At 38.0% G+C, this 57,671-nt stretch carries 49 protein-coding genes and 1 pseudogene; 27 read left to right on the forward strand and 23 right to left on the reverse strand.

Going from position 1 to position 57,671, the window contains the following annotated elements; translation table 11 throughout:
• Positions 1 to 626, reverse strand: a 626-nt coding sequence (locus BFL47_RS15635) for a serine/threonine protein kinase (protein WP_170827333.1), incomplete at its 3' end; no start/stop codon positions are given.
• 396 nt (positions 627 to 1,022) lie between these two features.
• Between BFL47_RS15635 and BFL47_RS15640 the strand changes: the two genes are divergently transcribed.
• Genes BFL47_RS15640 through BFL47_RS15655 form a run of 4 tightly spaced genes read left to right on the forward strand, consistent with a single transcriptional unit; the run spans position 1,023 to position 3,911 of the window.
• A complete protein-coding gene (locus tag BFL47_RS15640) occupies positions 1,023 to 1,850 on the forward strand; it encodes an ABC transporter ATP-binding protein (protein WP_069660735.1) in 828 nt (275 codons plus the stop codon).
• Between the two features lie 11 nt (positions 1,851 to 1,861).
• Positions 1,862 to 2,665, forward strand: a complete 804-nt coding sequence (locus BFL47_RS15645) for a hypothetical protein (RefSeq protein WP_069660736.1) — start codon at positions 1,862 to 1,864, stop codon at positions 2,663 to 2,665.
• A 1-nt stretch (position 2,666) separates the two neighbouring features.
• Complete coding sequence (locus BFL47_RS15650; RefSeq protein WP_069660737.1) at positions 2,667 to 3,041, forward strand: GntR family transcriptional regulator; 375 nt, start codon at positions 2,667 to 2,669, stop codon at positions 3,039 to 3,041.
• A gap of 3 nt (positions 3,042 to 3,044) precedes the next feature.
• Positions 3,045 to 3,911 (forward strand): GIN domain-containing protein, encoded by an 867-nt coding sequence (locus BFL47_RS15655; protein WP_069660738.1) that lies wholly within the window; start codon positions 3,045 to 3,047, stop codon positions 3,909 to 3,911.
• On the opposite strand, the pseudogene BFL47_RS15660 reads toward BFL47_RS15655, so the two are convergent.
• Positions 3,898 to 4,560: pseudogene (locus BFL47_RS15660) on the reverse strand (outer membrane beta-barrel family protein); the annotation flags it as partial. The gene BFL47_RS15655 and the pseudogene BFL47_RS15660 overlap by 14 nt on opposite strands.
• A gap of 438 nt (positions 4,561 to 4,998) precedes the next feature.
• Between BFL47_RS15660 and BFL47_RS19830 the strand changes: the two are divergent.
• From BFL47_RS19830 to BFL47_RS15670, 3 genes are all read left to right on the forward strand, one after another.
• Positions 4,999 to 5,148, forward strand: a complete 150-nt coding sequence (locus tag BFL47_RS19830; RefSeq protein WP_170827334.1) for a hypothetical protein — start codon at positions 4,999 to 5,001, stop codon at positions 5,146 to 5,148.
• 290 nt (positions 5,149 to 5,438) lie between these two features.
• Positions 5,439 to 6,833: a glutamate synthase-related protein gene (locus tag BFL47_RS15665; RefSeq protein WP_069660740.1), complete on the forward strand. Its 1,395-nt coding sequence runs from the start codon at positions 5,439 to 5,441 to the stop codon at positions 6,831 to 6,833.
• Positions 6,834 to 6,877: 44 nt separating this feature from the next.
• Entirely contained in the window at positions 6,878 to 7,288 is a 411-nt protein-coding gene (locus tag BFL47_RS15670) for a GreA/GreB family elongation factor (protein ID WP_069660741.1), read from the forward strand.
• A gap of 104 nt (positions 7,289 to 7,392) precedes the next feature.
• On the opposite strand, the gene BFL47_RS15675 is transcribed toward BFL47_RS15670, so the two are convergent.
• The 5 genes from BFL47_RS15675 to BFL47_RS15695 all read right to left on the reverse strand — a co-directional run bounded on the left by BFL47_RS15675 (position 7,393) and on the right by BFL47_RS15695 (position 15,414).
• On the reverse strand, positions 7,393 to 8,376 hold the full coding sequence (locus tag BFL47_RS15675) for a glycoside hydrolase family 43 protein (RefSeq protein WP_083257221.1): 984 nt from the start codon (positions 8,374 to 8,376) through the stop codon (positions 7,393 to 7,395).
• 31 nt (positions 8,377 to 8,407) lie between these two features.
• The gene (locus BFL47_RS15680; RefSeq protein ID WP_069660742.1) at positions 8,408 to 9,562 is read right to left on the reverse strand and encodes a cellulase family glycosylhydrolase; all 1,155 of its coding nucleotides are present in this window, start codon (positions 9,560 to 9,562) and stop codon (positions 8,408 to 8,410) included.
• Between the two features lie 17 nt (positions 9,563 to 9,579).
• A complete protein-coding gene (locus BFL47_RS15685; RefSeq protein WP_170827335.1) occupies positions 9,580 to 10,725 on the reverse strand; it encodes a sialidase family protein in 1,146 nt (381 codons plus the stop codon).
• Between the two features lie 92 nt (positions 10,726 to 10,817).
• Positions 10,818 to 12,347 carry a RagB/SusD family nutrient uptake outer membrane protein gene (locus BFL47_RS15690; protein WP_069660743.1) on the reverse strand — a complete coding sequence of 510 codons (1,530 nt, stop codon included), beginning with the start codon at positions 12,345 to 12,347 and terminating at the stop codon, positions 10,818 to 10,820.
• Positions 12,348 to 12,357: 10 nt separating this feature from the next.
• The gene (locus BFL47_RS15695; protein WP_083257223.1) at positions 12,358 to 15,414 is read right to left on the reverse strand and encodes a SusC/RagA family TonB-linked outer membrane protein; all 3,057 of its coding nucleotides are present in this window, start codon (positions 15,412 to 15,414) and stop codon (positions 12,358 to 12,360) included.
• Positions 15,415 to 15,708: 294 nt separating this feature from the next.
• On the opposite strand from BFL47_RS15695, the gene BFL47_RS15700 reads away from it, so the two are divergent.
• The gene (locus tag BFL47_RS15700) at positions 15,709 to 19,674 is read left to right on the forward strand and encodes a hybrid sensor histidine kinase/response regulator transcription factor (RefSeq protein ID WP_069660744.1); all 3,966 of its coding nucleotides are present in this window, start codon (positions 15,709 to 15,711) and stop codon (positions 19,672 to 19,674) included.
• 60 nt (positions 19,675 to 19,734) lie between these two features.
• On the opposite strand, the gene BFL47_RS20540 is transcribed toward BFL47_RS15700, so the two are convergent.
• Complete coding sequence (locus tag BFL47_RS20540; protein WP_394332417.1) at positions 19,735 to 19,881, reverse strand: hypothetical protein; 147 nt, start codon at positions 19,879 to 19,881, stop codon at positions 19,735 to 19,737.
• Positions 19,882 to 19,927: 46 nt separating this feature from the next.
• A complete protein-coding gene (locus tag BFL47_RS15705; RefSeq protein ID WP_139125842.1) occupies positions 19,928 to 20,371 on the reverse strand; it encodes a hypothetical protein in 444 nt (147 codons plus the stop codon).
• A gap of 199 nt (positions 20,372 to 20,570) precedes the next feature.
• On the opposite strand from BFL47_RS15705, the gene BFL47_RS15710 reads away from it, so the two are divergent.
• Genes BFL47_RS15710 through BFL47_RS15725 form a run of 4 tightly spaced genes read left to right on the forward strand, consistent with a single transcriptional unit; the run spans position 20,571 to position 25,713 of the window.
• Complete coding sequence (locus BFL47_RS15710; RefSeq protein ID WP_069660746.1) at positions 20,571 to 21,848, forward strand: flavin monoamine oxidase family protein; 1,278 nt, start codon at positions 20,571 to 20,573, stop codon at positions 21,846 to 21,848.
• A 23-nt stretch (positions 21,849 to 21,871) separates the two neighbouring features.
• Positions 21,872 to 22,924 (forward strand): tetraacyldisaccharide 4'-kinase, encoded by a 1,053-nt coding sequence (gene lpxK / locus BFL47_RS15715; protein ID WP_069660747.1) that lies wholly within the window; start codon positions 21,872 to 21,874, stop codon positions 22,922 to 22,924.
• The gene (locus BFL47_RS15720) at positions 22,905 to 23,720 is read left to right on the forward strand and encodes a purine-nucleoside phosphorylase (protein WP_069660748.1); all 816 of its coding nucleotides are present in this window, start codon (positions 22,905 to 22,907) and stop codon (positions 23,718 to 23,720) included. The genes lpxK and BFL47_RS15720 overlap by 20 nt, the downstream gene beginning before the upstream one ends.
• A 13-nt stretch (positions 23,721 to 23,733) precedes the next feature.
• Entirely contained in the window at positions 23,734 to 25,713 is a 1,980-nt protein-coding gene (locus BFL47_RS15725; protein ID WP_069660749.1) for a putative porin, read from the forward strand.
• Position 25,714: 1 nt separating this feature from the next.
• Here BFL47_RS15725 and BFL47_RS15730 read toward each other — a convergent pair whose 3' ends face one another.
• The gene (locus BFL47_RS15730; protein WP_069660750.1) at positions 25,715 to 26,935 is read right to left on the reverse strand and encodes an asparagine synthetase B; all 1,221 of its coding nucleotides are present in this window, start codon (positions 26,933 to 26,935) and stop codon (positions 25,715 to 25,717) included.
• Between the two features lie 117 nt (positions 26,936 to 27,052).
• Between BFL47_RS15730 and BFL47_RS15735 the strand changes: the two genes are divergently transcribed.
• Together BFL47_RS15735 and BFL47_RS15740 are read left to right on the forward strand one after the other, a co-directional pair.
• A complete protein-coding gene (locus BFL47_RS15735) occupies positions 27,053 to 27,493 on the forward strand; it encodes a peptidylprolyl isomerase (protein ID WP_069660751.1) in 441 nt (146 codons plus the stop codon).
• A 6-nt stretch (positions 27,494 to 27,499) separates the two neighbouring features.
• Positions 27,500 to 27,937: a DUF5606 family protein gene (locus BFL47_RS15740; protein WP_069660752.1), complete on the forward strand. Its 438-nt coding sequence runs from the start codon at positions 27,500 to 27,502 to the stop codon at positions 27,935 to 27,937.
• A 430-nt stretch (positions 27,938 to 28,367) separates the two neighbouring features.
• Here the strand turns inward: BFL47_RS15740 and rlmH are convergent, their stop codons facing one another.
• Positions 28,368 to 28,841: a 23S rRNA (pseudouridine(1915)-N(3))-methyltransferase RlmH gene (gene rlmH, locus BFL47_RS15745; protein ID WP_069660753.1), complete on the reverse strand. Its 474-nt coding sequence runs from the start codon at positions 28,839 to 28,841 to the stop codon at positions 28,368 to 28,370.
• A gap of 534 nt (positions 28,842 to 29,375) precedes the next feature.
• Between rlmH and BFL47_RS15750 the strand changes: the two genes are divergently transcribed.
• The 3 genes from BFL47_RS15750 to BFL47_RS15760 all read left to right on the forward strand — a co-directional run bounded on the left by BFL47_RS15750 (position 29,376) and on the right by BFL47_RS15760 (position 32,961).
• Positions 29,376 to 29,855, forward strand: a complete 480-nt coding sequence (locus tag BFL47_RS15750; protein WP_069660754.1) for a methionine-R-sulfoxide reductase — start codon at positions 29,376 to 29,378, stop codon at positions 29,853 to 29,855.
• 42 nt (positions 29,856 to 29,897) lie between these two features.
• The gene (fabG, locus tag BFL47_RS15755) at positions 29,898 to 30,641 is read left to right on the forward strand and encodes a 3-oxoacyl-[acyl-carrier-protein] reductase (RefSeq protein WP_069660755.1); all 744 of its coding nucleotides are present in this window, start codon (positions 29,898 to 29,900) and stop codon (positions 30,639 to 30,641) included.
• Positions 30,642 to 30,876: 235 nt separating this feature from the next.
• Positions 30,877 to 32,961, forward strand: coding sequence for a hypothetical protein (locus BFL47_RS15760; protein ID WP_069660756.1), 2,085 nt, complete (start codon positions 30,877 to 30,879; stop codon positions 32,959 to 32,961).
• A 93-nt stretch (positions 32,962 to 33,054) separates the two neighbouring features.
• Here the strand turns inward: BFL47_RS15760 and BFL47_RS15765 are convergent, their stop codons facing one another.
• From BFL47_RS15765 to BFL47_RS15785, 5 genes are all read right to left on the reverse strand, one after another.
• Positions 33,055 to 33,537, reverse strand: coding sequence for a hypothetical protein (locus BFL47_RS15765; protein ID WP_139125843.1), 483 nt, complete (start codon positions 33,535 to 33,537; stop codon positions 33,055 to 33,057).
• Positions 33,538 to 33,562: 25 nt separating this feature from the next.
• Positions 33,563 to 33,865, reverse strand: a complete 303-nt coding sequence (locus BFL47_RS15770; protein WP_069660758.1) for an FtsB family cell division protein — start codon at positions 33,863 to 33,865, stop codon at positions 33,563 to 33,565.
• A 90-nt stretch (positions 33,866 to 33,955) separates the two neighbouring features.
• A complete protein-coding gene (gene eno / locus BFL47_RS15775) occupies positions 33,956 to 35,251 on the reverse strand; it encodes a phosphopyruvate hydratase (protein ID WP_069660759.1) in 1,296 nt (431 codons plus the stop codon).
• A 182-nt stretch (positions 35,252 to 35,433) separates the two neighbouring features.
• Positions 35,434 to 36,546: a glutamine-hydrolyzing carbamoyl-phosphate synthase small subunit gene (gene carA, locus BFL47_RS15780; protein ID WP_069660760.1), complete on the reverse strand. Its 1,113-nt coding sequence runs from the start codon at positions 36,544 to 36,546 to the stop codon at positions 35,434 to 35,436.
• A gap of 1 nt (position 36,547) precedes the next feature.
• Positions 36,548 to 36,778: a hypothetical protein gene (locus BFL47_RS15785; RefSeq protein ID WP_170827336.1), complete on the reverse strand. Its 231-nt coding sequence runs from the start codon at positions 36,776 to 36,778 to the stop codon at positions 36,548 to 36,550.
• A 73-nt stretch (positions 36,779 to 36,851) separates the two neighbouring features.
• On the opposite strand from BFL47_RS15785, the gene panB reads away from it, so the two are divergent.
• From panB to BFL47_RS15810, 5 genes are all read left to right on the forward strand, one after another.
• Complete coding sequence (gene panB / locus BFL47_RS15790) at positions 36,852 to 37,667, forward strand: 3-methyl-2-oxobutanoate hydroxymethyltransferase (protein ID WP_069660762.1); 816 nt, start codon at positions 36,852 to 36,854, stop codon at positions 37,665 to 37,667.
• An 8-nt stretch (positions 37,668 to 37,675) separates the two neighbouring features.
• A complete protein-coding gene (locus BFL47_RS15795) occupies positions 37,676 to 38,395 on the forward strand; it encodes an RluA family pseudouridine synthase (protein WP_069660763.1) in 720 nt (239 codons plus the stop codon).
• A gap of 53 nt (positions 38,396 to 38,448) precedes the next feature.
• Positions 38,449 to 39,060, forward strand: coding sequence for a lysophospholipid acyltransferase family protein (locus BFL47_RS15800; RefSeq protein ID WP_069660784.1), 612 nt, complete (start codon positions 38,449 to 38,451; stop codon positions 39,058 to 39,060).
• Positions 39,061 to 39,177: 117 nt separating this feature from the next.
• Positions 39,178 to 40,155, forward strand: coding sequence for a glycosyltransferase (locus BFL47_RS15805; RefSeq protein WP_245681389.1), 978 nt, complete (start codon positions 39,178 to 39,180; stop codon positions 40,153 to 40,155).
• Positions 40,152 to 40,784 carry a carotenoid biosynthesis protein gene (locus BFL47_RS15810; protein WP_245681390.1) on the forward strand — a complete coding sequence of 211 codons (633 nt, stop codon included), beginning with the start codon at positions 40,152 to 40,154 and terminating at the stop codon, positions 40,782 to 40,784. Before BFL47_RS15805 ends, BFL47_RS15810 begins: the two co-directional genes overlap by 4 nt.
• Positions 40,785 to 41,144: 360 nt before the next feature.
• On the opposite strand, the gene BFL47_RS15815 is transcribed toward BFL47_RS15810, so the two are convergent.
• From BFL47_RS15815 to BFL47_RS15825, 3 genes are all read right to left on the reverse strand, one after another.
• On the reverse strand, positions 41,145 to 41,723 hold the full coding sequence (locus BFL47_RS15815; protein WP_069660765.1) for a hypothetical protein: 579 nt from the start codon (positions 41,721 to 41,723) through the stop codon (positions 41,145 to 41,147).
• Between the two features lies 1 nt (position 41,724).
• Complete coding sequence (locus BFL47_RS15820; RefSeq protein WP_069660766.1) at positions 41,725 to 44,352, reverse strand: HsdM family class I SAM-dependent methyltransferase; 2,628 nt, start codon at positions 44,350 to 44,352, stop codon at positions 41,725 to 41,727.
• 521 nt (positions 44,353 to 44,873) lie between these two features.
• Positions 44,874 to 47,339 carry a glutaminase family protein gene (locus tag BFL47_RS15825; RefSeq protein WP_069660767.1) on the reverse strand — a complete coding sequence of 822 codons (2,466 nt, stop codon included), beginning with the start codon at positions 47,337 to 47,339 and terminating at the stop codon, positions 44,874 to 44,876.
• 358 nt (positions 47,340 to 47,697) lie between these two features.
• On the opposite strand from BFL47_RS15825, the gene BFL47_RS15830 reads away from it, so the two are divergent.
• Genes BFL47_RS15830 through hemH form a run of 3 tightly spaced genes read left to right on the forward strand, consistent with a single transcriptional unit; the run spans position 47,698 to position 50,287 of the window.
• Positions 47,698 to 48,546: a 4-hydroxy-3-methylbut-2-enyl diphosphate reductase gene (locus BFL47_RS15830; RefSeq protein WP_069660768.1), complete on the forward strand. Its 849-nt coding sequence runs from the start codon at positions 47,698 to 47,700 to the stop codon at positions 48,544 to 48,546.
• Positions 48,547 to 48,560: 14 nt separating this feature from the next.
• Positions 48,561 to 49,229, forward strand: coding sequence for a fatty acid desaturase (locus BFL47_RS15835; RefSeq protein ID WP_069660769.1), 669 nt, complete (start codon positions 48,561 to 48,563; stop codon positions 49,227 to 49,229).
• Positions 49,230 to 49,267: 38 nt separating this feature from the next.
• The gene (gene hemH / locus BFL47_RS15840; protein WP_069660770.1) at positions 49,268 to 50,287 is read left to right on the forward strand and encodes a ferrochelatase; all 1,020 of its coding nucleotides are present in this window, start codon (positions 49,268 to 49,270) and stop codon (positions 50,285 to 50,287) included.
• Positions 50,288 to 50,306: 19 nt separating this feature from the next.
• Here hemH and BFL47_RS15845 read toward each other — a convergent pair whose 3' ends face one another.
• Positions 50,307 to 51,569 carry a 3-deoxy-D-manno-octulosonic acid transferase gene (locus BFL47_RS15845; protein WP_069660786.1) on the reverse strand — a complete coding sequence of 421 codons (1,263 nt, stop codon included), beginning with the start codon at positions 51,567 to 51,569 and terminating at the stop codon, positions 50,307 to 50,309.
• A gap of 134 nt (positions 51,570 to 51,703) precedes the next feature.
• Between BFL47_RS15845 and BFL47_RS15850 the strand changes: the two genes are divergently transcribed.
• The gene (locus tag BFL47_RS15850) at positions 51,704 to 52,693 is read left to right on the forward strand and encodes a UDP-glucuronic acid decarboxylase family protein (protein WP_069660771.1); all 990 of its coding nucleotides are present in this window, start codon (positions 51,704 to 51,706) and stop codon (positions 52,691 to 52,693) included.
• Between the two features lie 2 nt (positions 52,694 to 52,695).
• Positions 52,696 to 53,724, forward strand: coding sequence for a UDP-glucose 4-epimerase GalE (gene galE, locus BFL47_RS15855; RefSeq protein WP_069660772.1), 1,029 nt, complete (start codon positions 52,696 to 52,698; stop codon positions 53,722 to 53,724).
• A gap of 89 nt (positions 53,725 to 53,813) precedes the next feature.
• Here galE and BFL47_RS15860 read toward each other — a convergent pair whose 3' ends face one another.
• Genes BFL47_RS15860 through BFL47_RS15870 form a run of 3 tightly spaced genes read right to left on the reverse strand, consistent with a single transcriptional unit; the run spans position 53,814 to position 57,667 of the window.
• The gene (locus BFL47_RS15860) at positions 53,814 to 55,058 is read right to left on the reverse strand and encodes an ABC transporter permease (protein ID WP_069660773.1); all 1,245 of its coding nucleotides are present in this window, start codon (positions 55,056 to 55,058) and stop codon (positions 53,814 to 53,816) included.
• A 23-nt stretch (positions 55,059 to 55,081) separates the two neighbouring features.
• Positions 55,082 to 56,173 (reverse strand): mechanosensitive ion channel family protein, encoded by a 1,092-nt coding sequence (locus tag BFL47_RS15865; RefSeq protein ID WP_069660774.1) that lies wholly within the window; start codon positions 56,171 to 56,173, stop codon positions 55,082 to 55,084.
• Between the two features lie 9 nt (positions 56,174 to 56,182).
• On the reverse strand, positions 56,183 to 57,667 hold the full coding sequence (locus BFL47_RS15870; RefSeq protein ID WP_069660775.1) for a phytoene desaturase family protein: 1,485 nt from the start codon (positions 57,665 to 57,667) through the stop codon (positions 56,183 to 56,185).
• Positions 57,668 to 57,671: the final 4 nt, after the last annotated feature.

The raw sequence follows: 57,671 nt of genomic DNA on the forward strand, positions 1-57,671 counted from the left end.
TCCTGCAATATGGGTTGGTAGGGCGGATACGCTAGTATAGCCAGGCAGAAAAAATCTGTTCTATAGGAAACTAGTTGTTTTATTCCCTCGTATTGCTCTGGGCTTGCATAATAAAAAGACAAAGGTTGTGAGCCTGCGGCAGTAATTGTCTCAACACCTAACGCTCTTGCTATACCAAAATCGAGAACGACGGGTGCTCCCGTGCTTCTAATTCTGATATTTTGGGGTTTAAGATCTCTATGAACATATCTTGATTCCCATACCGGTTTTAATATTATTGCAACTTCGTAAATTAGTTTTAAAACCTTTTCTTCCTGTCCGATATATAAATCCAATAGTTCAGATAAATCATTTCCCTCAATGAATTCTTCCAATATTATAGTGTCCCCATTAAATTTTTTAACGCTTATAATGGAAGGAATTCCCTCAATATGATTGAATTTCTGGCAAATTTCAATTTCCCGATCAAAACGTTCATCTGCAATGTGAATGATTTTAAGTGCATAATTGCTATCATCAATATCAACTATAAAAACTGTTTTTTGGCCACTTAAAGCAGCCTGTTGATAATGCTTGATTTTGAATTCCTTTAAAAACTCATTTGATAGGGCTATTGACTTCATCATTTTTAGGTATGTACAATTGATAGCATTTGAGCTATCTTCTCAAACTATAGCAATAACTCCACATTGAACCGCACTTAAATGATTATTCTGATCAGAAGCAATGTAAACTGAAATTATTATATCATGCAGTTATATACTGGTTCCTTTTTTTAGGCTTTAGGTTTAGAGAAGTAAATCGGCAGACAATCTTAATTCTTTTTTCTTAAACATTTAGCTTTTAATTATAAAGTTTAAAATAATTTTTTCGATACTTAAGATTGAGGCAAATTGAAAGGTTAAAAGGAGTATCGTGCTCTGGTCCTATAAGGCTATCTAATTCCTAAAATAAATAAAAATATTTTGTGATGTAAATATAGATTAATACATTAGTGTATTATTTAACTAATACACTAGTCAATGATCATTATCGAAAACCTAAATTTCGGTTACAATAAACGTCCATTATTATTCAGAGATATGAATATGCAGTTAAGCTGCGGTCATATCTATGGTTTGTTTGGCGAAAATGGAGCCGGGAAATCAACCTTATTAAAAAATATAGCCGGTTTAGTTTACGCGCAAAGCGGGACACTAAATGTGATGGGTTTTGACCCTAAGCAAAGGCAACCTGCACTGCTGCAGGAGATTTGTTTCATTCCGGAAGAGTTTGAGCTTCCATCAATTTATATTGATAATTACCTGAAGGGCACTGCTCCATTTTACCCGAAGTTCGATTATGAGGGATTTAAATCGCTGATAGATGAATTTAATATTCAGTCAGACCAGCGCCTAAATGAGATGAGTTATGGGCAGAAGAAAAAATTTATCATTGCTTTTGGCCTATCCACACAAGCTCGTTTGGTGATTATGGATGAACCAACTAACGGACTGGATATTCCATCCAAGACACAGTTTCGAAAAATTATGGCATCAGCTTTAACAGAGGAGCGATGTATTATCATCTCCACTCACCAAGTGAGAGATCTGGATAACTTGATTGACACCGTGATCATGCTGAATGAGAATAGGATAGCCTTGAAAGCTTCAGTAGAAGAGATTACACAAAAACTTTGTTTCAAGCGAGTGAAGGAACTGGATGATACGGTAATATATTCTGAAACTTCTATATCTGGTTACCAGGCAATTTTCCGCAATCTTAATCAACAAGATAGCAAGCTGGATATTGAGCTTTTGTTCAATGCACTGCTTCACGAAAGCAAAAAACTGACTCAAATTTTCAATTAATCTTACTGAACATGAACAATACATTCAATTTCAAACGTTTTGGGCTTTTGATGAAGAGACAATGGCTGGAATTTGGAAAAATTTACCTAATCTCATTAGGCATAGTAGCAGGCGTAATTATTGCATCTTATGGATTATACTACTTTCGTTTTATTGAAAATGAAGGGATGAAAAATGTTTTAGTTCCGGATTTAAGAGTAGTGCTATTCTTCATCTTAGGAACTCTATTTTTAACAATAGCAGCGAATACGCAATTCTCTCAATTAGGTCAAAAGTCTAAATTAATTGTAGACCTAATGGTTCCTGCATCTACTTTGGAAAAGTTTTTAACTGGGTTATTTTTTTCAGTAATCCTGGCATTCCTAAGTTACCTCTTGGTGTTTTGTTTGATTGATTTTGCCCTAGTCTCCGAATTAAAAAACACATCTCATTCTGAAGCTTTACAAATGAACGATGCAGGGCAATTGGTTATGGGGAAGTATAATCCAGCTTATTTCTTTGAAAAAAATTCGAATATGATTATACAGATTGCTTCTGTACCAATTCTAATCAGTAGCCTATTTTTCCTGGGGTCAGTATATTTTACGAAACATCAATATGTAAAAACTATGATTTCTTTAATGGTATTTAGCGGACTTTGGATTACGTTCACCGCATATACCAATAAATACATATTTCATGATAAAGTAATAAGTGGGGATTTTAAGTGGATTGTTTATATCCACAAAACAGAATGGTGGATTGCCTTATATATTGTACTAAGTGTATTTTTTTGGGCTATTACTTATGTGAGATTAAGAGAAAAGGAGGGTTGAAATGGAGTTTAGTGACCACAAAGCTATTTATCTGCAAATAGCGGAATATGTTTGCGAACATATTCTATTGAAAGAATGGAAAGATGAGGACAAGATTCCATCTGTAAGGGAGTTAGCAGTTACTTTGGAAGTAAATCCAAATACAGTAATGCGAACGTATGAGTTGTTGCAATCAAAAAACATTATTAGCAATAGAAGGGGAATCGGCTTTTTCTTAGCCGAAGACGCTATGAGTAAAGTTAAAGATTATCGGAAAACTGCTTTTATCGATGACGAGTTACCCAATGTTTTTAGAAACCTCTATTTACTGAACATTGATTTTGAGGAGTTACAATCACGCTACCAAGTATTCATTCAACAAAACTTTAAATCTTAAAAAATGAAGACAAGTGATAAATTATTAATTTCCGTAGGCATATTATTCTTCATTATTCCGTTAATGGGAATGATTATCGTCTCTAAAGTATATTTTAAAACAGCTAAGACTCAGGATAATGTTACTTATGAGTTTTTCAATGACAAGTCTTTTGCAAAACCTTCTAAAGGAAGAACAGCGATACCAATTAATCGTCCGTTCCATGCCATTCATATCATTAATGGTAATAAGTCTTGTATGGAATTACATTTGAATCAGAGTAATGATTATGGAGTTAAAATACCTAAAGGTTCCAAAGAGGAAATAAGCTTTAAGGTAAAGAACAACGTATTGAATATTATTCTTAGAAAGGGATTCCGGACACCAAGTTATGAAAACAGGATGTTGATTACTGTATATTCACCCAAGTTTGATGCTTTGAGTATTAAAAATACTTCTGATTTTAACTTGATTGCAACTTCCGACAGTTTGAATATAAGCTTAGCAAACTGCAAATCTTTCACCGTTCAAAATCCCAATGTGGAAGCCCATACTTTGAAATCAAAGGGTGGCTTAATGAACTATAAGACAGTTAATACGATGTTAATTAAAAACTTGAACGTTGACCTGGATAATTCGGAGTTCTCATTGAGTGATCAGAGTGTCGACAACTTAAGCTTTAAGGCTCAAAATAATTCCACCATAAATCTGGATGGTACCAATGAAAACAAAGGGAAATTTGTTGCTGGTAAATTGAAAATCAAAACCTTAGGGGTGAATGTGATTAAAATAGACAATTTCACCGCAAAAGAGATAAAGGCTGATTTCTCGGAGGAAACAACATTAGAAATTCCGAGTTCTATACTGAAATTACTGGTTAAGAGTAATTGAGAGAAAGGTAAGTCAATGACTGATATTTTTTTTGGTTTATTGTCTGTATCGATTTTGCGGCCAATGTTGTCATGCTGTTGCCAAGGTTAGTAGAAGCCGTTGATAGTCTGTAAAGGGTTATGCCATTGTTGGTCTTCCAGATTTTGGATATACAGGGTGAGGCATTTAGGTTGAACCCATATTCTTTCTCGTTTTTGAAGTTGAACGATTTGTATTCCACTTCATTGTTATCTATTGTATAGGCGAGTAGTGCAATGAGGTTTTTGGTCGAAGAGTAATAAACGTCTAAATTGTAATTAGTCAAAAAATTATACCCTGCCTGTAGGTTATGTGTATACTGTGGCAAAAGGTTTGGGTTTCCCGTTACTACCATATAGTCGTGAACCTGTAGGCGATAAGGATTAAGATTATTGAAGGAGGGTCGCTGAAGTCTTTTGGAATAGTTTAGAAATAAAGATGATCCTTTATCCCCATTGAGCGTGTGCATGATATACATAGAGGGAAATAAATTAAAATAATTTCTTTTAAAACTTTCGTCTGAAGTCACAGAATGGCCATATGATAAAGTTTCCTCTGCCCTTAATCCTACTTTGAAACTGGTATGTCTGAAAGTCTTCTCCGCGGTGGTATATAACATTAGGAGCTGTTCTCTATAAAAAAACTATTACTTACCAAAGTATTTAATGTCCATGCATCTTGGACCAAGTTTTCGCTTATGCTCTGGTTATCTCTTTCTACAGAATGGTGTAATCACTATCAGCATAATTATAAACAGATAATTGGAAAGGCTGGGTGTAAATCGACTGCGTCATTTATGTATCCAGTTTGCTATCGTTTTTACTAATGTAAAAATTGTCTACGCACTGCGTAGACAATTAAACACTTTGAGTATGAATTGATTCCATCTAAGTGGTCGTACCGTAAAGAATTGAAAACAAATTTCCTCAACCAATAGGTAAATGGGAGAAAACAATTGGTGTGAGGGTTGACAAGGAATCTCCCGGCTAATATAATAATCAATGTACACCAGCGTTATTAAACTCTAGCAAAGACAAGTAGCTTTCTATTTGTTAAACCTACACAGATCATGTTATTGAACAACACGTCATATGGCACACAGGTTACCGGACTTGCAAATAGCAACCCGCGTAATGTTTTGGTGTGCCTTACCGTTCGTTCCCCTCAATATAACTTACCATACGATTCTCTTCAAAGCAGTAAGGACTTTATCAATTAAGCCCTAGCCATTTATGGTTTGGGGCCAGTTTTAAAACAGATGTTTTTCACTGTCAGATAAAGTTAAAAAATGATCCATTTTCCATTCAAGTTTTTTAAGATGCTGCAAAATAAACGCAGCAAAACACAAACGTCCCTCGTCTTGTATTGCTTGTTTGTACCTGTACATTTTCATTTCGGCTATTACGCCCAAACTACCAGCAAGGACTTTGTAAAGTAAGCCCCAAAGGTATATCCAGGTTTGGGGCCAGTCATCAATTATCTATTTTTCCAAATTTTAATTGTTGCTTTATGAAAAAATTTCAGTTCAGATCTGGTATTGGTCTTGCTTTTATCTTACTTTTTATTTTAAATATCGGTTTAGTCGTTGTCGCAGTCATCATCAACAATCACTTGCTGATTGGATTGGGGATTGTGCTTTCTTGTTTTCAGTATTATTTGCACGACTTGTCACGGCGTAGAAACAGCACTTTAATGAATTATCCGTTCGGCCATTGGTTGAAAGATCTTTTTTCCTTTATTCCCCGAAAGATTACACGACTGTTCACAACAGTTCATGGGACGACTACTGAATTGACAAAAAGGGAGCAGCAGCTTCTTATCCGCCGCTCAAAAAGCGTGGAGACAATGGTAGTGGATAATAATTTGTTAAATAAGCACGATCCAGGGTTTGAATATTTGCAGACCCACCCGGCCTTCATGTCTCTTAGTCCACTTGATTTAAGAGTCGAGGTTGGCACTGCGCATTGCCTGCTTCCTTATAGTTTAAGTGTGTTCAATTTCGGCGCGCTGGACAGGGGGGCGATGAAGAAAGCAAGCGTTCACGCCGTCTCACAGGCTGCTAACATATGCAGTTGTGCAGTAAATTCGGGTGAAAAGGGCCTTACACCTGAATTAGTTAGGGGAGGCGGTGATATCATCTGGCAGATCAGTTACGGTGATATTGCTTTAAGGAATCCTGATTGTTCAATTAATGAAGGCCTGCTGAAGACGATCGCCTGCAAACCGTATGTCAAGATGATTGAATTACGGCTCCAATCGACGCAAAACGCTGACCATCAAAGCGTGTTAAATGAACGTGCGATCTTTGCTCTTGTTAGCAAACTCCAGGTTTGTTCTGGCGGTAAGCCAGTAGGGATTCATGTTTTGAACCCAGCAAAGGAGACGATCGACTTATTGGTAAGATCAATGGCTTCTGCTGATATATGCCTGGACTTTATCAACATAGAGGAGTCATGGGTGCTTAACCGTTTGCTGCACAAAGCCGATGATCAGCGTTTCTTTGAGGCTGTATTTACAGCTAAAAACCTGTTTCTTGGTTACGGAATTCAGACTAAAGTAATGGCAACTGGAGTTATCCTTTCTGAATATGATATTTTACGACTATGCGCTTTAGGTGCTGATGCTTGTTTTAGTGCGGCGGGCGCCTTAATGGAAAATGGCCTGCTTCAACAGAAATTAATGCGGCGTTCCTCATCTCCAAGCGTACGGTTAGCTAATTTTCAGCGCAATACAGTTGAGGCCAATCGAACGCTCATGCAGCAATGTGGATACGAGCACTTGTCTGATGCAGATCCTGCTGATTTCTTTAGAAGGATCAATGCAATCGAAATTTTATCACTGAGTGAAATTTTCTGCCAAATGGGACAAGAAAGATCCATGCCTTTGTACGTACATCTCAATTAAATTTTTCAGCCCGTTTGTCCTTTTATCAATTTAACAATTAAAATATGAACACACAACCATTGATCCTGATTCAGCGAGAGCTGGACATCTTAAGAAAATATCTGCAGGAATCCATTTTAACAGATTTTAATAAGAAGAATCTTTTGTCCCAATTAGCGTCCGCTCAGGTGGTAAAAGAAGATGAACTTCCTGGCGACGCTATAGGCCTGAATTCTGTCGTACATGTTCAGGAACGCCAAAGCAGGCAAAATTTTATATTTCAAATCGTATTGCCTGCTTCAGCGGACGTCAGAAAGAAAAAAGTGTCTGTATTTTCACCTATCGCCATAGCTTTACTTGGCTACCGAAAAGGGTCAATTACAAAGTGGGAAATGCCTGGCGGAATACAGGAGTTTGAGATCTTGAAGGTCAGCCGGATTGGCCTGGAGCAGGAAGTTGATGGACCAGTCGTCTAACAAGCTCAATTGTCTCCGCATCGCGGAGACAATTGAGCTTGTTACTTTAAAAGTTTTATAGAGACTCTTGTGCACTAGCATTACTTACATGAATTTATTGTTTATTACTTTAATAAATGTTTAAAGCTCAACTTATCGGCAACCAATACATCTTCATTGTTCCCGTTTTTTATAAATTTCATATTGATTATTCCCGTAGATCGGGGAGAGACTTTTTCTGCAGAGTTATGTGTATGCATGACATACCGGTAATTTCCGGAGTGGTCTTTAAATAAATCACCGTGTCCGGTGCCGTTATAATGAATAGTTGACCTGCTGATAATTGGGTTGCCGCTGTATTTTTTCCATGGGCCCATTGGTGATTTGGATGTGGCATAACCTACTGCATAATCCTTATTTCTGAAATCATTGGCTGAGTAGATCAAATAATAAAGATCTTTGTGTCGCAGTACAGTAGGACCTTCTGTAACTGCCCATTTCGTTTTTTCTGTGTTTTCCCAAGGTTCAATCCCGGTAATGCATTCCTTTGTTTTTTCGAGTAGTACATCCGAAAGATCAGGCTTCATTTCTGATACATAGATCCGGTTTCCTTCCTGAAGCTTTACATGGTATAAATAGCATTTCCCATCTTGATCAAAGAAAATAAAAGGATCTATTTGATTTCCTGTACCGGAAAGTGGCTTTAGATTCTTTTGTTTGAATGGGCCTAATGGACTGTCGCTCGTAGCTATGGCTATTTGTTCATTGGCCGTATAAGCCATATAATAGGTGTTATTATGTTTGAAAACTTGTGGCGCCCAAAAACCTTTGTCGCCAAAAGATTCTCCCTTGCTTAGGGCAAATCCATTATTACGGCCGGCTGGCCCTTTCCAATGAGTCAGGTCGGTTGATTCATACACCAGGAATCCTTCATCACTGCTTGTTCCGTACAAATAGTATTTTCCATGGTCAGAAAATATGGTAGGATCAGCCAGGAAAAGGGTGTCTTTGGAGGTGGGTTTTTTGTCAGGGATTATCGTTTCAGCTCTTACTGTTATCACGGATACGAGTAGAAGCAGGAATAATTTATAATGGAGATTGATGCGCATTAGCTATTTTTTAATGTTAATAATACTGTTTCTAATGCTGATTTACAAGATTAGTTTTGCTGGTCAGCGATCTGATTAAATCAACTTCGTCTTGCTTGTAAGGTGTTCCATCTTTTCTGAAAATGTCATGGAACCACAAAGGAGGCTCAGTCGTATAGTTTTTAATCCAGCTATCCCATGGAAAGATGGTTTGTGTTTTGCCATTTACAAAACCCCAATTGAACATTCCTACATTATACTTTTTTGCAACGGGTAGAAATCCTGCAAAGGTACTTCCATTAGGGCGCGCCATGTATTCGGTACATAGAATAGGGCGACCATACCGTTGCAGCAATTTGATTCGTTTCTCAAATTCTGCCGGACTATCATAATTGTGGAAGGTGATGATGTCAGACTGCTCTATTTGCATTTTTTCTATAGGTTTCATTTTTGCGTGTGTCGACCAATCTCCCACCCATATTGCTGAAGTAAGGGGTTGTGAAGGATTTACAGCACGTGCCCATATAAATGCTTTTTTCATTAAGGGGATCACTAAATCTACTTTATTGGCGATTTCTACTTTTTCGTAAGACGGACCGGTCATGTTATCCGGTTCATTCCATATATCCCAAGCTAAGATACGTTTGTCAGTAGAAAACTTTGCAATTACTCCTTTTACATAGGCCTCTAGTCTTGGATGAGTCGTAGAATCTTTAAGTGCAATCTGCCCTGGGCTTTGTACCCAGCCTGAATTATGTTTAAAAGGAATAGGCTCTCTTTGTTTGCCAAGCTTTGGAAACGGATCCCAGCAAGAATCGAATATAACCAGAATGGGCTTGATATGATGACGATCTGCTATGTTAAGAAAGGTATTGATGCGTTTATATAAGCCTATAGAATCTTGTTCATAAAGCTGATCCTGCAGGTATACGCGTACTGTATTCATTCCTAAGGATGCTGCCCAGCCTAACTCCTTATTAATAGTAAGGGTATCAAACGTTTCTGCCTGCCACATTTCTAACTGGTTTATGGCTGTGCTGGGGATGAAGTTAGCGCCTACAAGCCAGCCTTGTTTGCTATACCACTCATTGGCTTTTTCTTTAGTCCAAATAGCACGGGATGTATTTGTTACTTCTTTTTTTTCAGAGCAACCTTGAAGGAACAGGATGGTGATGAATAAAATAATGTTGATCTTGATGAATTGCATCGGCTAGGTTTTTTTGTTTAATTGGATGTTACCGTACCCTTTATGATCCACACTTCTGTGGAGTTTGAGTAGGCATTCGTGCTGGTGACAGCCAAAACTGTATTGTCACTCAATACACTGAGGCTATTCCATAGGCATGATTTGTTCAGAGGGATAATAAAGGGAACGGTTTTTCGGTTAAAATTTTTGGCCTGATCGTCACCAATAACCACCTTCATATCTGGAAAGTCTATTGTATTTCCCCGGCCTTCCGTTCCCTGGTAAGATAGTATGGTTTCGCCTGTTTGTAATTGCCTGATATAAGGTGCTCCTGCATAAATGGTATTATTAATCTTATCTGCTAATGCATAAGTTCTGTAAATGCTTGACGCATCTACAGTTGTAGCCCAGTTGTCCAGAATGGAGTTCCTGATGATATATGGTTTGAAATCGATCAATCCGTTATCTTCTATAGCGATCACAATGTCTTTACCATTTTTTAAAATTAGTGGTACGGGCATGCCATCTCTTTTTCCTGCTCTGAAGCTCACAATCTCTGGTGTTTTGGTCCAGGTTACTCCGTTGTCCAAAGACCTTAAAAGGGCGATGTTTTGTTCGTTGGAATTTGGAAAATTGCCCTCATTGGCAAAGAATAGCTGTATTTCCCCTGTTGGTAATTGTATCGCAGAAGGTTCCCAACATCCATTCTCGAATTGATATCCGGCTTCATAAAGCAATTGTTCATCGCTCCAGGTTAAACCGCCATCTACACTCTTTTTAGTTCTGATACCAAATCTCCTTGTTGGGGAAATTTGGTAGGGCCTTGCATTGTAACAAGCGAGTAAAGTGTGATCTTTCAATTCTAATAAATCAGGAACGGTCATATTTATTCCATCATTGCGGGGTGCTATTGATACTGGCAAAGACCATGTAGCTCCGAGATCATTACTTTTTACACTTACAATACTACCGTCCGCCTCATAAATGGCTAATAACGATTGATCTTGCAGTTGAATGATCCGTGCATAACCGCAATACTTTTCTCCGGCAGCAGAAGATGAAACTTTTTTAAGCGTGCTTTGATCCCAGTGGATTTGAATCCCTGCCTCAGGTTCTTTTACAGGAACCGGTGTTTCAGTGGGCTTTTTACTGCATCCAAAAGAGGAGAACAATACTAAGGGCATGCATATACCTATTATTCTGATGATTCTGCTCTTTGTAATTAGCGCTTTTATTATTTCGATCTTCATTTGCCGGAGTTTATTTAAGGTTGCAACTAATAATTAGGATTTTGAACCAGGTTGGTGTTGTTCTCTACTTCAACCTGTGGCAAAGGAAGCCTGATGTTTTTGCCTACTACAAAGTTCTTAAAATCCGGGTCACGGAGTGCCACTTTATTTACACCCTCCTGAGTGTCGAGATCTCCCCAACGCTTTAAATCTGCCCATCTTACACTTTCTCCGCACAGCTCAAGTGACCTTTCTGTTTTAAGTCGTTCTCTGAATAGATCTTTGTTTGTGCCGATCGCTGGATAAGCAAGAGCAAGACCGGCTAAATTAGCGCGGGTACGTACCGTGTTTACATATTGATAGGCTTGAGCGGTGCTTCCTAACTCATTTAAGGCCTCCGCATACATGAGCAACACATCAGCATAGCGGATCACACGGTTGTTAATCTGATTAAAATAATCCTCATTGTTACGCATGTAATCACGGGAATATTTTTTAAACCATGCTTCATCGGCATTCCACGCCCAACTTCTACCATAGGTTTTATCTCCAAAGTCTGCCTCGAGTCCTGGATAAAATAGGGTGTATCGTAAGCGAGGATCGATCTGTCCATTAATGGTCTTTTCTTTCTTAAATTCAGCTATAATCCAGTTTCTTGCCTGACCATCGGACCAGCCAATACTTCTTGGTGCAAAAAACTGACTTCTATTACTTCCCATATTTGAGCTTGGACCATCGCCTTCAGCTGTTTTATTCGCATCTGAAAATTGAATCTCGAATACAGACTCTTTATTGTTTTCGTTTTCTGCCCTGAAATTATCCTGGTAATTCACTAAACCATAATAGCCTTTTCCTGCTCCAGTGACCAAGTAATCGAATGCGGTCTTTGCTTCATTCCATTTGTGCTGTTGCATGTATGCTTTTCCCAAAAGTGCTTGTGCTGCCCCTTTTGTAGGTCTACCTACTTCACTTGAAGCCCATTGTTCTGGTAAATCAGCACTTGCTTCAATTAAGTCTTTTTCAACCTGTGACCAAACTTCACTCAAAGTACTTTTATTTGGCAAATCTGTTGGATTCTGAAGTTCGGTGACGATAGGGAAATTCTCCCATAGTATGGCGGCATAGTAGTAATAAAAGGCTCTTAGAAACTTTGCCTGGGCTAATGTTTGTGTTTTTTTAGTCTCATCTGTAAAGGGTATTTCAGGTACATATGTTAATACCTGGTTGCATCTGAAAATTGCTTTGTAGGTATCACGATAGGTATTTACGTTACCTTCCCAGAAATTATAATTGATATATTGAAAACGCGTCCAGTCTGCAAGTTCCGCCCAGGGACTATTGCTAAACCCTTCATCAGAGGTAAGATCCAGTCTGAAATAAATCCACCTGGCCCAGCTTCCAGATTGGAACGACATGGCATAGATTGCGTTGACACCCTTCTGTGCATCACTTTCGGTTTTCCAGAACTGTTCTACTGTAAGGGTATTTGGATTATCCTGATTTAATAAATCTTTTTTGCAGGAAGGAACCGACATAAGGATACTTATGAGGATTAGTATGGAGATTATATTTTTCATGTCTCTAAAATTAAAAGCCGAATTGTAGACCAAGGGAAACTGTTCTTAGATTTGGGAATGCACCAAAATCATAACCTTTCTCAAAAATACTTGAGTTACTGAATTCAGGATCAAGACCTGTGTATTTAGTAATGGTGATCAGATTTTGTGCTGAAAGGGTGATTTGTGCATTGCTGAAACTTATTTTGCTCATCAGTTTTTTAGGGATGTTGTAGGAAATGCCAATGTATTTTAAACGGGCAAAACTTCCGTCTTCTAACCAACGATCGGTATCACCTCTTGAATTTATGGTGCTACCATAATAGGCACGAGGCACATCAGTATTCGGGTTTTCTGGTGTCCATGGCTGTACTCCCGCCAGGTAATTTGAGTTATCGGAGAACATATTCAGCACACTTTTGGGACCATTGAAAACAGTGGAACCAAAAGAACCAAACCAGTCCATTGTAAATTCAAAGCCTTTGTAAGAGGCTCCAAAATTTAACCCCATTTCGTAATCGGCCCAAGGGCTTCCAACGACAACCTTGTCTGCGTTGGTAATTGCACCGTCATCATTATTGTCTTTAAAGCGAATATCTCCGGGCATGGCACCTGGTTGCACAACTACGCCTTGCGAATTTTTATAATTGGATACATCATTGGTATTCTGAAACAGGCCGTCAGTCTGCAGCATGTACCACATACCAATAGGGCTACCAACTTCAGTAACTGTATTTCCGACAAAGGTTCTGTTTTTGTTATATCCCAGGTTGATAACTTTGTTATTCAATGTGGTAAAATTGGCAGTGATGTTATACTTAAACAATCGGGAATTGTCCTGGTAAGTAGTAGTAAGTTCAAATCCTCGGTTGCCGAGTGTGGCACCATTGACAAAAGGATTTCCCCCATCATTTCCTGTTGAAATAAGTAAAGGGTATTCTATTAATACATCTTTTGTCTTTGATATAAAATATTCTGCTGTTACCGTCAGCTTATTTTTTAAAAAAGCAGCATCAAAACCGTAATTCTGCTGTGTTACTTCTTCCCAGCGCAGATCTTCATTTGAAAGTTTTACCTGAGTTGAACCCTGTTGAATAGTTTGACTCTGACCCATTGGGATCGTAGAGAAGGTGTTTATAAAGGCAATGTAATCATATGGCCCGATGTTGCTACTTCCAAGCGTTCCGTAATTTGCTCTTAGCTTAAGATCATCAATCCATGATGCTTTAAAGAATTTTTCCTGACTGATACGCCATGCACCGGAAATCGAAGGAAATGCACCAAACTTATTATCTACTCCAAATCTTGATACCCCATCAGTTCTAAAAACGCCATTCAGTAAATACCTATCGGCATAATTGTATTCAAAACGTCCAAAGTAGGAAATTAGATCTACCCGGTTTTTGTATCCCCCGGTTTGAGGCTCATTGCCTTGGTCGAGCACATCGTAATAGCCACCTGAAGGATTGGCTAAAATATTACGTTTAGTTCCCCAGAGCTGAGCATAATTGTCCTTTTGGTAGGATTGTCCGGCAATAACATTGAAGGCATGTTGCCCGAATTTTTCATTAAATGTCAATGTGTTTTCAGCAAGTACAGTAGAAGACTGTCCCCGATTTTGATTGATGATAGCAGGATCATATGACTGGTTGAGGGTCCATGACCCATCTTTCCTCAGATAGCTATAATGGTCGTTACTGGTTTCATATCCTAAATTAAATCGGTATTTTAGTGAAGGCAGCAGTTGTAATTCTGTATACAGATTACCTCTGAGTCTTAAATTTTCATTGATACGGTCCTCAAGATCGGCGATAGCTACAGGGTTGGTGCCAAAGGTACGGGCCTTAGCTTCATCTCCATAACCGTAGCCACCCGCATGAGAAGCGTCGTAAACGGGAATAGTAGGCAGCATACGGAATACATCAATAATGGGATTGCCCGACATTTCATTGTTTTTTGCATTACTGATGGCCAGATTTTCACCTATGGTAAAGATTCCTTTTGTTCCTTTCGTGTTAACTCTGAAATTTAACCTGTTGAAATCGGTACTTATTACCGTTCCTTTGTTTTTGAAATAACCACCTGACACATAATAACTACCATCTTTGTTGGCTCCTGAAAAGCTCATGTTATAGTCTTGCGTGTTTCCAGTTCTGAAGGTCTCATCCTGCCAGTTTGTATTGATATCTAGATCCAGGTTTTGTCTGGGCGTATTTGAATTATCATAAGCCATGTAATTCAGCCTGCTAAACTCTTCAGTTTCTGCCAGATCATATCTGGGCATGGTTTGTACGCTGCTTTTTCCGGAAAATGCAATTTTCATTGGACCTTCACGTCCTTGTTTTGTGGTGATGATGATCACACCATTGGCCGCTCTGGAACCATAAATTGCGGCAGCAGAGGCATCCTTTAGGATTTGAATGGATTCAATATCCGCTGAATTAAAATCGCGATTTGCACTGGTTACTAATCCATCTACTACATATAAAGGGTTGGTACCAGAAAAGTTTTTTAAACCCCTGATTTGGATTTGTGCCTCAGAACCAGGTTGTCCTCCACCTCTAACGCGGATACCTGTGGCCAGGCCTTGCAGGGACTCAGCTACAGTTGTAGCTTGTCTCTTTTGTATGTCGCCAGTCTTTACAATAGAGATGGCTCCTGTTAAGTCCTTTTTTCGTTGAGAACCGTAGCCCACTACAACAACCTCATTCAAATTAGTTGCTGTCTCTACTAAATTTACATTTAAAACAGGCCTGTTTTTTAAGGGTAATTCCCGAGTGATAAAGCCAATATAAGTAAATACCAGCACTGACGATGCGGGATTGGGTACGGTTAGGCTATACTTGCCATTTTTATCGGTCATAGATGAAATAGTAGTGCCTTTTATGTGCACTCCAACACCTATTAAGGGTTCAGTATTAGCGGTAACCGTGCCTGTTACGGCAACTTGAGCAAATGCGCTTGAGCTACAAAATAAGAAAAGTAATGAACAAAAAATAAAACAGGTCTTAGGACCCTTAAAGTTCCTTTTGTTAAAGAACTTTAGACAGGAAGTGAATCCCTGCCGCTGAGGTAGTAGTTTTTTCATGCAATTTAGTATTTATGTTGAGTTAGTTCAATTATCTATAGCAGCATAATTGAAAGGCTAAATAATGAATAAGTGACTGATAAATCAGTTCAAATTTTATTCAAATTGTCTCAATTAGGCCTTAAATTAAGGGGATATTGGGAATTTGCACCATTGGTGCATATTTCTGATATTAGAATTTGGAAGATTAATGAAATAGATATCTGGCGTAGATCTATTCGGTCAGAAAATAAGCTATATCCAACGGAATAGATTTACATTTACAGGCCAAGAACCAATTTATACTATATCAATTTGGACAAGTTTCTATTTATAATATGCCTGCTTTTGGGCACAGCATCTTTGGCTTCCGGTCAGTCTTACAACTTTAGGCGTTATCAGGTTGAAAATGGGCTGTCGTATAATTCAGTGATGTGCAGCTTACAGGATAAAAAAGGTTTTCTGTGGTTTGGAACTAAAGATGGATTAAATAGATATGACGGTTATGTTTTTAAAATTTTCAGGAATGACCCTGACAACGCTGGAAGTATAGGTAGTAACTTTATACATAGCTTATTTGAAGATCCAGATGAGAATATGTGGGTGGGGACATTAAGAGGCCTATACAAGTACAACCCCTTAAAGGAGACTTTTACCCTTATTGCGTCTTCGAAAAATAAAGATATCAGGGATATAAAAACGGACAAGCGGGGCAATGTTTGGTTTATAGGAGGTGCCACGCTCTACCGGTATATCGGGGAAACAAATAAAGTAATTACATATAATCAAAGAGTACATTCGGCAATTACTTCCATAGCCATTACAGAAAATGATCAGATATGGATCTCTACCACTGATGGCTTTATTCAAAAAATTAATCCCGCAAATAATACGATTAAAGGGTTTAATGTTTTTTATAAATCCAGGCCAGCGTTAACACATTGGATTGAAAAGATATATGATACGAGGAAGGGCTTTCTACTCATAGGGACTTCCAATCAAGGAGTTAAATTATTTGATCTCAAAACTTTAAGTTATAAAGATGTACTAATAACTAATGCCGATCGAACAGCTATCTATGCAAGGGATTTTATAGAAGTTCGAAATAATGAGTATTGGATTGCAACTGAATCTGGAATATATACTTATAATATAAAAAGCGGTAAATACCTTAATCTGCGAAATAAATTGAACTATTCGTATTCAATTTCTGATAATGCTATTTATACTTTAACTAAAGATAAAGAAGGAGGAGTTTGGGCTGGAACTTATTTCGGAGGGTTGAACTATCTTCCTAAACCGTATACTTATTTTGATAAATTCATTCCTCAAAAGGGAAATAAGGGACTCAGCGGTTATGCTGTAAGGGAAATTTGTGAAGACAGGACTGGAAATGTATGGATAGGAACTGAGGACGCTGGTTTGAATAAATTTAATCCTAAAACAGAAACCTTCGAACATTTTCTTCCTACAGGAAAATCAACAAGTATTTCGCATACAAATATTCATGCGTTGCTAGCTGTAAATAATGAATTATGGGTGGGTACTTTTGATCAGGGATTGGATGTACTGGATATAAAAACGTCAAAGGTTATCAGACGCTACCGTGCAGGAACTGCAGTTAATGCTTTAAAAAGCAATTTTGTGGAAAGTCTACTGAAAACAAAAGCAGGTGAAATTTTAGTTGGCACCGGATCAGGACTATATCGTTATAACAAATCAAGTAATGATTTTGCTTTGATCAATGAAGTACCGGGTAATTTCCATTATTCTGCTCTATTAGAAGATAATACTGGCACCATATGGGCAGGTACTTTAAGAGATGGTTTATATTTCTTTAATTTAAAAAGTGGTCGGTCAGGTGGATATAAGTATAATGAGCATGATAAAAAAAGCTTAAGCAGCGATGATATTAATAGTGTATATCAGGATACTAAAAACAATATTTGGGTAGCTACGGAGAATGGTCTTTGTCTGTTAAATGAAAGAGATAAAAATTTTACCAGGTACAACGTTAAAAGTGGTTTCCTGTCTAATGTATTCTATAAGATTCTGGAAGGCAAAGGGAATGATCTTTGGATCAGCACGTCGCGCGGTTTAGTGCATTTTAATCCGGGTACAAATAAATTGAAGTCGTATACCAAATCGAATGGTCTATTGAATGACCAATTTAATTATAGTTCGGCATTCAAGGATCAAAAAGGAAGAATGTATTTTGGGAGTGTAAAAGGCCTTATTCGTTTTCAGCCAGAACAGTTTACTGCTGATAAATTTATGCCGCCAGTTTATATTACCGGTTTTCAGGTGCACAACAAAGAACTTTCCATCAGTGGTAGGGATTCGCCACTAGACAGGTCTATCAATTTTACCAATGAAGTAACCTTAAACTATAACCAATCAACTTTTAATATTGATTTTGCAGCCTTAGGGTTTACAGCTCCGGAAATGACATCCTATTCCTTTAAAATGAAGGGGCTTGATGAAAACTGGACTTATATTAAGACGAATAGAAAAGTGTATTTTACTGATCTTTTTCCGGGTACTTACGTTTTTATGTTGAAAGCGGCTAATAGTAGTGGTGTTTGGAATGACCGGATTACTGAGCTGAAAATAGTTATTAAGCCACCTTTATGGGCTAGTCCGGTTGCTTTTATATTTTACGGATTGGTAGTAGCGTTCATGATTTTTTATGGGATAAGATATTACCATCATCGGATTAAAAGACAGAATAATCAAAGGAATGAGTTATGGGAATCTAAAAAGGAAAAGGAATTGTATCAAGCAAAAATCAACTTCTTTACCTATATCACACATGAAATAAGAACGCCACTGACATTGATCAATGGTCCGTTGGAAGAGATAATAAAGAAATCGAAAGATGAACCTTCTATCACTGAGAATTTGGTAATCATGAAGAAGAACACAAACCGATTAATTGAACTAACGAATCAATTACTGGATTTTAGGAAGACTGAAATTAAAGGTTTTAGTTTGTCTTTTGTAGAAATCAATGTGCTGGAGTTATTGGAAGAAAACTGCCTTAGGTATAAGCTGGCGACTGATGAAAAAAAGCTGAAGCTTAATTTTGATTTGCCGAAAGGGCCATTAAATGTCTATGCTGATCCGGAGGCGCTTAATAAAATACTTAGTAATTTGGTTGATAATGCTTTTAAATATGCGAAAAGTGCGATTTCTATATTTTTAGTAGCAGATGATCATGTATTTACAATTGAAGTTAAAAGTGATGGGAATTTGATACCACCAAGTATTCATGAAAAGATTTTTGAACCATTTTTCAGGATGAATAGTAATATAAACCAGATAGGAACTGGTTTAGGTTTGCCACTTGCACGTGCACTAGCGGAACTTCATGAAGGCACCTTGGCGATAAGGAATGATGATGCATACTGGAATACCTTTATTTTGACCTTACCAAGGCATCATGCTCAAGAATTTATTATAAGTAAAGATGAAAAGCTTGTCGAAAATGACATTCCGTTACAGAACAGTGATCTTGATAGACCAACAATTTTGTTGGTGGAAGATAATGTAGAGATCAGAGCATTTATAGCGAATATAATTAAAGAATTTAATGTAATTCAGGTGAGTAATGGAAAAAAAGCGCTTGCTGTTCTGAAAGAAAAAAGTGTTCACTTGATCATTAGTGATATCATGATGCCTGAACTGGATGGGCTGGAATTATGTAAGGCGGTGAAGGAAAATATTGAATATACGCATATTCCTATGGTATTGTTAACGGCTAAAAATACCCTTCAATCTAAAATAGAAGGGTTGGAGGTAGGTGCGGATGCCTATTTGGAAAAACCTTTTTCTCCGGATCATTTGTTAGTGCAAATTTCAAATTTGTTAGCAAGTAGGGATAATATTAAAAATTATTTTGCTCATTCCCCTTTATTGCATGTGAAGAGTATGGCTTATAATAAAGCTGATGAAGCTTTTCTGGAAAAACTGAATGACATCATTGTTAAGAATATAGATAAAAGGGCTCTTGATGTCGACTATTTAGCTGATAGTATGAACATGAGCAGACCTACATTGTACCGGAAAACAAAAGCAATATCTAACCTGTCGCCGCATGAATTGATTAATATAACTCGATTGAAACAAGCAGCAGTGCTTTTGGCAGAGGGGAATTATAAAATTCTGAAAATCGCATCGGTCACTGGCTTTAGTTCGCAGGCGCAATTCGGAAGAAGCTTTATCAAGCAATTTGGAATGACTCCTTCCGAGTATGTAGCATCAGTAAAAAGCGATGTTTAAATTTATATCACTTGCACTTCAATTTGACTAATTACCAAACCTGGATCCAGTAAATAAATTCTAAATGTTGTTTCTGTCGGTTTGCCTATGTTGAATATAATTTTTGGTAGATTGCCAGTAAACTGGTTTTCCATCTTTAGCTGTTTTAAGATTCCCTACATTGAAAATCCACATTCGATTCGCATTGTAATGATATGCCTTGCTCATCTCATTGGGAATTGAGGATGGAGAGGTTGAACATAACCATAAATAGTCATGGGACCATGATCTTTTCCATATGCCTCTTTAAAGTTTTCGTTTCATTAAAATTCTGTATCACGTAACATGCAGCAGTGTCAATGTCGGAAGGTGATCCCCATACCATCTCAGGGGCTTGTACTTTAAGCTGCTCAATTTCTTTGATGTCCAGATCTTCTTGATTTAATTCCGTAATACTTGGTAAACGAAAAGTAAAGCTGCTTTTTAAATTTTCAAGTTCCTTAACGTTCAAGTCTTCCTGATTTAATTCTGGATTATTTGTTAAACGAAATGTAAAGTCGCTTTTTAATTCTTCAAGTTCTTTTGTATTTACATCTTCTGGGCTGGTTACGATTGGAGATGGTAGGCTAATACTGGTCTTTCCTTTATTTTCATTGGCTGATGCGTGGAAAGATGTGATGATTAAGAGTGCTACCGTTAGGGTTGAAATAGTTTTCATGATCTTGTTTTTTTTGTTTGATATTTTTGTTTGCCTTGTTTGTTGAATCAAAGATATATGCGTTTTTATTGCTCTGGAATGATAATTAGGCGGGTTAAAGGAACTTCTCGGTTAATACTGTTTTTTTGTCGGTGAATTTTTTTTACTCTTTAAGAATTGTTTGAAAAGAGGTAGGGTTTTCTTAGCTTTAATGTAAAATATGGCTCATTCTCAAATTCTTATCATTGGTGCAGGAGCAGCGGGGCTGTTAGCGGCACGTTTATTATCATCAGCAGGAAAAAAGGTTGTTGTTCTGGAGGCAGGTGCTCGAGTTGGGGGCCGTGTCCTTGATATTAATGATCCGGAATGGCCTGTTCCAATATCATTGGGTGCTGAATTTATTCACGGGGACTTACCTGTTACCATTGATCTCTTAAAGGAGGCGGGTTTGACTTACACGCAGATGGAACAGAAAGGCGTAAAATTGATTGGGGGTGTTGAGGTAAATGATCCGGATAGAAAAAGTTATTGGGATGAGTTTATGAAAGAGCTAAACTTGTTGAAAAGTGACCAGACCTTGGTTGATTTTCTTGAAAATTATTTTGATGATGAGAAATATATCGGTTTAAGAGGTGAAGTTTTACGTTTTGCACAAGGCTATGATGCTGCTGATCCATATACTGTTAGCATGTTTTCTTTGCGCAATGAATGGTCAAAAGAGGGACCGCAATATCGTGTGGATGCCGGTTATGGAAAATTGATTGATTTTTTAGCGGCCCAATGTCAAGAGGCGGGTTGTTCTGTTTTGCTGCACAAAGTGGTTACTCATATCAGGTGGAATAAGGGTTTCGTGGAAGTACTTACTTCAAATAGAGAGTGTTATACGGCTAATAAACTGATCCTAACTATCCCTCCAGGTGTACTTCGCATAAAAGATGGTCGTGCGGGCTCTGTTTTGTTTAACCCTCCACTTCCTTTGCGCTCGAATGCAGTTAAACTCATGGGTTTTGGTGAAGTAATTAAGATTGTGATCCGTTTTAAGTCTGCTTTTTGGACTAGCATGGTAAGTCCTGATACGTGTTTTTTATTTTCAGATAAAACAATTCCAACCTGGTGGTTGCATGAACCCAATACTGTGCCTGTATTAAGTGGATGGATTGCTGGTCCGAAAGCGGAAGCCTTAAATGACTATACAGACAAGCAGTTAATGGATGAAGCCGTAAATTCTCTTTCTTCGGTTTTTGGAATGAGTAATGAATCTCTCTTTGAACAAGTTAAAGGGTATTATATTTTCAACTGGAATACGAATCCCTTTTCAAGGGGCGGGTACGGTTTTGCTACTCTACTTGGTGCGGAATCTAAAGCGATTTTAAAGGTGCCAGTTGAAGAAACGCTTTATTTTGCGGGTGAATCTATGTATGAGGGGCCACATGGAGGTACAGTGGAGGCGGCTTTAGTAAATGGTAAGCAAGTTGCTGAAGCAATCTTAAAAAATTAACGGTCTATTTTTTACTTTTGCACATGCAATATCTGCGACTGTTTTTGCTTCCCTTTTCCTGTCTGTACGGGTTAATAGGTATAATTAGGAACTTTGCTTACCAAACCGGGTTATTTTCCTCGAGACGATTTGATGTTTCAGTTATCAGTATCGGCAACCTGGCGATTGGAGGGGCTGGAAAAAGTCCAATGGCCGAATATATCATTCGGTTGCTCAGTAAAAAATATCGTGTTGCTGTGCTGAGCCGTGGATATGGAAGAACGACAAAAGGATATAGGCTGGTTTCATCTGATGATTCTACTTTACAGGTGGGGGATGAGCCTTTGCAGTTTAAAAAGAAATTTCCTGCTATTACAGTTGCTGTTTGTGAGAAAAGGGTGTATGGTATAGAACAACTTCAGGATAATCATGATGTAATTATTTTGGATGATGCTTTTCAGCATAGAGCAGTTGTTCCTGGTCTAAGTTTGCTGCTTTTTGACTATACCAGTTTGGATAGTCCATTTATTGTTTTACCTGCGGGGAATTTGAGAGAGCCTTTTATGGGAAGGAAAAGGGCTGATATTCTAGTTATTACTAAAAGTCCGGAGGCTATTTCTGATGAAGATCGGAAGCGTGCTATAAATAGGGTAAAACCTTTTCAGCATCAACAGGTTTTCTTTTCTTATTTGAAGTATGGAGATTTGTTGCCCCTATATCATGGAGACAACATGGCTTTAGCCTCCCTTGATAATTCATATACCATTTATTTGCTAACCGGAATTGCTAATCCGATGCCTTTACTGGATAAACTGGCATCTGTGAGAGGTAAGATCAGGCATTATGATTACCCTGATCATCACCCTTTCAGCCGGAAAAATATTAGTAAACTTGCAGAGGATTTTAGTATGGATGCTGGACATAGAAAAATTATAATTACGACTGAAAAAGATGTTCAGCGTTTAAGGTCTGTAAGTCTTCATGGAATTTTAGAAGAGCTACCTGTTTATTGTATTCCTATACATGCTGAGATTCATCCTATTGATAATGAGTATTTTAATTCTATAATACGTAAATATGTTAAACAGCATTTATAGTACAACTGAATATATAAAAAAGAGAATAGGTGATTTTCAACCTGAAATAGGAATTATTCTTGGAACGGGATTAGGCGGATTGGCGAATGAAATTGACGTGCATCAGAAATTAATGTACTCGAATATTCCTGACTTTCCGATTTCTACAGTGGAGTTTCATTCTGGCCGGTTAATCTTTGGTTTATTAAATGGAAAGAGGGTGGTCGCCATGCAAGGCCGTTTGCATTATTATGAAGGATATTCTATGCAGCAGATTACGTTTCCGGTAAGGGTGATGAAAATGCTGGGGATTGCTCACCTTTTTGTTTCAAATGCGAGTGGGTCCTTAAATGAAGATATCAAAAAGGGTGACCTTATGATTATTGAAGATCATATAAATCTTCTTGGTGACAATCCATTGAGGGGAAGAAACTGGGATAATTTTGGTCCCCGTTTCCCGGATATGAATGAGCCTTATGATCGTAATCTAATAATTAAAGGATTAGAAATTGCTTTGGCAAATAACATAAGATGCCATAAGGGCGTTTACGTATCTGTTCTGGGTCCAAATTTAGAAACTAAAGCGGAATACAAGTATCTAAGGATGATTGGTGGTGATGCAGTGGGAATGAGTACAGTTCCTGAAGTAATTGTAGCTAAACATATGGGACTACCGGTTTTTGCTGTCTCTGTAATTACTGATGAAGGTTTTTTGCATGCACTAGAACCTGTATCTCTGGAAGAAATAGTGCGGGTTGCACAAGAGGCTGAGCCTAAAATGACTTTAATATTAAAAGAATTGCTTAGTTTTTTATAACGACGAAATTTTAATGAAATATATTTTAACTGTTCTGTTAGGTCTATTCTTATTTGGTAACAATGTGGCAATGGCGCAAGTTAGGCCACCTGCTACTCCAAGAACTGCAGATGCTGAACTTGATTCGCTTCGTAAAATTGAAGAGGGCGGAAGAGATACGGTGATTTTTAACGCTACTTATATTCGTTATACAAATCTTGATTTGCTAAAAGATAGCACGCAAACTGAACCGATCGACACCACTTTGCGTCATTTTCAGAATTATAATATAATGAATCAGCCGGAGGCTCCTACGGCTAATTTAGGAAATTTAGGGTTGCCCTATAATGATCTGCTGTTTGATCCTTCTAAATCTATTGGGTTTGATGCTGGATTTCATTCGATGGATCGGTATAAGCTGACCCAGGATTCGATCAAGTATTACCGGGCCAGGACTCCCTTTACTTCCTTGTATTATGTAAATGGAAGTACCACAGAACAGGTTTTTAAGGTCATTCACTCGCAGAATATTAAACCGAATTGGAATATAGGGGGAAATTATTTCAGGATTGGAGCAAGAGGAATTTATCGAAATCAGAATTCGGACCACTTAAATGCAGCGATATTCAGCTGGTATGAATCACCAACTAAGCGGTATAATATTCTAGTCAATGGCCTGTTTAACACATTGAAAACAGAAGAAAATGGGTCAATGGTCAGTAATGATATATTTAATTCTACCAACACACTTGGAGCCCAGGAGGAATCAGTAAAGCTGAATAATACCAGTGACCCGACCAGGCAGACATATAATCAAAAATCATTTTTTTTAAAGCAGTTCTATTATCTCGGTCGAATTGATACCACTGGAAAAAATGCTGATTCCAAAATTTTGCCCACACAAAGGGTTTCTCATTCATTGCTTTACTCTGCTGAGCAGTACAAGTTTTATAAAAAGGAAGCTGATACCTATAACGTTTTTCCTGATTTAAATTCGGAGATTGATTTAGTACAGGATTCCACGCATATAAGGAACTTGCGAAATGAGTTTATGTACAGCTTTTACTTAAGGGGACGATCAGTCAGTTTTCTTAAAAATGAGGTTAAACTTGATCTTGGAATTCAGCATGATTTGTACTGGTATGATCAGATGGGGTTTTCAACGTCTTTTCAGAATATTATGTTGAAGGCAAATGCAGGCTACAGGTTTAGTGACCGGATATCTCTGAATGCGAATGTACAGCAGATTGCCCAAGGTCGTAATGCCGGAGATTATTTATATGATGCAAAAGCACAAATTAGGTTAAGCCGCTCAGTTGGTAAGATTATCTTAGGTGCTTATTCGCAAAACAAATCGCCTGAGCAATTTTTTGACAGGCTGAACTATACTTATCATCAGTGGTCAAATAGCTTTGATAAAACTAAAATCAACAATCTTTCTTTTGCTTACCTGAATTCTAAGTTTAAGCTGCAGGCTAAGGCTGAATATTTCCTGGTAACTGATTATTTATATTTGGCTGAAACCCCTTTTGTTAACGAGATTGAACCTCTTCAAATGAATAGTGATATAAATTTGCTGAAGCTTACGCTGAGTAAGAGTTTCAAGGTTGGGAAATTTAATATGGAAAATTATGTTGTATATCAAAAAACGGACTATCAAGATCTTTTAAGTACCCCCGAATTTTATACATACAACAGTTTTTATTTTTCAAATACTTATTTTAAAAAGGCATTATCTGGTGATATAGGTTTTGATGTGCGTATGAATACGCCTTACACTGCATCTTCTTATGCCATCAACGTAAGCCAGTTTTATAATGGATACAATGTAAAGTACGCATCATACCCAATAGTAGATGTGTGGGCACGTTTTGCATTGCGAAGAGCGAACATATTTGTACGCTATGATTATGCAAATCAAGGCCTTTTGTCTAAGGGTTATTATACAGTTAATCGTTACCCTATGCCTAATTCCTTATTTAAATTAGGTGTAAGCTGGAGTTTTTACGACTAAATCAGGTCTTTTGTTTTTTCTTTTTTGCAGCTGGGAATAATACGTTATTTAAGATAAGACGGTAACCTGGTGAATTGGGGTAAAGGCTCAAATCTGTTGGTGGATCTCCTACAGCATGCTGATAATCTTCCGGATCATGCCCTCCATAAAATGTCCATTGTCCTTTACCGAACTCTCCATGGATATAGCGGGCTTCATTTGCAGATTTAGTTTCGCCAAGCACCAGGACATCGGATTTCAGTAGAGACTTCCGGAATGCAGTAGTTTGGCCCATAAACCCTTTAATTACTTTGTCGTGGTTTTGTGTCAGCATCGTAGGTACAATATCCCATTTTGCTGAGAAGTCAAATAAGGTAAAGAAGTCGTCTGTGCGATCGAGGTTTCGGGTACTAGTCGCATCAATGTCAGAGAATTCATAATTATAGGGATTCAAGTCCAGCTTAAAGTTTTGAAAAGCAAAGGTCTTGCTAAAGTCCAGTTTCTGTTGTGCATGCTGATCAGCTGGGTCTCCATCAAACATCGTTTCGCAAATATCTATTCCATCAGCGGCTAATGCTACGTCGAAACTTTCCGTTCCTGAACACATCGCAAAGAGGAATCCTCCTCCAGCACAAAAGTTACGTATGGTTTTAGCTACCTCCAGTTTCATTTGTGATACTTTTTTATAACCAAGTTTCTTTGCTGTGGACTCTTGAAATTTAACGTCGTCAATATACCATTGTGCTATGCGGAAGGTTGACCAAAATCGACCATATTGCCCTGTAAAATCTTCATGATGAAGATGTAGCCAATCATATTTTGATAAGTCGCCTTTCAGTACTTCTTCATCATAAACAACATCATAGGGTATTTCTGCGTACTTTAGAACTAAAGTTACTGCATCATCCCAAGGAAGCTTATTTTTAGGAGAATATACGGCCATCTTGGGGGCTTTCTCCAGTTTAACTATCTCGGTATTGGACTGGTTATCTGTGATTTGATTTAAAATTGTATTTACTGCTGCATCTGTAATGACCTGATAAGTAACTCCCCTGATTTTACATTCTTTTTCTGCAGGTTCCGAGTAAGGTATAAGAAAACTTCCGCCCTTGTAATTAAGCAGCCAGCTTGCTTCAAGTCCATTCTTTATCGTCCAGTACGTTAATCCATAAGCTTTAAGGTGGTCCTTTTGATCCTCATCCATTGGGATAAGCAAAGATGCTGCATGTGACCTTACTGACATCAAAATAAGAAGACTTATAAAAGTTAACCTAAGCATAGCGTAATAAGATTGTAGTAAAAAGCTTTAATCTATTAAATCTAAATGAAATAATTAACTTTGCCGTTTAAATTTGAAATCATGAGTAAAGCAATTATAAAAACCGAAAAGGGCGATATGACCGTAGAGTTCTACGATAAAGATGCTCCTAACACAGTAGCGAACTTCTTAAAACTTTCTAAAGAAGGTTTTTATAATGGGGTAACTTTCCATCGGGTTATACCTGATTTTGTTATTCAGGGAGGCGATCCAACAGGCACAGGCGCAGGTGGATCAGGTATTCAGATCAAATGTGAGTTAACTGGCGAAAATCAGTACCATGAACGTGGTGTACTTTCCATGGCTCATGCAGGCCGTGATACAGGTAGTTCTCAGTTTTTTATCTGTCATAGCCGTAATAATACTGCTCATTTAGATAGAAATCATACTTGCTTTGGCAAAGTAGTTGAAAATGTAGATGTTGTTGATGCAATTCGTGCAGGTGATAAGATTTTGAGCGTTGAAGTATTAGAAGAAAACTAGTTAAGCATGAATTTAAGAGGTCTGGTATCTGTTTCGGGCAAACCGGGATTATACAAAGTTATTGGTAAGAATAAAAATGGTTTTATTCTGGAGAGTCTGGATGGACTGAAAACTAAACTTGTTGTCAGTATATCTGCATCAAAGTTAGCAACACTAGAGGACATTACAATTTTCGGTGAGAACACTGACCTGAAATTAATTGATATTCTGGAACGAATTAAAACAAGTGACTCTACACCGCCGGATTCAAAATCTGATGGTAAAATTTTACGGGCTTATTTTAGAGAAGTTGCACCTGATCATGATGAGGAAAAGGTTTATGCTTCTGATATGAAGAAAATTCTAACTTGGTATTCACTTATTAAGGAAATGCCTTTGTTTGATGAAGAGCCAGCTGCAGCTCCTGCTTCCGCATTAGCAGAAACGGAGAAGCCTGCAGAGTAATTTAAAAAAAGGGGGCAAAGGAGCTATATAATTGTTCGATTTGTGCTCTATGTTGTCTGAAATTAGGTTCAAGGCAATCATTTGGTTATCTAAAAAACGGCAATATTCTATATGAATATTGCCGTTTTTTATTGACTTTTTATTACTATTAGAGGTCGCTCAAAAGCGTATTCTGTTTATGAATAATGATTTTGATTAAGGATACATTTTTGGCTTTTATTACTATTAGAGGTCGCTCAAAAGTATATTCTGTTTATGAATGGTGGTTCTGATGAATTAAATAGCCTGGTTGTTAGTTAGAAAAAATACATAATTGAGGCACCTATAAGAATACCTATCACAATAAAAATCCAAAAGTTCTTTCGTTCAGACTCTGAATTCCCTCCTTTATATCGATAATTTCGTGTTTTAAATGGCATAGCTGTATTGTTTATTCATGATGATATGGTTCCCCTTTTAAAATAGTAAACGTCCTGTATAACTGTTCTATAAAAAATAAACGAACCATCTGATGTGAAAACGTCATTCTGGACAAAGATGTTTTTCCCTGGGCTATTTTATATATACTTTCATCAAAACCATAAGGTCCTCCTACAATAAACACGAGGTTCTGAATTCCACCAATCATTTTTTTATTAATAAATTGTGCGAATTGAGAAGAGGTGAATTCATCGCCCTTTTCATCCAGTAAAATTACGTGATCAGACTGACTAAGTGCTTTCATGATTAGTTCTGCTTCTTTTGTCTTCTGCTGATCTTCTCTAAGGTTCTTCGTATTCTTTAATTCTGGTATCTCAACAAGCTCAAATTTAACGTAGTGTTTAAGCCTTTTTAAATATTTGTTGATTCCTTCATTTATGTAGCTATCTTCAGTTTTGCCTACAACAAGAAAAGTTATTTTCATTAATAATTATTTAAGCAAAGGCTTTGCTGTTAAAAAAGTAATTTGAACAGGCATCTTTCTGTTCAAAACAATTGTTTAAGCAGAGTTTTCGCTGTTTAAAAATTAGCTTGAGTACGCATCTTTCTGCTAAATAGATTTGTTTTAGCATAGATCATGCTGTTAAAAAAAGTAATTTAAGCAGGCATCTTTTTGCCCTATAGAATTATTTTAGATAGGATCGTGCTGTTCTAAAAGTAGCTTGAGCAGGGATTTTTCTGCTTCATAGAATTATTTTAACAGAGATATATTGGTGTAAAAAAGTAGTTCTGGTTAAGACCATGCTGTTTAATGAAATTGTTAAGGCAAAAATATTGCTGTTTATTGATGTATTTGGTTTTTTGAGTTTTGGATAAACTAGTTAAACCTTTTTTAAAAATGAAGTATTATTAATTGAAGTGTAAAATTAAATAAATAATCCATTTATTCGGCTTAGAAAACTATTAGCTGTTGTAACCCGTATATTAATACGAATAATAATTTCGTTATATGGACACTATGAAAGTAATTCTTGTTGTTAGCAGTCTTTTGTTTGTTGCGCTTAGTTCTTGTGGACAGGATAAAAAACCTGTTAAGCAAGAAAATATTAAAACATTTAATGAAAATAAAAATATGAATTATAATAAATTAACGGCCGAAGAAGAGCGTGTTATTGTAAGTAAAGGAACTGAATATCCGGGTACAGGTAAACTCTTAAATAATACGGCTAAAGGAACTTATATCTGTAGAAGATGTAATGCTCCGCTGTATCGTTCAGAAACTAAATTTGATTCCCATTGCGGATGGCCTAGTTTCGACGATGAAATTAAAGGTGCTGTTAAAAGGATCCCTGATATTGATGGACAACGTACAGAAATCGAATGCGCAAAATGTGGTGCTCATTTGGGCCACGTATTTCTAAATGAAGGTTTTACAGATAAAGACACCCGTCATTGCGTAAACTCCGTGTCGATGGCTTTTGTACCTGATTCAAAGTAATTAAAAAAAACTTTAACTTCACCCCTGTTAAAATTAGTTTTTATGAAGTTACTTGAAGGAAAAACTGCGCTCATTACGGGTGCTTCAAAAGGTATTGGCCGTAAAATAGCTGAAAAATTTGCTGAACATGGTGCCAATGTTGCATTTACGTATTTGTCATCAGTAGAAAAAGGACTTGCTCTCGAGCAGGAGCTACTGCTGGGCGGCACTATAATTAAGGGGTATCGTTCCGATGCTTCAAAATTTGATCAGGCCGAACAACTTATAAATGATGTAGTTGCCGATTTTGGCACCATCGATATTGTAGTAAACAACGCTGGAATCACAAAAGATGGTTTATTGATGCGTATGACTGAACAGCAGTGGGATGATGTGCTTGAAGTGAACTTAAAATCTGTGTTCAACATTACAAAAGCCGCTTCGAAGATCATGATGAAGAATCGCAAAGGTGTATTTATCAACATGAGTTCAGTTGTCGGAATTCAGGGTAATGCAGGACAAGGAAACTATTCCGCATCTAAAGCAGGTATTATTGGCTTTTCTAAATCTATGGCCAAAGAGCTTGGTTCTAGAAATATACGTACAAATGTGGTTGCTCCGGGTTTCATCAAAACGGAAATGACTGAGGTCCTTGATCCCAAGGTTGTGGCAGCTTGGGAGCAGAATATCCCTCTAAAACGTGCAGGTGAAACCGAAGATGTGGCTAATGCCTGTCTGTTTCTTGCATCTGACCTAAGTGCTTACCTTACTGGTCAGGTTCTTTCGGTTGACGGGGGCATGTCTTAATCTAAAATAATAATAATTTGTTTTTATTTAGGTCATGTTCTTTCGGTTGACGGGGGCATGTCTTAATCTAAAATAATAGTAATTTATTTTTATTTAGGTCAGGTTCTTTCGGTTGACGGAGACATGTATTTATAGAAATTTAAAACAGTTAATTCTTACATTGGTCAGGCCCTTCCAGTTAACGGAAGTATGTCATAATTCGAATTAAAAATAGCATATTTACATAGTAGTAAATATGCTATTTTATTTGCCTTTGGAATTTAATACACTTCATTTTTTATGGTTATTGATCAGTATCCTCGTAGGGTTAGGATATGCGTACCTATTGTATGGTAAAAAGCGGACGACCCCAGAGATCCCTCAATACGTTTATTTTTCACTCCGGACAATTAGTGTCTCGCTCATCACCTTTCTCATTTTTGCCCCTCTCCTTAAGCTCAATAGTTTTAAACTTGAAAAACCTGTCCTAATACTTGTTCAGGATAACTCCGCTTCTCTCAAAAATTCAGCACCTGCCGGATTCCAATTTGCAAATTATCAAAAGCAAATGGACAAGTTCTATAAGAGCCTGTCTCAAAAATACGAAATAGATACACTACTGCTAGGGAGCACTACACGACCAGGTTACAAGCTCAGCTTTCGCGATAAAAGTACGGATATATCATCTTTCTTCACCTATATCCGGAATCAATATGCGGGAAGAAACATTGGAGCTATAATACTTGCGAGTGATGGTCTATATAATCAGGGAGGAGATCCTCAGGAGCCGGCACTTTCAATTAAAGCGCCAATATATAGTGTAGCCATCGGAGATACTGTTCCCAAGAAAGATCTTTCAATTGCAAACGTAAATTATAATGAAACCGTTCAATCAGGCAATGGTTTTCAAATAGAAATTCAGGCGGCAGCCTATCAAAGCAAAGGTTTGAAAAGTCGTATTACTGTTCGAAGCAACAAGAAAATGTTATTCAGGAAGGATCTCAATATCAATTCCAATGATTATCAAATTAATATTCCGTTAACCCTTCCTTCCGATAAACCTGGACTTAAAAAGTATACCGTAGCAATCGATCCGGTAAATAACGAAATATCTAAAAATAATAACCAGCAGGATTTTTACGTCAGGATAGAGGATTCAAAGAAAAATATTCTCCTCGTAGCCAACTCGCCGCATCCCGATATTAGTGCCATTAAACAAGCACTTGAAACAAATAAAAGCTTTGAAGTACAGGTTGAATACGCTCAGACGATCAACAATAGCGCGTTTAAAGAAACTGATCTGATCATTTTGCATCAGCTACCCGCTCTTAATCGGACTGTGGGTAATTTGATGAACCAAATTAAGGATAAACCAATTTTCTTTATTTTAGGTGCTCAGAGTAATCTAAATCAGTTTTCCAATCTTCAAAATCTGCTGAAGCTTAATTCTAGCGGCCAATTAAAAGAAATTACTGCTGTTTTAAATCCTTCATTTTCTTCTTTTGTAATGGCTGACAGTTTAAAAGATCAGCTCAAGCAATATGGCCCGCTTTCAATTCCTTTTTCTAACGCTCAATTTAAAGGAAATCATGTCGACCTGCTTTCTCAGCAAGGTGGAAACCCGGCTACAAATCCACTTTTAAGTTTTTCAGTCGATACGAAACCACAGATTGCTGTGCTTGCCGCAGAAGGGATTTGGAAATGGCGATTACAGTCATTTTATACCTATGGAAACACGGTTAGTATCGATCAGTTACTCCGCAAGTCTGTACAGTACCTGTTAGCCGATGCAGATAAACGAAAATTCAGGGTATACACCGCTCAGAAAACCTTTAATGAGAATGAGCGGGTTATATTGAATGCTGAACTTTATAATGACGCCTACGAGCTTATAAATAGTCCCGATGTGTCCATTACGATCAGCAATAGTAAAAAGCAGGTGTTTTCATTTCTGTTTTCCAGAATAAATAAGTCATATACATTAGACGCAGGTTTTTTGCCAGTCGGCGAATATGTTTATCAGGCAAAAACTAAGTTAGGGAATAAGTCACATGCAGCCGAAGGCCGGATCCTGATCACAGAAAATCAACTGGAGCTTCAAGAAACCAAAGCCAATCATCAACTTTTAAGACAGCTTTCAAAAGAGAGTGGGGCAGAACTGTTTTATCCCGGTCAATTGGATCAACTAGCTAATACTATCAACAAAAGCGAGATGGTCAAAACAATTTCTTACGCTGATTCAAGCTACACCGAACTCATTAATAAAAAAGCATTATTTTTCCTTATCCTCGCATTCCTATTCCTCGAATGGTTTCTAAGAAAGCGAAGCGGAGATTTATAACATATAATTAACGCTACAAAGAGTTATCAAAAAAGAAAGCCTACCCTGAATTCTCTCCCCTCAAACTAGTCCCCAATCAACAAAATTAGCACTTTACAACGAATTGTAATTATCCTTTTTAAAAAGATAAAAAGCTAAACTTCCTCGTCTTGCTTTAAAAGACCCTTCGATAGTCCCTTCATAATTCTCCCTCCCCTGAAAAGTATAAATCGTCTGCCTTTTGCTATTTACGCATTTCAGATGCCAGATTCTGGTTTGTGTATTAAAGTCGCCGTCCATAATAAAGGTATTACCCGATGCCGCTTCATAACAAGTTCCTTTTACTAAAATAATATTATTTGATGAATTGGATTTTAAATCATCTACCACAGAAGGATTCAAAACAACCTTAATATAAGATCGACCCTTTATTTCTCCTATGTAATTGAGAGAAGTGTTCCTTTTTATAGGCGTGTTATTATCCAGAATGATAACATCTTGTTGCGGATTAGCCGTATTTTGCGCGATAACCAATTGTTTTCCAGACAGCAGCAATGCTATTATAAGTGTAAAGAATATCTTAAATAAATGGTTCAATTTAAATAAGGTTAAATAGAAATACCTATTTCTCTTTCGGACTTTCCGGAATAATCACATAAACATCCTCATTTTCTTTTTTCATGAGGTATTTTTCACGTGCGAATTTCTCAAGCATACCCTGGTCAGAAGTCAACTCACCCAACGTCTTTTTTACACGTTCAATTTCAATCGTATAAAAATCCTTTTCTTCCTGAAGTTTGCTTAATTCTGTTCTGTAGTCATACTGCGATATCAGATCATTCCGATCAAAAAATAACATCCACCCTGCAAATACTAGTGCAGAAAGAAAGTATTTATTACTGAACAGATTTAATATTCGCTTCATGACCTACAAATATAGAAACATCCCGTATGAAAACCATACGGGATGCTTAATTTATAGATTATAATTTTAAAAATCAGTACTTTACTGATTTTACTTCTTTAGAAACTTAAAGTCTCTTCCGATGAAACGTGCAGAAGCACCTAATTCTTCTTCGATACGGATCAACTGATTGTATTTTGCAATCCTGTCAGAACGTGAAGCAGAACCAGTTTTGATCTGACCACAGTTAAGTGCTACAGCAAGATCAGCAATAGTTACATCTTCAGTTTCTCCAGAACGGTGACTCATTACAGTAGTGTACCCACTATTCTGTGCCATTGTAACCGCGTTGATAGTTTCAGATAAAGAACCGATTTGATTCACCTTTACCAGGATAGAGTTAGCTACGTTAGTATCAATACCTCTTTGAAGGAATTTTACGTTAGTAACGAACAAATCATCACCTACTAACTGAATTTTCTTACCTAAAGCCTGAGTTAATTTTTCCCAACCAGCCCAATCCGTTTCAGCTAAACCATCTTCAATAGAAAGAATAGGGTATTTAGCAGCCCATTCAGCCCAGTAAGCAACCATATCGTCACTGCTGAATGTTTTACCCGGGTTTGATTTGTAAAAGCTATAAGTCTGTGTAGCTTCGTCGAACATTTCAGAACTAGCAGCATCCATAGAGATAAAGATATCTTCACCTGGTTTGTAACCTGCAGCTTCGATTGCACTAATTACAGTTTCAATAGCTTCTTCATTGCTCTGTATTTCCGGAGCGAATCCACCTTCGTCACCTACGTTAGTAGAATAACCTTTTTTCTTTAGAACTGATTTTAAAGTATGGAATACTTCAGTACCCATTCTCAACGCTTCAGAAAAAGTATCAGCACCAACCGGCATGATCATAAATTCCTGAAAATCGATCTTGTTATCAGCATGAGCACCACCATTCATGATGTTCATCATCGGAATAGGAAGTGTGTTTGCATTTACACCACCAACATAACGGTAAAGTGGTTGACGGCTTTCAATTGCTGCTGCTTTAGCCACGGCAAGAGATACACCAAGAATTGCGTTTGCACCGATAGAACCTTTATTGTCTGTTCCATCAATTTCATTCATCAATTTATCAATTACGTTTTGTTCAAAAACGTCGATACCTTGTAATTCTTTGGCTAATTTTTCATTTACATTGTTAACTGCGTTTAAAACGCCTTTACCCATGTATTTGCTTTTATCATTGTCACGTAATTCAATCGCTTCAAACTGACCAGTAGAGGCTCCTGAAGGTACCGCTGCGCGTCCCATAGCACCATTTTCAGTAATTACATCTACTTCAACTGTCGGATTACCCCTTGAGTCAAGAATCTGGCGGGCATGTACATCTAAAATTAAGCTCATTTGATTTTTTTTATAAGTTTTATTTACCTGATTTGGTTATATTGTTATCTGCGTAGCTTACGCATTAAGCTGGATTAATCGCAAAAGTAGTGTTTTTTAAAACACCGATAATAACATATATTACAAAAAATAGTGATTTTAAACAATAAAACCCGCCGATCTTACATCAGCGGGTTTTGTTATTAGCTTACCGATTTCGGAATCATCGAATCTATAAACTGATCAAACAGATAGCGTGAATCATGCGGACCAGGAGACGATTCAGGGTGATACTGTACCGAAAACGCCTTTTTACCTTTCACGCGAATTCCTTCAATTGAATTATCGTTCAGATTCAAATGGGTGATCTCTACCAAATCCGAATTGCGAACATCTTCCTGAACCACACCGAATCCATGATTCTGTGAAGTTACTTCGCAATGATCAATAATAATATTTTTAACCGGATGATTTAAACCACGGTGACCATTAAACATTTTCATTGTGCGGATGTCATTAGCAAGTGCCAGTAACTGATGTCCCAGACAAATACCAAATAAAGGCTTATCAGCCGACAATGCTTTTTTAACCGTTTCTATGGCATAAGGCATAGAAGAAGGATCGCCGGGGCCATTAGAGATAAAATATCCGTCCGGTGCCCATTTTTCCATTTCTTCAAAAGAAGTCTTTGCCGGAAATACTTTAGCATATACATCACGATGATCAAAGTTGCGCAGAATATTCTTTTTAACACCCAGATCAAGAACAGCCACGCGATGTTTGGCCCCTTCATTTCCGTAGTAATACGGCTCTTTCGTACTTACCAGCGAAGCAAGCTCCAACCCATCCATTGATGGAATCGCTGCAAGCATCTTTTTTAGTTCTTCAATGTCCAGCACTTCTGATGATATGATCGCATTCATTGCTCCTTTATCACGAATGTGACGAACCAATGAACGGGTATCCACATCTGAAATACCTACAACATTCTCTTCCTGAAAATAATCCTGAATAGACTTGTCCGATTGTTTCCGGCTGTAAGCGATATTGAAATTCTTACAAACCAATCCAGCAATCTTGATATCACCCGATTCAATTTCTTCCGAATTTACTCCATAATTTCCAATATGGGCATTGGTCGTAACCATTATCTGGCCGAAGTAGGAAGGATCCGTAAAGATTTCCTGATAACCGGTCATACCTGTATTAAAACAAATCTCCCCGGTAGTTGTCCCAATCTTTCCGGCAGCCTTTCCGTGGTATACCGTTCCATCCTCTAAAAGGAGCACAGCAGGTAGTTTGATGTAGTTGATCATGTCAGTTAATATCGTATAAATTTATTTGTTGCTTTTCGTTTAATATCGCATTCGTCCATTCATAATAGAGATTCTCTGCACCGGGGCCGTAAGCAAGAATAAAATCTTTCTCTGCATATCCCTGATTTAGTAAATCGGTAAAAAAATGAAAAAGCTTAAAACTCCCGAAAGATTTTCCGGATTCAGAGTACAACATACTGAAGTAGGTCACTTCAATTTTCACAGGGGTCAAAGGTATAAATTAATTGACAATTAATCCACTATACTTTTCTACATTTGCGCATATTAGTAATTCAGACAAAACGATGTCAGTGCATTCACAGATAAAACGTATTACCACCAATACCCTTCATGAGATGAAATCAAGGGGCGAAAAGATCAGCATGCTTACTGCTTATGATTATTCCATGGCCAAGGTTGTGGATGAAGCAGGCATAGATGTGATCCTCGTAGGCGACTCCGCTTCTAACGTAATGGCCGGACATGAGACCACATTGCCAATCACCCTTGATCAAATGATTTATCATGCCGCTTCTGTCGTGCGGGCAGCATCACGTTGTCTGGTGGTAGTCGATCTTCCTTTTGGAACCTACCAGGGCAACTCCAAAGAGGCCCTTCATTCTGCCATTCGCATTATGAAGGAATCGGGTGCACATGCGGTCAAACTCGAAGGTGGCGAAGAGATAAAAGAATCAGTAGAGCGCATTATCACTGCCGGAATTCCGGTCATGGGTCACCTTGGACTCACTCCCCAATCCATTCATAAATTTGGCACCTACACCGTAAGAGCAAAAGAAGAAGCTGAAGCCTATAAGCTGATGAAAGATATTCAGGTCTTACAGGAATCGGGATGTTTTGCTGTCGTATTAGAAAAAATACCCGCTTCTCTGGCTGCTCAGGCAACCGAAAGCGTTAAAATTCCAACTATTGGTATTGGTGCCGGAAATGCATGCGATGGACAGGTGCTCGTTATCCATGACATGTTAGGACTAAACAAGGGTTTTAAACCCCGTTTTCTCCGTCAATATGCCAATCTTTACGAGGTAATGAATGGTGCGGTAAAGGCGTATATTAGTGATGTGAAATCGAATGACTTTCCCAACGAGAAAGAGCAATATTAAGGTAACAAATGGGTAAAACTGATAATTTATATATCAATCATGATATCACAGAGAAGGATATCTTATTTGAAGATAACCATCTTGTTGCGGTGAATAAAAGGGCAGGCGATATTGTTCAGGTAGATGATACCGGCGACGAATCTCTGGATGAAAAGGTTGCAAAATACATTGCCATCAAATACCATAAGCCTAACAAGGCTTTTTTAGGGGTTGTGCACCGGCTGGACAGGCCCGTAAGCGGAGTGATTCTATTTGCACGAACCAGTAAAGCGCTCGAGCGGGTAAATGCCTTGTTCAAGTCCCGACTGATGAACAAAACCTACCTTGCCGTTGTACGCAACAGACCGGTTCCCGAGTCAGGCAACCTAGTACACTGGCTCATTAAAAACCCACAAAAAAACGTTACTAAAGCCTATAATGAAGAAGTTCCGGGGAGTCTCCGGTCTGAACTCAACTACAAGCTTATTGGCGAAATGGGAGGATATTATTTAATCGAAGTAGACCCTCTAACAGGTCGCCCACACCAAATCAGAGTACAATTATCCACCCTGGACTGTCCAATTGTAGGCGACAATAAATATGGCTATCCCCGAGGAAGCTTACGCAAAACCATTGCCCTGCATGCCCGTCGCCTCCAGTTTATTCACCCTGTAAAAAACGAGCCTGTAGATATTCTTGCCCCTTTACCGCACGATGGTTTTTGGGAAAAATTCGAGCACCTAATTTAAACTTTAGGAATAAACTTCAAAAACAGCTATCTTACCGACTTGAACCTGATTCTATGTACAAGTCACTGGTTAAATCATTCTTTACCTGGTATATCAGCTCGATCATTAAAAAAGATTTTTCAAAGTTTTCCTATAATCGGGAAACCTTTCAAAAAGATCGTTCTATTTTGCTGTTGGCTAATCATTTTTCCTGGTGGGATGGGTTTATGATGTATCAGGTTAACCGGATCCATTACCGGAAAAACTTTTATGTCATGGTTACCGAGGAGAACTACAAAAAGGTATGGTTCTTGAAGTATTTGGGGGCCTTTCCTGTGAAAAAACATTCCCGCAGTATGGTTCGTTCATTGGAGTATGCCGGTCAGCTGCTCAATGATCCCAATAATCTGGTTCTTATCTTTCCACAAGGCAAATTACATTCAGGTACCGTCAAGGAAGTGATCTTTGAAAAAGGGCTGATGAACCTGATAAATTCATCAAACAAAAATTTTCAATACGTTTTTTCAGCTTCCTTCGTTGATTACTTTGAGAATCGTAAACCAACTATAACTAGTTATCTGCAAAATTGGGAAGGAGCAGAGTTTACAAGTCTGCAATTAATTAAAAGCGCCTATAATAAACATTATGAACACTCGCGGCAAGTGCAAAGCCGTATTATCGTTTAATCAATGCTTGTTTTCTATATAATTTTTTTCTTCTTAATTATACGATTCGCAGTTACCCTGTTTAATTTTATCTCTAACCCTAAACTGCCGTCATCATCAAGAAAATACACCGATCTGGTGTCTATATTGATACCTGCGCGCAATGAGGAAGGTCGCATTGAATCTTTACTTCAATCCATCAGTGATCAGTCCTATCAAAATCTCGAAGTTTTAATACTTGATGATCAGTCAACTGACGCCACTTTTAATATATGTACGGCATATGCCCAGCAAGACGATCGTTTTAAAGTATTCAAGGGAAATAAACTACCTGAAGGATGGTTGGGGAAAAATTATGCCTGTCACCAGCTCGGAAAATTGGCCGAAGGGAAATATTTTCTCTTCATTGATGCCGACACGCAAATCAAGGAAGGGCTGATAAATAGTGTAATCCATCGGATGAAGGCAGGAAAGCTCGCCCTTTTAAGTCTGTTTACCAACCAGATTATGGGAAGTATCGGCGAAAGGATGGTTGTTCCTCTCATGCACTTCATTTTGCTCAATCTTCTCCCATTACGATTGGTGCGAATTTCTAAAAACCCTGCTTTTGCAGCAGCAAGTGGTCAGTTTATGCTGTTTGACAGTGCTTTATACCATCACCATTCCTGGCATGCCCAAGTGAAAGACAAAGTGCTGGAAGATATTGAACTGATTAAATTGATTAAAACGTACCGGTACAATGCCGAGGCACTACTGGCAAATGGATATATTTCATGTCGTATGTATAAGAGCTATGAAGAGGGGGTGAATGGATTCAGCAAAAATTTGTTGGCAGGCTTCAATAAAAATATCGGAGGATTGATTTGTTATTTGATGTTGGTAATGATTGGTCCACTGTTCATTGCCTCCTACCTCCCTGTATCCTTATTTATGTTTGCCATGACGCTAATCATCTTAAGTCGTATTATGATCTCCTTATTAAGCGGACAGCATGTGTTGTGGAACGTGTTGCTCCATCCCTTTCAAATGGCTACACTGCTTTTCATCGCCATTCTCTCTGTGCAGAAATACCTCAGCAAAACAATAACATGGAAGGGGAGGGCTATTAAACAATGAAAACAACACAACGAATTTGTGCCTGGTTAGTTGTACTGTTTTTTACAGTAGGGCTTGGTGGGTTTCTTTACGCCCCCTTGATTGATTTATTTAAAGCATTGGTGCCTTATCATTTATTGCTCATGTTGGTGCTGATGATCATCAGTCAGCCTGGAAAGAAAGAACACTTTTGGCTATTTTTTCTACTGATATATATGGCCGGTTTTATGATCGAGTTAATTGGAACACGAACCGGATTGGTTTTTGGAAGATATCATTACGGATCTACATTAGGGATAAAATTAGTCGGTACACCTCTCATGATTGGTGTAAACTGGATTTTGGTTATATATTCTGCAGGTATGCTATTGTCGGCACTCCGTATTCGGAATTTCTATCTTTTTTTATTAATCGGAGCTTCATTGGTTACCCTGCTCGATTATCTAATTGAGCCTGTTGCCATTCAATTTGATTACTGGAGCTGGGATTCTGCTGTTATTCCTATGCAAAACTATGTTGTATGGTTTGTTTTCTCTGCGCTATTGTTGGGCTTGTTTTATAAAATGGACTTTAGAAAGCAGAATGTGGCTGCTGCTACTTTGTTTATCATGCAGTTTGTTTTCTTTCTTGTGCTACGGGTTTTGGGGTAAAGAAAATGAATTGTATCGGTTAGTTTAAATTTCCCTTTTTTTAATGACATCAGTACTATTGCTTGGGAACCAAGTAGGAGGCAGCTTGGTAAAACCATAGATGCTTGGTTTCAGCTCACTCGCACTTTGCAGCTTTGGGTTCCCTTAAAACAACGTTTTAGGCGAGCGTGCAGCGAAGCGATAAGGAGCGAGCAGCGGTTCACCTATATAGCTGACTCCTGGCCGGGATATAGATGGTTCCATTGTTATAATATGAAAGTTATATTAATTAAATTCCAACTTATATTTATGGGGTATTCAGGTATATTTAACGTTAATTTGTCCTAAATGATTAAAATAATAAATTATAAAATCAGTTCACTATTGGTCAATAAAATTTGTCAATTCTAATAAGACTTGATTATCAATCATTTCTATTGATTTTTGAAGGGCAATATTCAAATTATCTAAAGAGGATAATGTTGTGTTCAAATCACAATTATTTAGCGCAATGTGTGCATGTGGTAAAGGATGTTCTGCAGATTTGATATGTAGGTGTGGGCTTTGTTTATATTTCGCATGCTCCGCGTCATCCGGTTCACTTACATCACAATGCAAAAGGATATATTCTTCTTCTTCAAATTTAGTTTGTTTAGTTTTATAGATATGAAGATATGCCCTTTCAAGGAAATAGATATCATTTTCTAAAGGAATCCATTTTTCATAGTACATCGCATGAAATTGCGATACGTAGGTTTTAAAGCGCCATGTAGTAAATTCGTTTCCAGTTTCTACAGAATCAGAAACTGAAATCACAAAAGCTCTTCCTCCAATGGATCTGTTATTGCAAAAAATTTTATTCCCTCTGCTAGCAACTCCTTTTAGTAGATTTATTATTTGACTACCTCTCAAAGCATTTAAATCATTAATCGAACTAGTTATCCTTGGTGTATGAGCCATATTATATGCCTAGAATGCTTTTGTCATCCTTATTTAACCCATATAGATCACACATAATATTATCTATCTCATTTTCAATAGTCAAGCTATCTAATCCAACAGAACTTAATCTTTTTTTCACAAGAGAAAGGAGCTTTTTCATTGTATTAGGTGCTACGGATGCTGGGTCAGGAACAGGGGTCATTTGCAAAGTTTTAACTTCTACCATTGTATATCCTTTTTTATATATATGTGAGTGATTAGAAATATACCAATAGCAAGGTGTAGAATTTAATACAGCCAAAAAGAAATGTAATAAATCATCTTCTGCAACATTATCTGATTTCGGTATTAAATAAGGTGATCGAGAAACTGCAAACTTTCCAGTACTATCAAATGAAAACTTAGGTGTAATAGTTAAATGTGGCGTGATAATTTTTGATCGTAGTATATGTTCTGGTTGCCTAGTTCTAAGTGGCCGCCACCAATTTTCATTTTGGAAAGATTTTTTTGATTGTAATTTATCCTTATTATCCATTAAATATTTAAAAGTAATGGGGTAATTGTCTTCAATTTCATTTAATTCAAGTTTTATATCTTCAGAAAAAGGGTGAAATAAATACTTATCTACGCTATCCGGCAAAGAATAGCGCATCATTTTTTTATCTTGAAGATATCTCACATATATTTCTTCTTCGCCTTCAGGAATAGCTTCTTTATCTATGATAAAGATATCATCGTTACCAGTTACAAAGCCTTGTCTAACGTTTAGAAAATGAGAAAGAGGTTTAAATTTTTTAAATTTTGATTCAATTAGTATCTCACTGTTTGGAAGTATGTGCCATTCCTTATTTTTAAACAAATCTTGATTTACTTCATAAATACTATAGTAGTCTGTTTCGCTAAAATTACGCCTTAGTACATCTTGCAAAGCCTTGCCAACAAAATCTCGACATTTTACGATTGTAGCATTAGGTTGCACTATTTGGTTTTGTGTTTTCTTTTGAAAGATGAGTAATACAACGTATATACCTGTGTTTTCAAAAACAGGTATAGCTGAAAGATCTGCTATGCACTTAATCCAGCTGTTCTTGGAAAGCTCTTCTCGCATCATGGCTCCACTAGAAGATATCAGAAAACTATGCGGTAATACATAAAGTCCGTATCCACCTGGACGTAATAATTCTAATCCAACTTTAATAAAAGCAATAAAGCTATCTATTCTCCCTTTTGCTCCTAAACCCATAAATTCAGAAATACGCTTTCTCATATCTTCTGTCTGCCCTGTTGTAGAAATAAAAGGAGGATTTGAAATTACAGCATCATAAGATTCTTTTTGTTCAGGATTTTTAGAAAGATACTCTAGAGTTTCTACAGATAAAATATTTAATTTTTTAGGAAATTCATTTGTTAATACAAGTTGTAATAATGCTAAAGAGAGTTCAGCGGCTTTACAAGCATTAGGGTCAATATCAAGCCCCAAAACATCTTGAAATGCTTGTGTGATTAGCTCATTCGAAATTCCTTCCTGTCTCGGATCACATTTTAGTTCTAATAGAGATCGTAAAAATATTCCGGAACCAACAGCAGGTTCTGCAACTTTGATTTTTTTAAATTCAAAAGGTGATAAATTTTCTTTTAAATACTTTGCAAAAAAGCGAGCTATATATTGTGGAGTATAAATAGCTCCATAAGCTTTATTTATCTCTTCTGTAGGTAAAGAAGGGAAAATTGTAAGCTGAGAAGTTAGTTCAAGTTTTAATAATGATACATATTTTTCATAAATACGGCTAAGAGCATGCATTGACATTATAGAAAAATCATATTTAAAAAATGAGTTATGACGGTTTGTATAGAAGTCATTAAGTAAATATGAAAAGCTTTGCTTATTAATGGCATTAAAAACTTTTAATCCTTCAAAATCTATTAGGTAGTCGGGAATATTTTCTTTATTAAGAGTTCTAAGAGTTGTTTTAAATACATCTGCGATGAAATTTTCTGAATCAATACAAGTTTTCCATGATTCTAAAAGGAGTTTAGAATTTTCGAAACCATTATATCTGGATAAATTGTCCTCTAAAGCTCTAATGAAAATAATTGAATTAAATAATAATGATAAAGATTCATTGGATATTTCATTGTTTAACTCTGCTGATATATTACGTTTCCAATATGATATAGTATTAATAAGCGAATCGTCTAATGCCGGAATATTAGGGCTTGGTCGTTGCCCAATAATCTTTTCGAAGGCTTCACTTCTTAACTTATCATATTGATCTCTCTTAAAGTCATGCTCAGTAACAATATTATCAATTGGATTGAACCTATTGTAGATGTACAAAACTCGGTTTTGCTCAACATGAATATGCCAATCGACCATGTTGTTATAGGAGATATTTAACAATTCTCTTCTATTATTCTCTGTCAATTCAGAATACGAAGTTTTTAAAAAAGTAATAATAGCAGTATTTTCTAATCCGTGCTCAACTACTAAATGAATATTTACATAATCGGCCTCATTGGAAGGTGAAAGGTAATAGCTAGGTGTCCAGCCTAATTCCGTAGCAAATCTTTGAACTAGTACGGACTTGTCTTCGGTTGTTGGGGCATCAGTTGTAAGACCAGAAATTATATTATAAAGGGAAAACATAATAATATTAATAAATTAGGCTAAAAATATTAGCGAATATAAGTTATTAGATAGTCAAGTATGGAGTTTATTTATGATTTTCGCTTTCTTTCTTATTATCTATATTTGTAGACTATCAGGATTATTGAAGTTGGGAAATCTAATAACATTACTGATATTTTTTAACTTTTTAAATATTAAAGTGATTTATGAAGCTTAAATGATTTGATTTCAGAGTAACAAACGCATTACTGCACTGCAAGAGGCAGGTATGAGAGCAAAGGGAAATACATAATTGAGTGATTATAAACAGCTGTTGAGCTTTTTGTAAAGACAGGAATTTATTATCCGGAGCATGAATTAAATTATGAACTGTCCCTTGTTGCTAAAGATGTGTTTGAGTGAAACCACATGCAGGTACTCAATAAAAAAAGCCTTCAAAGTCATTGACTTTGAAGGCTTTTTTTATTTGTGAATCTTATATTGAAAAATTCCAACCATTTCCTTCATAATTTGAAAGAACTGTTGGGTTGAATGCAGATCTATTTTCCTTTCAGCTTGTCAGCGAAAAGTTTCATATAGAACCCACCAACCACACTTCTTGCTTTAAAGTTATCACGTATCCCTGTATTGGAATCGTAGAAATCGTTTAATGGAACGCGTGATTCCGTTTCGATGGCGTGCCTGTAAATTGGTTTTACAATTGCATCAAACTCTTCCTGCGTTGGAGCAAAAGTTGCTGTCCACAAGTTCCAGTCGTTTTTTGTATAAGCCTTTCTGCTGTCCAGAGGTATACCGAATTTGGCCTGTTTTTCTAGATAGTATTTAATTTCCGTATCATAGATCTTCTGCGGAAACAAGTTCAAGTCTAAAACTTTATCCCAGACCAGATTATACTTCTGGCTCCAGGTGTTCTTATCGTCAAAAGTAAGTGCATAGTGATCGCCTGCGTCAGCCATTTCTATCCACTTAGGTACCATACTTTCAGCTATAGCTCTGTATTTTTTAGCGGTTTCAGTATAACCTAAGGTCTCTGCCATTTGCGCATAGCAAGCGATGCCAACAATGGCCTTTATAGACAAGTTCGCATTTCTTGCAAGGTGACCTGCAAAATCATCGGTACACAACTGTTTTTTGGGATCCAGCCCCTCTTTTGTTAGGTAATCTGTCCAGATTGTCAGGGTTTTCCAATGCTTTTTCGCATAGTTTGCATTTCCTTGAGCCTTAGCAATCGCTGCTGTAAGGATGACCATGTTGCCTGATTCCTCTACAGGCATTGGCTCCCCGTAATTTAGGCCATTAGCTAGTGGATATGTTCCTAAATCATGCGCGGCCCATGGGTGCGGATACTTGCCGCTTTCACTGAAATAAAAAATACCATTTAACATACCTTGCATCAAGGCTGGGTTATAGATAAGATAGAGAGGTGCAGAAGGATAAGTAACGTCTACAGTATTGATGAAACCGCCACTGTTGTTTTCCTTAGATAACCATAAGATTTCTCCCTCAGGACTTTTTACCAGGGTATGTGCTGCGATACTCTGACGGTAGCCGAGTAAGCACAAGTGTGCATATTCTTTGCCACCAGACTTCAGTGCATCCGCATATACAGCTTTGTCGAAGGCCTTACATTTCTGCATCACCCCCTTGTATTGATTAGCAGCGTCTGTCAGCTGCCCTTCAATGGTTTGCTTACCGGAAGTATTCCACCAAGGTCTCAGGTTCTTCTTGAAATACTGAATGGAATAAATCTCGTCATAGCCTAGCTCAACAAAGTGCTCTACCGGTTTTTGGCCAACCATTCCAAAAGGGACAATTGTATTCAGCGCAAGAGATTTGCCACGGGAGACGGTAGAAGCTAAAGAACCTTTCCTGAAAGCATCAGCAGCAGTACTACCACTGGTGATGAACTGTATTGCCTTGCTGGATTTAGGTGCAGCCACATAGAAATACCCCCAATCGATGCGCATATCATCAGAAGCCTTTTGCAGGATTGGTTGTTCTGCAGTACCCGCTTTGAGGATCGACAACTGAGGCGTTGCGTATTTTTTTGCAGTAACTACCTGCGAAGGCTTGTATACCGCAATGTTTGACGAAGCGCTCAGAAAAACCTTCACTGTGTGAGTTTTTTTATCATTGGCTTGCGCTGTGTATGTGATGTAAGATACCGGGCGGGCCAGTAGTCCCAAATCATTCATGAGCAGAGGCGATGTAAAGGTCAGTTTTAAATCTACCTTACCGCAAGTAAAATCATAAATCGTCTGTGTAGCGGTTACCTCTACGTTTTTCTGTTTTGCAAGCTGAATCCTTGCCCCTTCATCCTTCTGTTTGTCTGCCAAACCAAAGTCCAGGTGACTGCCACCGGCATTATTTGACAGGTGGATAGCGATCACGTTCTGACCTATCTTCAGGTCACTCTTATGGATAGGGTAATACTGGAAAGTACTGGTCCAGCCTTCTTTTTCATATACCTTTTTGCCGTTCAGATACACTTCGATGTTGTCATCATGGTTTATCTTTAACAACAGATCATTAATACTGGCCGGATTGGCAACATTAAAAATCCTTCTTACCCAAATGTCTTTCGATTTCCAAAGTGTCTTTGCTTGTTTGGCATCATCGCCTATAGGAGCTGATCCAGATTTCCAATCGCCGGCAGTATAGCTGCTAGCCATCCAGTCTCCCTGAGGAGACGTCTCCGTGTACTTTACCGTAAAAGACGCTTCGTCTGAAGTGCCAAGTACGGTTTTATAATTTTCCTCTTCTTTGCCCATGAAGCGGTAGATGTTACCGTCTACATTGATAAGGCCCAAAAGTGAATGATCCGCGCCAGTCCAGTGGGTGGTAGTGGATGCATTGAGCTCGTCGGTATTGGACCAGATGCTAAAATTAGGATTGTGTGTGATTAGTGGATAGGAGGGGGCCTTCCTGTCCTGAGCCTGACTCTGGACGGATGCGAAAAAGCAACCCAACAAGCTTAGGTACTTTAATTTATTGAATCTTTTCATCTTTGTGTGTAGTATTTCCGTGATCTATTAATCCTGGTTATTCAGCTGGTAAAAATAGGAGGTTGAAATTTGCCGGAACTGAGTTATAGTATCAATCTTTAGCCTATCTGTCTCAATCTTTCTGTATTATCAGTATGTTTTTCCGAGATTTGGATAATTGTCTTTTGCTTTCTGGTGTTGTCTGTTTATGGTAAATAGCTTTTATAAAACCCCAAATACATGTTGTATTTTGGTCACAAAACTGTAAGTCAAACAAATAAACATCTTTTAATATCACGTATTCAATGTTCCAACAATATACATTCAACAAGCTAGCTGTCAAACAGAAACAATTTCTTATTTTTGTGTTTAATATATGATGAGCTATAATCTTCAGGTAACAATAGACGGAAATTCGGGATTTTGCTTTGGCGTAGTGTATGCTATAGACATGGCAGAAGAAATTTTGCGCGAAGACGGGTACTTATACTGCCTGGGTGATATTGTGCACAATGATGAAGAAGTGGAGAGATTAAAGGCTAAAGGGCTTAAGATCATTGCACATGAAGATCTGGAAAACCTGCAAGGTGAAAAAGTGCTGATCCGTGCACATGGGGAGGCTCCTGATACCTATCGTACTGCTCTTAAAAATAATATTACCTTAATTGATGCCTCTTGTCCGGTTGTTTTAAAACTCCAAAACAGGATTAAAACTACCCATGAAGAAAAGGAACCTATACTGATTTTTGGTAAACATGGACATGCTGAAGTGATTGGTCTTCAAGGGCAAACGAACAATGAGGCATTGGTGTTTCAAGACCTATCAGAGTTGGATCATGTTGATCTTCCTCCTAAATTTACGTTATACAGCCAAACTACAAAAAGCACCGAGAAATTTTATCAAATCAAAGAGGAACTTATAAACCGTGGGTACGATGTGAAAGCAAATGACACCATTTGCAGACAGGTATCGAACAGAAATGAGGATTTGGAAAGTTTTGTAACTAACTTTGATAAGATCATATTCGTCTCCGGCAAAAAATCATCGAATGGAAAGGTGTTATATGAAGTGTGTTTGAAATATAATCCGAATACATACTTTATATCACAAGCAGAGGATCTGGATATTGATAATTTTAGTCAGGGTGATAAAGTTGGCATCTGTGGTGCAACCTCCACACCGATGTGGCTGATGGAAAAGGTTAAAAGCACTTTAGAAAGTTTCTAATAATACATCAAATTATGCAACGTGCCTCTAATTATGGAATACTGGTTGCAGTAGTAGTGATTGCTGCCTGGTTAATTTCTTTAGTATTTTTATTGAGATGGAATTTTACATGGAGTAATCCCTTCGTGTACCTGATGGTTCTGGTGCAAATGCATTTATATACAGGTCTCTTTATTACTGCTCACGATGCGATGCATGGAACTGTGTCTTCTTCAAGTAAATTTAATACAATCATCGGTCAGATTTGCACCGCTCTTTACGCTGCTTTTTCATTTAAAAAATTGCTTAAAAAACATCATGAGCATCATCGCTATGTGCATTCCGATCAGGATCCTGACTATCATGATGGCACTTACCTGAGCTGGTATTTTAGTTTCATGAAACAGTATATGTCCGTTATGCAAATTGTGTTTATGGCCATTGCTTTTAATGTGTTAAATGTCTGGGTACCAGAGTCAAATCTGTTGTTGTTTTGGGTAGCACCAGCTTTGTTAAGTACATTGCAGCTCTTCACTTTCGGCACCTGGATTCCTCATCATGGTGATCACGACAATAAGCATCATTCCAGTACTTTAGAGAAGAATCACCTGGTTGGTTTTCTGTCCTGTTACTTTTTTGGATATCATTATGAACATCATGAATGGCCGGCAATTCCTTGGTGGAAACTTTGGCAGATGAAATAAAAATCAGTAGAATCGCTATATTTGCTTTACAAATCTTTATGAGTAAACAAGGTGTTTTATTGGTCAATCTGGGTACTCCGGATAGCCCTTCGGTAAAAGATGTACGACGATATTTGGGCGAATTCTTAATGGATGAGCGGGTGATTGACATTCCCCAATTAAATCGAACATTACTGGTTAAAGGGATTATTGTTCCTTTCAGGGGTCCTAAATCGGCTAAAATATATAAGAAGGTGTGGAGCGATAAAGGCTCTCCCTTGCTGTATTACACGCAGCTGATGACTGATCTCTTACAGGCTCAATTGGGCGGGGAGTATCAGGTAGAAATGGGGATGCGGTATCAGAATCCATCTATCCAATCGGCACTGGATAAGCTAAAAGCTGCTGATGTAAAGAGCATCCGGGTGATTCCTTTGTTTCCTCAATACGCTTCGGCTTCTACCGGATCTGTCCATCAAAAAGTGATGGAGATTGTGAGTAAATGGCAAGCCATTCCTGATATTTCGTTTCTGAATTCTTTTCATGATGAACCGGGAATGATTGATGTTTTTGCAGCAAACGCATTAAAATATCAACCTGAAGCTTTTGATCATATCCTGTTTAGCTTTCATGGTTTACCGCAACGTCAGCTAATAAAAACTGATAATTCAAAAAGTCATTGTCTGAAATCTGCAGATTGCTGTTCCTCTCTTACCGATGTGAATAAGTTTTGTTACTCGGCTCAATGCCATCATACTGCTCGGCTTCTAGCGGCTAAATTGAATATTCCGAAAGAAAAATATACGATTTCTTTCCAGTCGAGATTGGGTAAAAACCCTTGGGTTAAACCGTACACTACTGAAGTAATTAATGAGCTGGGAAAGGGTGGAACGAAAAGTCTCCTTGTTTTTAGTCCTGCTTTTGTTGCGGATTGTCTGGAAACGCTTTATGAAATTTCCGAAGAGTACTGGCTTGAATTTAAGGCGCTTGGTGGAGAGAGATTACAGTTAGTGGAAAGTTTAAACGACAATCCGGCATGGATTAATGTGTTGGAGAAGTTGGTAAAACAAGCGGTGTAAACGGGTTTTGCTTTGCCAGCTAATTGTTTCTAAGAAAAACGTGCTCATGCATGTAGGATAGAATGGTGGCTGTAGCGCCCTTTCCTTGCATGACATAGTTTTTTGCAATCATCCCACTTTGTGTTCGATAACTTTCATCCTGAAAATCTTCCATGATTGCAAGTAGTTCATTTTCTGTGTTAATGCTGAACCCTGCCTTCTTTTCAATCAGGGTACGAGCTTCAAGGAACTTCTGATAATTGGGCCCGAATAGTACGGGGATGCCAAAAGCAGCTGCTTCCAGCGTATTGTGTATGCCCACACCGAATCCTCCACCAACGTAGGCAATTTGGCCGTACTGGTAAAGAGAGGATAATATGCCTATGTTGTCGATGATCAATACCTGATCCTTTGTACTGAATATATGTGCCTGAGGGTTATTTTTTAGAGTAGAATATCTTAAAAAGCTTTCAGCTGGAAGGAGGCTTTCCAATGTTTTTATTTTTTCTGGTTTAATTTCGTGAGGAGCAATGATGAATTTCCAGTTTGGGTACTTTTTTATTACTACTACAAGCAGGTTTTCATCGGGTGACCAGGTGCTTCCGGCTACAAAAACCAAACTTTCTGAACAGAAATCTTTTACAAGAGGAAATTGTGCAGGACTGGCTGCATTTTCAGCTACACGATCAAAGCGGGTGTCGCCACCAATAGTAACCTGAGTGATGCCAATCGTTTTCAAGATTGTTACACTGGCTTGATCTTGTACGAAAAACTGAGTTACGCGATGTAAAATTGAGCGGTGCAGGCCTCCATACCACTTATAAAAAACCAGTTCTTTTCGGAACAAGGCAGAAATAACAAGGATTGGGATTTTTGCTTTAAACAGTTCGTTGTAAAAGTGATACCAATATTCATACTTGGTGAATACAGCTAGTTTAGGATTGAAAATTTCAATGAATCGTTGTGCATTCTTTTTAGTATCCAAAGGAAGGTAGTACACATAGTCCGCTAACGCATAATTCTTCCGCAACTCATATCCGGAAGGAGAAAAGAAGGTCACTACAATGGGATATTCAGGGAAATCTATTTTTGTTTTTTCGAGCACTGGTCTCCCTTGTTCGAACTCTCCTAAGGATGCAAAATGAAACCAAATATGTTGTTTTCCAGTTTTGACCTCTTCTTTCATCTTTTGAAACAAGTTTTTTCTACCTTTAAGCCAAAGTTTGGCAGTGGGGTTGAAAGCTTGTACTACACCCAGTATGAGTTTAAAAAGATGAATGCCAATATTGTATAGGAATAACATGGGATGTTCTGAGCGTTGATTTGCTGCGAAATTACTGTTTTTATTAAAGTATATCAGTAAAACGCTTGAATTGATATCGCAGACTGGAGTATTTGTTAGAATCAATGGTTTAAAGAAATAGCATTAAAAGAAGAATGGCAAGAAAACGTATTTTAATAACCGGAGCGGCCGGATTTTTAGGTTCGCATTTATGTGACAGATTTGTTCAGGAAGATTTTCACGTGATCGCAATGGATAACCTGATTACCGGTGACCTGCGAAATATTGAACATTTGTTTAAGCTGGAGAACTTTGAGTTTTATCATCATGATGTTTCCAATTATGTGCATATACCAGGACAGTTGGATTATATCCTTCACTTTGCATCGCCTGCAAGCCCAATAGACTATTTGAAAATTCCTATTCAAACGCTTAAAGTGGGTTCTTTAGGAACACATAATTTGCTTGGATTGGCTAAAGCGAAGAATGCGAGGATGCTGATTGCTTCTACATCTGAAGTATATGGTGACCCGAATTGTAATCCACAGCCTGAAGAGTATTGGGGGAATGTGAATCCAGTTGGTCCGCGTGGGGTATATGATGAAGCTAAACGCTTTCAGGAAGCTATTACAATGGCTTACCATACCTTTCATGGTGTTGAAACCCGTATTGTACGAATCTTCAATACATACGGACCCCGTATGCGCTTGAATGATGGTCGTGTATTACCTGCTTTCATCGGACAAGCTATCCGAGGAGAAGATCTTACTGTATTTGGTGATGGGTCACAAACCCGTTCATTTTGTTATGTAGATGATCTTATTGAAGGGATTTTCTGCTTGTTGTTTTCAGATTACCCTTATCCGGTAAATATTGGTAATCCGGATGAAATTACTATTCTTGAATTTGGAGAGGAGATCATTAAGCTGACGGGTACTACTCAGAAGTTGGTGTTGAGACCATTACCAACAGATGATCCAAGACAACGTCGTCCGGATATTACTAAAGCAAGGAAATTATTGAACTGGGAGCCTAAAGTATCACGTGCAGAAGGGTTAAAAATTACCTATGAATATTTTAAATCCTTACCAACGGATGTCATTGAAAAAATAGAACATAAAGATTTCACGACATATAATAAATAAACATGAGTAAGATATTAGTAACCGGTGGGACTGGCTATATTGGTTCACATACGGTTGTTGCACTTCAGCAGGCAGGTTATGAAGTGATTATTGTAGATAATCTGGATAATTCAAGTATTGGCATATTAGACCAGATTACACGCATTTCGGGTATTACACCTGAATTTCATAAGCTTGATTTGGGTGAAGAGCAATTGGTGAAAGATTTTATTGGTGCGCATCCTGAAATTACCGGTGTGATTCATTTTGCCGCACATAAAGCCGTTGGAGAATCGGTAAGCTTACCACTGAAATACTACAGGAACAACTTCTTTTCGCTCTTAAATCTGTTAACTGCATTTGCCGGTAGGGATATCAATTTTGTATTTTCTTCTTCTTGTACAGTTTACGGTCAGCCAGATGTGTTGCCAGTTACAGAAGATGCACCCATAAAAAAGGCAGAGTCGCCTTATGGCAATACGAAGCAAATCGCTGAAGAGATTTTAACTGACATATCGAAAGTAAATAAGAATTATCATATTATATCGCTTCGTTATTTTAATCCGGTTGGTGCTCACGCATCTGCGTTAATTGGGGAACTTCCTATAGGAGTGCCCCAGAACCTGGTTCCTTTTATTACACAGAGTGCAATTGGGAAACGTGGTGCTATCACGGTTTATGGTGATGATTATAATACAGCGGATGGTAGTTGCGTACGCGATTATATCCATGTAGTTGATTTAGCTAATGCTCATTTAGCTGCCTTGAAATATCAGGAAGATGGTAAAATGGCAAGTGATTACGAGGTTTTCAATGTGGGTACAGGTACTGGAAGTTCTGTATTACAAGTAATTGCTGCTTTTGAAAAGAGTACAGGTGTGAAGCTGGAGTATAAAATTGGCGTACGCAGAGGTGGTGATATTGAGCAAGTGTGGGGTGATGTTACAAAGGTAAATTCGGAGCTAGGCTGGAAAGCGGAGCTTGATTTGGATGAGATGATGCGGTCTGCATGGGCGTGGGAAAATTATATTAAAGAAAATCCGATTAAATAAAGTTTCTAACCGGAGAGAGGCATTATGTAAAGCCTGGTTCATATGAGCCAGGCTTTTTTTATATGGGTATGATATCATTGCTTATGGTACTATTCGTACCGTAATGCTTCTACCGGGTCAAGTCTCGATGCCTTCGATGCCGGATAAATACCCGATATAATTCCTACAAAAATACAGATGGCTACTCCGGTAATCATCCATAGCCAAGGGATAATGAAACTTGCACCCAATGCAAGAGCAACTACATTACCGATTAAGATTCCAAGGATGATTCCTGCAATGCCTCCAATCAGACAAATAACAATAGCTTCGTATAAAAATTGCTGACGAATCAAGGTAGGGTTCGCACCTATAGCTTTGCGAATGCCAATTTCGCGGGTGCGCTCAGTAACGGATACGAGCATGATGTTCATTAATCCGATCGATGCGCCTGCAAGTGTGACGAAAGCGATTACAATGGCTGCCATAGTGACCCATTTAATGTTTTGAAGTAAAGTTTGGACAATAGCATCACTTTTAGTGATCTCGAAATTATCTTCTTTTCCGGCTTTCAGTCCTCTGATCGTTCTAAAGAGTGAGGTAGCCTCACCAATGGTAGTTTCGCTGCTTCTGGAATCGTTACTCATCACCACAATGGTGAAACTTGGCTTGCTCATAGTCGAGATCTGACGAGCTTTTACTAAAGGCACTACGCATATTTTATCGCCACCGAAACCTGCACCTGATCCTTTTTTTGCAAATACCCCGATGATCTTATACTTATTGCTCCCCAGAAGGACGAACTTATCAACAGGATTCAGGTTTGGGAAAAGACGTGTGTTCAGTTCTTCACCAATAATGACCACATTGGTGCCATAATCAATCTCTGCTTTAGAGAAATTACGTCCTGCAGAAAGTGAATACCCGCCAGTAGTGATGTATTCTCTGTCGCCACCTATTATATTGATGTTTGGATTTGTCTTTTCACTGCCGTATTTGGCTGTTGCGCCTTGCGATGCAAAAGTATTGACGGATACAGTAGCCGGATAGTCAAATCGTTGTTTAAATGCCATAGCATCCCTGTAAGTGATAGCAGGGTGGTTTTTAGGTTGTTCACCCGGACCTCCAAAGCGAATACCACCACCTCTATTCCTTATGGTGAATGAGTTAGCTCCCATTCTGGAAAAGGTGCTGTTTAACGAACTTTTAATCGCGTCAATAGAGGTTAAAATTCCGACAAGAGCCATTAATCCGATCGCAATAATTGCAGCGGTTAATAGGGTGCGTAATTTATTGCCTTTTACAGATTGTAATGCAACTCTTACATTTTCTTTATAGTTTTTATTTACCGGCATGCTGCGCAATGGTTAACGAATGATTAGAGTGTTGCAGGCAGCGGATTGTTACACTCTATTCCTTTGATTTCTGCACGGGTGCGTGGTAAACTGTCAGGGTAATTCTTTTCGATAAATGCGATCAGGTTTTCCCTTACATAGCAACGCAGATCAAATGCTTCGCCGGAATTGCGGGCACTCATTAATGCGCGGATTTCAATGGTGGTTTCTTTGGTATCAGTTACCTGCAGGACATCTACTTTTTTGTCCCATAATGGAGATAAATGAAGTAAACGTGTAAGTTCTTCGCGTACTTTTTCAACAGGAACAGAATAATCCATATAAAAGAAGGCGGTACCTAGGATGTCTGAAGAGCTTCTAGTCCAGTTTTGAAAGGGCTTTTGAATGAAATAACTGATAGGAAGAATTAATCGCCGCTGATCCCAGATATGAAGAACAACATAGGTCAGATTTATTTCTTCTACTCGTCCCCATTCTCCTTCAACTACCAGCACATCGTCAATACGAATAGGCTGTGTAAAAGCAATTTGAAAGCCTGCCAGGAGATTCCCAAGGGATTGTTGGGCAGCAAAGCCAAGTATGGTTGCTCCAATAGCGACACCACCCAAAAGGCCGGTTCCCAGTTTACGCATATTTTCAAAGCTTAAAAGGATAGCGGCAATGGTGAGCAGAACGATTAATGCTACTAAAAGCTGCCTGATGAACTGCATTTGGGTTCTTATTCTTCTGGCTTTTAAGTTATTTTCCTGGGTGATATCATAGATATGATAAACGACGGATTCAAATACTTTTATAGCGCTGATAAGCATAGCTGCAAAAGCGACCATCAGGGATACTTCAATGATCCGATCTGTATTTGCCAATGGAATTTTATCCATCTTCATAAATGGAATAGCCGAATTGATCATGACCAATGGTAAAAAGAATCCGGCAGGCCGGTAAAGGTTTTTAATAATCTCTGGATAAGTGCGAACATCTGAATGGAGATAATATAGTCGGATGCTTCTGGAGATGATAAACCGGATCAAAAGCCCTATCAGAATCGCTGTAACAACAAGTAAAATGTTCCAGATAAAGTCTGGTATGTTTTCAAAAGCGGCTTTCCAGTTTCCCATTGTATAATATTAAAGTTTTGAATGTAGAAACAAAAGTGCTTCTTTAGCAACGACTTGTCCTGATATAATAGCAGGAGGAACACCAGGACCGGGAACAGTAAGCTGACCGGTATAAAAGAGATTCTTAACTTTCTTTGATTTAAGCTTAGGCTTCAGAAAGGCTGTTTGCGCTAGCGTATTGGCCAATCCATAAGCGTTGCCTTTATAGGAATGATAATCTTTTTCAAAGTCCCTGATGGCATAAGTTCTTTTTACAACGATGGAATCGCGGATGGATTGCCCTGTAATTTCTTCAAACCGATCCATGATCAGATCAAAGTATTGTTCCCTGATTTCTTCTGTATCGGTTAATCCTGGCGCTACAGGAATGAGGAAGAAAAGGTTTTCGCCATTTTCCGGAATGATGCTATCATCTGTTTTCGAGGCGCAGCACGCATAAAATAATGGTTTTTCGGGCCATTGTGGTGTTTTATATATTTCATCGGAATGTTTGCCAAAGTCCTCATCAAAGAAAAGGTTATGGTGTTGAATATTTGCTACCTTTTTATTGACACCAATATAAAACAGTAGGGAGGAGGGAGAGAGTACACGGGAATTCCAGTATTCGGGTGTATAACTTTGATAGGGTTTATCCAGTAGATGTTGATCGGTAAACTGATAATCGGCACTCGAAATGACGACATCAGCTTGCTGAAAGCCTTTGTCGGTTTCAATACCCTGTGCTATTCCTTCTTTAACCCTGATATGCCTCACTTCTGTATTTAGCACAATTTTAACGCCGTTACTTTCTGCAATGGAAACCATGGCTTTAACAATTTCATTCATGCCTCCCATGGGATACCAGGTTCCGAGGGCAAGGTCCGCATAGTTCATCAGGCTATATAAAGCTGGAGTGGTTTTAGCTGTCCCTCCTAAAAAAAGAATAGGGAACTCAAGGATTTTAACGATTTTAGGGTGCTTGAAAAAAGAACCTACATGTTTGCGTAAACTGGTATAGAGTTGTAAACGAAAACTGGCACTAATGAGTTTCAGGTCAACGTATTCCAGGATGGAATGTGATGGTCTAAATACAAAGTCGCCCATTCCTGTGGTGTATTTATATTCTGCCTGATGCAAAAAGGTATCAAGCTTTGCAGAGGCACCCGGTTCTAAGGTTTCAAAAAGTTTCTTTAATTCCGGCATCCCTGCAGGAACATCGGTTAATTCTTTGTTGGTCCAATAAACCCGGTAGGAGGGATCTAGCCTTTTAAGATTATAAAAGTCTGAAGCAGTCTTTCCAAATAAAGCATAAAAATTCTCAAAGACATCGGGCATCCAATACCAGCTCGGTCCCATATCGAAGTGAAATCCATCTTTGGACCATGTGCGTGCTCTACCGCCGGCCTGGTCGTTTTTTTCATAAATAGTTACATTGTGCCCTTCTTTTGCAAGAAGAGATGCTGCTGAAAGTCCTGAAAAACCAGAGCCAATAATGGCTATTGTAGAGGTGCCCATATGA

Source organism: Arcticibacter eurypsychrophilus (assembly GCF_001730525.1).
Taxonomy (GTDB): Bacteria; Bacteroidota; Bacteroidia; order Sphingobacteriales; family Sphingobacteriaceae; genus Arcticibacter; species Arcticibacter eurypsychrophilus.

Excerpts from the sequence above, each read along its gene's own strand:
- BFL47_RS15640 (WP_069660735.1), top strand. The coding sequence starts at position 1,023 with ATGATCATTATCGAAAACCTAAATTTCGGTTACAATAAACGTCCATTA.
- BFL47_RS15645 (WP_069660736.1), top strand. The coding sequence starts at position 1,862 with ATGAACAATACATTCAATTTCAAACGTTTTGGGCTTTTGATGAAGAGA.
- BFL47_RS15650 (WP_069660737.1), top strand. The coding sequence starts at position 2,667 with ATGGAGTTTAGTGACCACAAAGCTATTTATCTGCAAATAGCGGAATAT.
- BFL47_RS15655 (WP_069660738.1), top strand. The coding sequence starts at position 3,045 with ATGAAGACAAGTGATAAATTATTAATTTCCGTAGGCATATTATTCTTC.
- BFL47_RS19830 (WP_170827334.1), top strand. The coding sequence starts at position 4,999 with ATGTTATTGAACAACACGTCATATGGCACACAGGTTACCGGACTTGCA.
- BFL47_RS15665 (WP_069660740.1), top strand. The coding sequence starts at position 5,439 with ATGAAAAAATTTCAGTTCAGATCTGGTATTGGTCTTGCTTTTATCTTA.
- BFL47_RS15670 (WP_069660741.1), top strand. The coding sequence starts at position 6,878 with ATGAACACACAACCATTGATCCTGATTCAGCGAGAGCTGGACATCTTA.
- BFL47_RS15675 (WP_083257221.1), bottom strand. The coding sequence starts at position 8,376 with ATGCGCATCAATCTCCATTATAAATTATTCCTGCTTCTACTCGTATCC.
- BFL47_RS15680 (WP_069660742.1), bottom strand. The coding sequence starts at position 9,562 with ATGCAATTCATCAAGATCAACATTATTTTATTCATCACCATCCTGTTC.
- BFL47_RS15685 (WP_170827335.1), bottom strand. The coding sequence starts at position 10,725 with ATGCCCTTAGTATTGTTCTCCTCTTTTGGATGCAGTAAAAAGCCCACT.
- BFL47_RS15690 (WP_069660743.1), bottom strand. The coding sequence starts at position 12,347 with ATGAAAAATATAATCTCCATACTAATCCTCATAAGTATCCTTATGTCG.
- BFL47_RS15695 (WP_083257223.1), bottom strand. The coding sequence starts at position 15,414 with ATGAAAAAACTACTACCTCAGCGGCAGGGATTCACTTCCTGTCTAAAG.
- BFL47_RS20540 (WP_394332417.1), bottom strand. The coding sequence starts at position 19,881 with ATGAGCAAGGCATATCATTACAATGCGAATCGAATGTGGATTTTCAAT.
- BFL47_RS15705 (WP_139125842.1), bottom strand. The coding sequence starts at position 20,371 with ATGAAAACTATTTCAACCCTAACGGTAGCACTCTTAATCATCACATCT.
- BFL47_RS15710 (WP_069660746.1), top strand. The coding sequence starts at position 20,571 with ATGGCTCATTCTCAAATTCTTATCATTGGTGCAGGAGCAGCGGGGCTG.
- lpxK (WP_069660747.1), top strand. The coding sequence starts at position 21,872 with ATGCAATATCTGCGACTGTTTTTGCTTCCCTTTTCCTGTCTGTACGGG.
- BFL47_RS15720 (WP_069660748.1), top strand. The coding sequence starts at position 22,905 with ATGTTAAACAGCATTTATAGTACAACTGAATATATAAAAAAGAGAATA.
- BFL47_RS15725 (WP_069660749.1), top strand. The coding sequence starts at position 23,734 with ATGAAATATATTTTAACTGTTCTGTTAGGTCTATTCTTATTTGGTAAC.
- BFL47_RS15730 (WP_069660750.1), bottom strand. The coding sequence starts at position 26,935 with ATGTCAGTAAGGTCACATGCAGCATCTTTGCTTATCCCAATGGATGAG.
- BFL47_RS15735 (WP_069660751.1), top strand. The coding sequence starts at position 27,053 with ATGAGTAAAGCAATTATAAAAACCGAAAAGGGCGATATGACCGTAGAG.
- BFL47_RS15740 (WP_069660752.1), top strand. The coding sequence starts at position 27,500 with ATGAATTTAAGAGGTCTGGTATCTGTTTCGGGCAAACCGGGATTATAC.
- rlmH (WP_069660753.1), bottom strand. The coding sequence starts at position 28,841 with ATGAAAATAACTTTTCTTGTTGTAGGCAAAACTGAAGATAGCTACATA.
- BFL47_RS15750 (WP_069660754.1), top strand. The coding sequence starts at position 29,376 with ATGAAAGTAATTCTTGTTGTTAGCAGTCTTTTGTTTGTTGCGCTTAGT.
- fabG (WP_069660755.1), top strand. The coding sequence starts at position 29,898 with ATGAAGTTACTTGAAGGAAAAACTGCGCTCATTACGGGTGCTTCAAAA.
- BFL47_RS15760 (WP_069660756.1), top strand. The coding sequence starts at position 30,877 with ATGCTATTTTATTTGCCTTTGGAATTTAATACACTTCATTTTTTATGG.
- BFL47_RS15770 (WP_069660758.1), bottom strand. The coding sequence starts at position 33,865 with ATGAAGCGAATATTAAATCTGTTCAGTAATAAATACTTTCTTTCTGCA.
- eno (WP_069660759.1), bottom strand. The coding sequence starts at position 35,251 with ATGAGCTTAATTTTAGATGTACATGCCCGCCAGATTCTTGACTCAAGG.
- carA (WP_069660760.1), bottom strand. The coding sequence starts at position 36,546 with ATGATCAACTACATCAAACTACCTGCTGTGCTCCTTTTAGAGGATGGA.
- panB (WP_069660762.1), top strand. The coding sequence starts at position 36,852 with ATGTCAGTGCATTCACAGATAAAACGTATTACCACCAATACCCTTCAT.
- BFL47_RS15795 (WP_069660763.1), top strand. The coding sequence starts at position 37,676 with ATGGGTAAAACTGATAATTTATATATCAATCATGATATCACAGAGAAG.
- BFL47_RS15800 (WP_069660784.1), top strand. The coding sequence starts at position 38,449 with ATGTACAAGTCACTGGTTAAATCATTCTTTACCTGGTATATCAGCTCG.
- BFL47_RS15810 (WP_245681390.1), top strand. The coding sequence starts at position 40,152 with ATGAAAACAACACAACGAATTTGTGCCTGGTTAGTTGTACTGTTTTTT.
- BFL47_RS15815 (WP_069660765.1), bottom strand. The coding sequence starts at position 41,723 with ATGGCTCATACACCAAGGATAACTAGTTCGATTAATGATTTAAATGCT.
- BFL47_RS15820 (WP_069660766.1), bottom strand. The coding sequence starts at position 44,352 with ATGTTTTCCCTTTATAATATAATTTCTGGTCTTACAACTGATGCCCCA.
- BFL47_RS15825 (WP_069660767.1), bottom strand. The coding sequence starts at position 47,339 with ATGAAAAGATTCAATAAATTAAAGTACCTAAGCTTGTTGGGTTGCTTT.
- BFL47_RS15830 (WP_069660768.1), top strand. The coding sequence starts at position 47,698 with ATGAGCTATAATCTTCAGGTAACAATAGACGGAAATTCGGGATTTTGC.
- BFL47_RS15835 (WP_069660769.1), top strand. The coding sequence starts at position 48,561 with ATGCAACGTGCCTCTAATTATGGAATACTGGTTGCAGTAGTAGTGATT.
- hemH (WP_069660770.1), top strand. The coding sequence starts at position 49,268 with ATGAGTAAACAAGGTGTTTTATTGGTCAATCTGGGTACTCCGGATAGC.
- BFL47_RS15845 (WP_069660786.1), bottom strand. The coding sequence starts at position 51,569 with ATGTTATTCCTATACAATATTGGCATTCATCTTTTTAAACTCATACTG.
- BFL47_RS15850 (WP_069660771.1), top strand. The coding sequence starts at position 51,704 with ATGGCAAGAAAACGTATTTTAATAACCGGAGCGGCCGGATTTTTAGGT.
- galE (WP_069660772.1), top strand. The coding sequence starts at position 52,696 with ATGAGTAAGATATTAGTAACCGGTGGGACTGGCTATATTGGTTCACAT.
- BFL47_RS15860 (WP_069660773.1), bottom strand. The coding sequence starts at position 55,058 with ATGCCGGTAAATAAAAACTATAAAGAAAATGTAAGAGTTGCATTACAA.
- BFL47_RS15865 (WP_069660774.1), bottom strand. The coding sequence starts at position 56,173 with ATGGGAAACTGGAAAGCCGCTTTTGAAAACATACCAGACTTTATCTGG.
- BFL47_RS15870 (WP_069660775.1), bottom strand. The coding sequence starts at position 57,667 with ATGGGCACCTCTACAATAGCCATTATTGGCTCTGGTTTTTCAGGACTT.